This window comes from Cytophaga hutchinsonii ATCC 33406 (genome assembly GCF_000014145.1).
Lineage (GTDB): Bacteria > Bacteroidota > Bacteroidia > Cytophagales > Cytophagaceae > Cytophaga > Cytophaga hutchinsonii.
This window is the reverse complement of sequence record NC_008255.1, coordinates 4,076,174-4,133,844: the sequence shown is the minus strand read 5'-3', so window position 1 is coordinate 4,133,844 and position 57,671 is coordinate 4,076,174. Positions and strand designations below refer to the sequence as shown.

The 57,671-nt window shown below is 38.0% G+C and carries 60 protein-coding genes (2 of these 60 running past the window's edge); 13 read left to right on the top strand and 47 right to left on the bottom strand.

The genetic code is table 11. The features are described 5' to 3' along the window. Both CHU_RS17390 and CHU_RS17385 read left to right on the top strand, forming a co-directional pair. Positions 1–114, top strand: the end of a protein-coding gene (locus tag CHU_RS17390) for a DUF3127 domain-containing protein (protein ID WP_011586923.1). It extends 237 nt beyond the left edge of the window; 114 of the gene's 351 nt are visible here — the last part of the coding sequence; its start codon lies off the left edge, out of view; the stop codon is at positions 112–114. 124 nt (positions 115–238) lie between these two features. Next, on the top strand, positions 239–937 hold the full coding sequence (locus tag CHU_RS17385) for an SIMPL domain-containing protein (protein ID WP_011586922.1): 699 nt from the start codon (positions 239–241) through the stop codon (positions 935–937). An 81-nt stretch (positions 938–1,018) separates the two neighbouring features. On the opposite strand, the gene CHU_RS17380 is transcribed toward CHU_RS17385, so the two are convergent. The 9 genes from CHU_RS17380 to CHU_RS17340 all read right to left on the bottom strand — a co-directional run bounded on the left by CHU_RS17380 (position 1,019) and on the right by CHU_RS17340 (position 9,768). Continuing rightward, positions 1,019–2,461, bottom strand: a complete 1,443-nt coding sequence (locus CHU_RS17380) for an amino acid permease (protein WP_011586921.1) — start codon at positions 2,459–2,461, stop codon at positions 1,019–1,021. A gap of 123 nt (positions 2,462–2,584) precedes the next feature. Then, complete coding sequence (locus CHU_RS17375; protein ID WP_011586920.1) at positions 2,585–2,983, bottom strand: ExbD/TolR family protein; 399 nt, start codon at positions 2,981–2,983, stop codon at positions 2,585–2,587. Beyond that, the gene (locus CHU_RS17370) at positions 2,980–3,684 is read right to left on the bottom strand and encodes a MotA/TolQ/ExbB proton channel family protein (RefSeq protein WP_011586919.1); all 705 of its coding nucleotides are present in this window, start codon (positions 3,682–3,684) and stop codon (positions 2,980–2,982) included. Before CHU_RS17370 ends, CHU_RS17375 begins: the two co-directional genes overlap by 4 nt. Positions 3,685–3,861: 177 nt before the next feature. Further along, on the bottom strand, positions 3,862–4,722 hold the full coding sequence (locus CHU_RS17365; RefSeq protein WP_041932820.1) for an SMP-30/gluconolactonase/LRE family protein: 861 nt from the start codon (positions 4,720–4,722) through the stop codon (positions 3,862–3,864). Positions 4,723–4,741: 19 nt separating this feature from the next. Beyond that, complete coding sequence (locus CHU_RS17360; RefSeq protein ID WP_011586917.1) at positions 4,742–6,994, bottom strand: glycoside hydrolase family 3 N-terminal domain-containing protein; 2,253 nt, start codon at positions 6,992–6,994, stop codon at positions 4,742–4,744. A gap of 97 nt (positions 6,995–7,091) precedes the next feature. Next, positions 7,092–8,063, bottom strand: a complete 972-nt coding sequence (locus CHU_RS17355) for an aldo/keto reductase (protein ID WP_011586916.1) — start codon at positions 8,061–8,063, stop codon at positions 7,092–7,094. A 263-nt stretch (positions 8,064–8,326) separates the two neighbouring features. Next, entirely contained in the window at positions 8,327–8,704 is a 378-nt protein-coding gene (locus CHU_RS17350) for a hemin transporter (protein ID WP_011586915.1), read from the bottom strand. Between the two features lie 95 nt (positions 8,705–8,799). Then, complete coding sequence (locus CHU_RS17345; RefSeq protein WP_011586914.1) at positions 8,800–9,324, bottom strand: TlpA family protein disulfide reductase; 525 nt, start codon at positions 9,322–9,324, stop codon at positions 8,800–8,802. Positions 9,325–9,420: 96 nt separating this feature from the next. After that, the gene (locus CHU_RS17340) at positions 9,421–9,768 is read right to left on the bottom strand and encodes a hypothetical protein (RefSeq protein ID WP_011586913.1); all 348 of its coding nucleotides are present in this window, start codon (positions 9,766–9,768) and stop codon (positions 9,421–9,423) included. Between the two features lie 234 nt (positions 9,769–10,002). Here CHU_RS17340 and CHU_RS17335 point away from each other — a divergent pair, with 234 nt between their 5' ends. The 3 genes from CHU_RS17335 to CHU_RS17325 all read left to right on the top strand — a co-directional run bounded on the left by CHU_RS17335 (position 10,003) and on the right by CHU_RS17325 (position 14,229). Then, positions 10,003–10,323 (top strand): P-II family nitrogen regulator, encoded by a 321-nt coding sequence (locus CHU_RS17335; RefSeq protein WP_143144132.1) that lies wholly within the window; start codon positions 10,003–10,005, stop codon positions 10,321–10,323. 176 nt (positions 10,324–10,499) lie between these two features. Then, the gene (locus tag CHU_RS17330; protein WP_143144131.1) at positions 10,500–11,894 is read left to right on the top strand and encodes an ammonium transporter; all 1,395 of its coding nucleotides are present in this window, start codon (positions 10,500–10,502) and stop codon (positions 11,892–11,894) included. A 64-nt stretch (positions 11,895–11,958) separates the two neighbouring features. Then, complete coding sequence (locus CHU_RS17325; protein WP_011586910.1) at positions 11,959–14,229, top strand: SulP family inorganic anion transporter; 2,271 nt, start codon at positions 11,959–11,961, stop codon at positions 14,227–14,229. A gap of 52 nt (positions 14,230–14,281) precedes the next feature. Here the strand turns inward: CHU_RS17325 and CHU_RS17320 are convergent, their stop codons facing one another. The 3 genes from CHU_RS17320 to CHU_RS17310 all read right to left on the bottom strand — a co-directional run bounded on the left by CHU_RS17320 (position 14,282) and on the right by CHU_RS17310 (position 17,795). Continuing rightward, the gene (locus tag CHU_RS17320; RefSeq protein WP_011586909.1) at positions 14,282–15,058 is read right to left on the bottom strand and encodes a prohibitin family protein; all 777 of its coding nucleotides are present in this window, start codon (positions 15,056–15,058) and stop codon (positions 14,282–14,284) included. 188 nt (positions 15,059–15,246) lie between these two features. Then, entirely contained in the window at positions 15,247–15,954 is a 708-nt protein-coding gene (locus tag CHU_RS17315) for a head GIN domain-containing protein (RefSeq protein WP_011586908.1), read from the bottom strand. Between the two features lie 113 nt (positions 15,955–16,067). Next, complete coding sequence (locus CHU_RS17310; RefSeq protein ID WP_011586907.1) at positions 16,068–17,795, bottom strand: STN domain-containing protein; 1,728 nt, start codon at positions 17,793–17,795, stop codon at positions 16,068–16,070. Between the two features lie 276 nt (positions 17,796–18,071). On the opposite strand from CHU_RS17310, the gene CHU_RS17305 reads away from it, so the two are divergent. Next, positions 18,072–18,488 (top strand): hypothetical protein, encoded by a 417-nt coding sequence (locus CHU_RS17305; protein WP_143144130.1) that lies wholly within the window; start codon positions 18,072–18,074, stop codon positions 18,486–18,488. Between the two features lie 119 nt (positions 18,489–18,607). On the opposite strand, the gene CHU_RS17300 is transcribed toward CHU_RS17305, so the two are convergent. The 26 genes from CHU_RS17300 to CHU_RS17190 all read right to left on the bottom strand — a co-directional run bounded on the left by CHU_RS17300 (position 18,608) and on the right by CHU_RS17190 (position 39,765). Next, positions 18,608–20,320, bottom strand: a complete 1,713-nt coding sequence (locus CHU_RS17300; RefSeq protein ID WP_238379307.1) for an STN domain-containing protein — start codon at positions 20,318–20,320, stop codon at positions 18,608–18,610. A 39-nt stretch (positions 20,321–20,359) separates the two neighbouring features. Further along, a complete protein-coding gene (locus tag CHU_RS17295; RefSeq protein ID WP_011586903.1) occupies positions 20,360–21,382 on the bottom strand; it encodes a FecR family protein in 1,023 nt (340 codons plus the stop codon). Positions 21,383–21,420: 38 nt separating this feature from the next. Then, positions 21,421–22,026, bottom strand: coding sequence for an RNA polymerase sigma-70 factor (locus CHU_RS17290; RefSeq protein ID WP_072356034.1), 606 nt, complete (start codon positions 22,024–22,026; stop codon positions 21,421–21,423). Continuing rightward, the gene (locus CHU_RS17285) at positions 22,023–23,045 is read right to left on the bottom strand and encodes an SMP-30/gluconolactonase/LRE family protein (protein ID WP_011586901.1); all 1,023 of its coding nucleotides are present in this window, start codon (positions 23,043–23,045) and stop codon (positions 22,023–22,025) included. Before CHU_RS17285 ends, CHU_RS17290 begins: the two co-directional genes overlap by 4 nt. A gap of 51 nt (positions 23,046–23,096) precedes the next feature. After that, positions 23,097–24,071, bottom strand: a complete 975-nt coding sequence (locus tag CHU_RS17280; RefSeq protein ID WP_041932478.1) for a nucleoside recognition domain-containing protein — start codon at positions 24,069–24,071, stop codon at positions 23,097–23,099. Between the two features lie 141 nt (positions 24,072–24,212). Continuing rightward, entirely contained in the window at positions 24,213–24,947 is a 735-nt protein-coding gene (gene trxA / locus CHU_RS17275) for a thioredoxin (protein WP_041932477.1), read from the bottom strand. Positions 24,948–25,000: 53 nt separating this feature from the next. Beyond that, on the bottom strand, positions 25,001–25,696 hold the full coding sequence (locus CHU_RS17270; RefSeq protein ID WP_011586898.1) for a hypothetical protein: 696 nt from the start codon (positions 25,694–25,696) through the stop codon (positions 25,001–25,003). A 127-nt stretch (positions 25,697–25,823) separates the two neighbouring features. Beyond that, on the bottom strand, positions 25,824–25,967 hold the full coding sequence (locus tag CHU_RS19490; protein ID WP_143144129.1) for a lmo0937 family membrane protein: 144 nt from the start codon (positions 25,965–25,967) through the stop codon (positions 25,824–25,826). A 35-nt stretch (positions 25,968–26,002) separates the two neighbouring features. Beyond that, complete coding sequence (locus tag CHU_RS17265; protein ID WP_041932476.1) at positions 26,003–26,641, bottom strand: porin family protein; 639 nt, start codon at positions 26,639–26,641, stop codon at positions 26,003–26,005. Further along, positions 26,638–26,883, bottom strand: coding sequence for a hypothetical protein (locus tag CHU_RS19485; RefSeq protein ID WP_011586896.1), 246 nt, complete (start codon positions 26,881–26,883; stop codon positions 26,638–26,640). The genes CHU_RS17265 and CHU_RS19485 overlap by 4 nt, the downstream gene beginning before the upstream one ends. Positions 26,884–26,902: 19 nt before the next feature. Continuing rightward, entirely contained in the window at positions 26,903–27,094 is a 192-nt protein-coding gene (locus CHU_RS17260) for a hypothetical protein (RefSeq protein ID WP_072356036.1), read from the bottom strand. Positions 27,095–27,431: 337 nt separating this feature from the next. Then, positions 27,432–27,836 (bottom strand): hypothetical protein, encoded by a 405-nt coding sequence (locus CHU_RS17255; RefSeq protein WP_011586894.1) that lies wholly within the window; start codon positions 27,834–27,836, stop codon positions 27,432–27,434. Next, complete coding sequence (locus tag CHU_RS17250; RefSeq protein ID WP_011586893.1) at positions 27,826–28,182, bottom strand: hypothetical protein; 357 nt, start codon at positions 28,180–28,182, stop codon at positions 27,826–27,828. Before CHU_RS17250 ends, CHU_RS17255 begins: the two co-directional genes overlap by 11 nt. A 32-nt stretch (positions 28,183–28,214) precedes the next feature. After that, on the bottom strand, positions 28,215–28,499 hold the full coding sequence (locus CHU_RS17245) for a YtxH domain-containing protein (protein ID WP_011586892.1): 285 nt from the start codon (positions 28,497–28,499) through the stop codon (positions 28,215–28,217). A 65-nt stretch (positions 28,500–28,564) separates the two neighbouring features. Beyond that, the gene (locus CHU_RS19480) at positions 28,565–28,720 is read right to left on the bottom strand and encodes a lmo0937 family membrane protein (protein WP_011586891.1); all 156 of its coding nucleotides are present in this window, start codon (positions 28,718–28,720) and stop codon (positions 28,565–28,567) included. 67 nt (positions 28,721–28,787) lie between these two features. Beyond that, entirely contained in the window at positions 28,788–29,402 is a 615-nt protein-coding gene (locus tag CHU_RS17240) for a DUF4142 domain-containing protein (protein WP_011586890.1), read from the bottom strand. 279 nt (positions 29,403–29,681) lie between these two features. Continuing rightward, a complete protein-coding gene (locus tag CHU_RS17235) occupies positions 29,682–30,581 on the bottom strand; it encodes a YihY/virulence factor BrkB family protein (RefSeq protein WP_011586888.1) in 900 nt (299 codons plus the stop codon). Between the two features lie 157 nt (positions 30,582–30,738). Continuing rightward, entirely contained in the window at positions 30,739–31,341 is a 603-nt protein-coding gene (locus tag CHU_RS17230) for a DUF4142 domain-containing protein (RefSeq protein WP_177254176.1), read from the bottom strand. 97 nt (positions 31,342–31,438) lie between these two features. Next, a complete protein-coding gene (locus tag CHU_RS17225) occupies positions 31,439–33,232 on the bottom strand; it encodes a sensor histidine kinase (RefSeq protein WP_041932475.1) in 1,794 nt (597 codons plus the stop codon). A 26-nt stretch (positions 33,233–33,258) separates the two neighbouring features. Beyond that, entirely contained in the window at positions 33,259–33,705 is a 447-nt protein-coding gene (locus tag CHU_RS17220) for a response regulator (protein WP_011586885.1), read from the bottom strand. 35 nt (positions 33,706–33,740) lie between these two features. Then, entirely contained in the window at positions 33,741–34,301 is a 561-nt protein-coding gene (locus tag CHU_RS17215; protein WP_011586884.1) for a helix-turn-helix domain-containing protein, read from the bottom strand. A 103-nt stretch (positions 34,302–34,404) separates the two neighbouring features. Next, positions 34,405–34,611 carry a hypothetical protein gene (locus tag CHU_RS17210; RefSeq protein WP_011586883.1) on the bottom strand — a complete coding sequence of 69 codons (207 nt, stop codon included), beginning with the start codon at positions 34,609–34,611 and terminating at the stop codon, positions 34,405–34,407. A gap of 33 nt (positions 34,612–34,644) precedes the next feature. Beyond that, the gene (locus CHU_RS17205; RefSeq protein WP_011586882.1) at positions 34,645–35,718 is read right to left on the bottom strand and encodes a hypothetical protein; all 1,074 of its coding nucleotides are present in this window, start codon (positions 35,716–35,718) and stop codon (positions 34,645–34,647) included. Positions 35,719–36,061: 343 nt separating this feature from the next. Continuing rightward, the gene (locus tag CHU_RS17200) at positions 36,062–37,408 is read right to left on the bottom strand and encodes a sensor histidine kinase (RefSeq protein ID WP_011586881.1); all 1,347 of its coding nucleotides are present in this window, start codon (positions 37,406–37,408) and stop codon (positions 36,062–36,064) included. 18 nt (positions 37,409–37,426) lie between these two features. Then, entirely contained in the window at positions 37,427–38,767 is a 1,341-nt protein-coding gene (locus CHU_RS17195; protein ID WP_011586880.1) for a sensor histidine kinase, read from the bottom strand. 35 nt (positions 38,768–38,802) lie between these two features. Beyond that, positions 38,803–39,765, bottom strand: coding sequence for a DUF4380 domain-containing protein (locus tag CHU_RS17190; RefSeq protein WP_011586879.1), 963 nt, complete (start codon positions 39,763–39,765; stop codon positions 38,803–38,805). 362 nt (positions 39,766–40,127) lie between these two features. Here CHU_RS17190 and tpx point away from each other — a divergent pair, with 362 nt between their 5' ends. Continuing rightward, the gene (tpx, locus tag CHU_RS17185; RefSeq protein ID WP_011586877.1) at positions 40,128–40,637 is read left to right on the top strand and encodes a thiol peroxidase; all 510 of its coding nucleotides are present in this window, start codon (positions 40,128–40,130) and stop codon (positions 40,635–40,637) included. Between the two features lie 81 nt (positions 40,638–40,718). Further along, positions 40,719–42,236 carry an OmpA family protein gene (locus tag CHU_RS17180; RefSeq protein WP_011586876.1) on the top strand — a complete coding sequence of 506 codons (1,518 nt, stop codon included), beginning with the start codon at positions 40,719–40,721 and terminating at the stop codon, positions 42,234–42,236. Positions 42,237–42,333: 97 nt separating this feature from the next. Here the strand turns inward: CHU_RS17180 and CHU_RS17175 are convergent, their stop codons facing one another. Next, positions 42,334–42,933, bottom strand: coding sequence for a PAS domain S-box protein (locus CHU_RS17175; protein WP_011586875.1), 600 nt, complete (start codon positions 42,931–42,933; stop codon positions 42,334–42,336). A gap of 332 nt (positions 42,934–43,265) precedes the next feature. Here CHU_RS17175 and CHU_RS17170 point away from each other — a divergent pair, with 332 nt between their 5' ends. The 4 genes from CHU_RS17170 to CHU_RS17155 all read left to right on the top strand — a co-directional run bounded on the left by CHU_RS17170 (position 43,266) and on the right by CHU_RS17155 (position 46,580). After that, a complete protein-coding gene (locus tag CHU_RS17170) occupies positions 43,266–43,943 on the top strand; it encodes a response regulator transcription factor (RefSeq protein ID WP_011586874.1) in 678 nt (225 codons plus the stop codon). Further along, positions 43,940–45,199, top strand: a complete 1,260-nt coding sequence (locus CHU_RS17165; protein WP_011586873.1) for a sensor histidine kinase — start codon at positions 43,940–43,942, stop codon at positions 45,197–45,199. Before CHU_RS17170 ends, CHU_RS17165 begins: the two co-directional genes overlap by 4 nt. Positions 45,200–45,259: 60 nt before the next feature. After that, on the top strand, positions 45,260–46,066 hold the full coding sequence (locus CHU_RS17160; RefSeq protein ID WP_011586872.1) for an HAEPLYID family protein: 807 nt from the start codon (positions 45,260–45,262) through the stop codon (positions 46,064–46,066). Between the two features lie 76 nt (positions 46,067–46,142). Continuing rightward, positions 46,143–46,580: a PepSY-like domain-containing protein gene (locus CHU_RS17155; RefSeq protein WP_011586871.1), complete on the top strand. Its 438-nt coding sequence runs from the start codon at positions 46,143–46,145 to the stop codon at positions 46,578–46,580. A gap of 82 nt (positions 46,581–46,662) precedes the next feature. Here CHU_RS17155 and CHU_RS17150 read toward each other — a convergent pair whose 3' ends face one another. The 3 genes from CHU_RS17150 to CHU_RS17140 all read right to left on the bottom strand — a co-directional run bounded on the left by CHU_RS17150 (position 46,663) and on the right by CHU_RS17140 (position 49,996). Next, positions 46,663–48,405 carry an ABC transporter ATP-binding protein gene (locus CHU_RS17150; protein WP_041932474.1) on the bottom strand — a complete coding sequence of 581 codons (1,743 nt, stop codon included), beginning with the start codon at positions 48,403–48,405 and terminating at the stop codon, positions 46,663–46,665. Between the two features lie 124 nt (positions 48,406–48,529). After that, on the bottom strand, positions 48,530–49,339 hold the full coding sequence (locus tag CHU_RS17145) for a M48 family metallopeptidase (protein ID WP_202944119.1): 810 nt from the start codon (positions 49,337–49,339) through the stop codon (positions 48,530–48,532). Positions 49,340–49,432: 93 nt separating this feature from the next. Next, positions 49,433–49,996 (bottom strand): LemA family protein, encoded by a 564-nt coding sequence (locus CHU_RS17140; RefSeq protein WP_011586868.1) that lies wholly within the window; start codon positions 49,994–49,996, stop codon positions 49,433–49,435. Between the two features lie 302 nt (positions 49,997–50,298). Between CHU_RS17140 and yiaA the strand changes: the two genes are divergently transcribed. Next, entirely contained in the window at positions 50,299–50,706 is a 408-nt protein-coding gene (gene yiaA / locus CHU_RS17135) for an inner membrane protein YiaA (protein WP_011586867.1), read from the top strand. 376 nt (positions 50,707–51,082) lie between these two features. Here yiaA and pdeM read toward each other — a convergent pair whose 3' ends face one another. From pdeM to CHU_RS17110, 5 genes are all read right to left on the bottom strand, one after another. Then, positions 51,083–51,727, bottom strand: coding sequence for a ligase-associated DNA damage response endonuclease PdeM (gene pdeM / locus CHU_RS17130; RefSeq protein ID WP_011586866.1), 645 nt, complete (start codon positions 51,725–51,727; stop codon positions 51,083–51,085). After that, entirely contained in the window at positions 51,727–54,168 is a 2,442-nt protein-coding gene (locus tag CHU_RS17125) for a ligase-associated DNA damage response DEXH box helicase (RefSeq protein ID WP_011586865.1), read from the bottom strand. The genes pdeM and CHU_RS17125 overlap by 1 nt, the downstream gene beginning before the upstream one ends. Beyond that, a complete protein-coding gene (locus CHU_RS17120) occupies positions 54,165–55,781 on the bottom strand; it encodes an ATP-dependent DNA ligase (protein WP_011586864.1) in 1,617 nt (538 codons plus the stop codon). The genes CHU_RS17125 and CHU_RS17120 overlap by 4 nt, the downstream gene beginning before the upstream one ends. Then, complete coding sequence (locus CHU_RS17115) at positions 55,765–56,814, bottom strand: ligase-associated DNA damage response exonuclease (RefSeq protein WP_011586863.1); 1,050 nt, start codon at positions 56,812–56,814, stop codon at positions 55,765–55,767. Before CHU_RS17115 ends, CHU_RS17120 begins: the two co-directional genes overlap by 17 nt. 205 nt (positions 56,815–57,019) lie before the next feature. Then, positions 57,020–57,671: the final stretch of a hypothetical protein gene (locus CHU_RS17110; protein ID WP_011586862.1), read on the bottom strand. 695 nt of this gene lie beyond the right edge of the window; 652 of the gene's 1,347 nt are visible here — the last part of the coding sequence; its start codon lies off the right edge, out of view; its stop codon occupies positions 57,020–57,022.

Here is a 57,671-nt window from a genome sequence, read left to right as displayed (position 1 = left end):
AGAGCATGGAAAGTTGCTAAACAAGGCAGTGCCGGAAATGACGGCCCGCCGAACTTCCCTCCTCCATCCGACGATTTTATGGAAAAAGCAGACGATGGCGATTTGCCATTCTAATACAAAACCAATTCTTTATAAAAGGTTCAGCACATATACTGCTGAACCTTTTTTGTTCGTTCATTTTTAGATTTGGTATCATTATTGAATTCCAGTATTTATATAACTACTAACCTCTCATTCTATGAAGCATCTAATTACTTCAATCGTTTTTATCTGTACAATCGGCGCAGCGTTTGCGCAGGTACCGGGTCCTGTTCAAAAGAGAATTTCCGTAACCGGTACTGCCGAAATGGAAGTCGTTCCCGACGAAATTTATTTCAGGGTGGTGATTAAAGAGTATTTAAAAGACAAAAATAAAGTTGTGATTGAAAAGCTTGAAAAAGAATTAAACCAGGCTGTAACTGCTGCCGGCATTACAAAAGAAGACTTTATGGTTGAGCAGGTGAATGGCTTAAGCTGGAGCAGAAAAAAGAAAGATGGTGCTGAATTGTACAATTCTAAAAGCTATATCATTAAAGTATCAACCCCTGGAAAGATGGACGAAATACTGGATAAAGTAAATGCAGAATCCATCTACTCGGTTGAAATCCGGAATTATTCGCATTCTAAAATTACAGAATACAAAAAACAATTAAAAATCGAAGCCATCAAAGCGGCTAAAGCAAAAGCAACATATCTGCTTGAAGCGATCGATGAGAAAATCGGTGGTGCTGTTGAAATAAGTGAATACGATAATATCTCCTATAATCAACCTGTTTATTCGAACCAGGTGAATGTTCGCAACTCCATGAGCTACCAAGAAAGCTACGCGGATTCAGATATAGGTTTTCAGAAAATCAAATTACAGTTTCAGGTGAATGCAACGTTTGCCATTCAATAATTTAACAAGGATATATATAACAAAGAAGTCCCGCCCCCGGTAGTAATCGGTGGCGGGACTTCTTTGTTTATTCAGGACATATTAATTACTGTTACGGATCTTACTATGGTGTCTGCTGTATAAAAAGTAAATAGCGATACCAATTGCCATCCATACAATCAAACGGATCCAGGTGTCTATTGGAAGCGCGTACATCAGGTACAGGCACACAACAATACCCATGATTGGCACAAACGGTACCCATGGTGTACGGAACGCTCTTGGTGCATCCGGCTGCTTTTTGCGCAGCACCAATACACCTATACATACCAGTACAAAAGCGAACAAGGTGCCAATGCTTGTCATCTCTCCTACTACTGAAACAGGCACCAGGCCTGCAAACAAACTCACCAATATGGCAAACAGAATATTTGATTTCCATGGTGTCTGGTATTTCGGATGTACTTCTGAAAAGATTGCCGGTACAAGACCATCTTTAGACATGCTAAAGAACACACGGGACTGACCCATTAATAATACCATGATCACAGATGTGTAACCTGCAAGAATTGCTATGATAATCAGTTCCTGGAAAAAGGCATATGGCGTAGCCGCGATCGCTAAGGCAACCGGTGCTGCTTCACCTTTAAAGTTCTGATAATTTTCAAGGCCAGTCATTACATAGGAAAACAATACATATAAGATCGTGCAGATAACCAGGGAGCCCAGTATGCCGATAGGCATATCGCGCTGTGGATTTTTAGCTTCCTGTGCAGCGGTGGAAACGGCATCAAAACCAATAAAAGAGAAAAATACAACTGCAGCGCCGGTCATTACGCCTGTCCAGCCAAAGTGCTCAAAAACACCTGTATTGTCCGGTACATAATCAGCATGGTTGATTGGGTCCATGTAGCTCCAGCCTAAAATAATGAATGCAATTACAACGGTTATTTTTAATGCTACAATAACATTGTTCAATTTTGCAGATTCTTTCATTCCCCGGATCAGGACTAATGACATCAGGCACGTGATAAAAATTGCGGGAATGTTAACGATGCCATGCAATTCTGTTCCGTTTACCCTATGTGTTTCAAACGGTGACATCATCCATTGATAAGGAATGTGATCTACACCAAGTTTTTCAAGCAGCTTAATTAAGTAACGTGACCAGCTTATGGCAACGGTAGCTGCGCCTACGGCATATTCAAGAACCAGATCCCAGCCTATGATCCAGGCGATAAATTCGCCAAGAGTAGCGTATGAATAGGTGTATGCGCTTCCGGCAATCGGTAACATAGAAGCAAATTCCGCATAACATAATCCGGCAAACGCACAGCCTAATCCGGCAACAACAAAGGAAATGGTTACAGCCGGACCAGCATTTTCAGCTGCGGCGATACCTGTAAGGGAAAAAATTCCGGCACCGATAATTGCACCGATTCCTAGTAATACAAGGCTTGTTGCGGTAAGGGTTTTTTTGAGCTCTCCTTTTTCTTCTTTAAGAATGGATTGAATGCTTTTCGTTTTAAAAAGGGATGAGAACATATTTCGTTTTTCGTTTTAAAAAACCTAAAGTACAAGATTTTATGCGAAACTAAAAAAGCCCACAAAAAAGCCCGCGATTTAAATCGGGGGCTTTTTTGTGGGCTTTTTTAGTTAGCTCAGCAGTTATTCTTTTTTAGCAGTGGCAATCACCGAGCGGAGTTTGTATAAATTGATCACGTCTACTGCATTGATGAGTTCTTCTACCGGAACACTCTGGTCGATGCGCAATGCAATCGTAATGTTTGTAGATGTCATGCTCTTTTGCTTTAGTATTTGTTCGTATTCGCTAAAAGAAATCTGTTTGCCGTCTATATAATATTCTCTTTTTGCATTGATCGAAACATTCAATAGTTCCTGATGCATTGTTTTTCCTGTTCTTGATTCAGGAAGCAAAATGCCTAATGCATTCTGGCTGGCTAATGTTGAAACCATCAGGAAGAATAACATCAGGAAGAATAATATATCTGCCAAAGAAGATGCCTCCATAGCGGCATGGCCTCTTTTTCTTCTTTTTATTTTCATGAACGTGAAGGCTTATAGAGTGTGTCCAGAAAGTCAACGCTGTTATCTTCAAGTTTTGCTATAACGCTGTCTATTCTGTGATTCAAATACGTATACATCATATAGGCAATTACACCAACTACGAGACCTGATGCCGATGTGATCATTTTTTCATAAATACCACCCGCAATGATCCCGATACTGATGTCGTTAGCGATTGAAATGTTATAAAATGATTTAATCATACCTACAACTGTTCCAAGGAAACCAAACATTGGCGCAATAGCGGCTATTGCGGCAAGCAAGCCAAGGTTTTTTTCCATGCGGTTCACTTCAATGTTTGAAACGCTTTCCATAATACTTTCAATATCACGTACCGGTGAACCCAAACGATTTAATGCCTTTTCAAATACTCTGGCTGTAACACCTGTAGAGCGTGCACAAATACTTTTAGCATCATCCAGTTTCCCTTCTTTGATTTTATCTTTTATCGTTTCCAGCATATGCTCATCTGTTTTACCGGCATTTTTAATGTATAAAAAACGTTCGATAAAAATAGCAAGTGCGGCTACAGACAAAATCAGGATCGGGATCATCAGGTATCCACCTTTCATCAGGATAGATAATAATGAAAGTGATTCAGCAGCAGGTGCTCCTGAAGCTACTCCTGTTGAATCTGATACTGCAACTGTTTGAATTTGTAATAAGATGGATTGTAACATAGTATCTTGTTGATTAAATCATATAAATATAACAGGTATAACTATAAAACAGTAATTTAAACCCTTTTTATATCCCGGTGGCATATATACGGTTCTTTAAAAAAGAACGTTCTGCCATATAAATCAATCGATTATATAACAGAACGTTTCTTTTGGATATTGGTTTATACAACGGAATTATTCCTTTGTAATTGTATATGCCATAACAGAATTCCCGTAAAATGTCGGTACAACCAATAAATTTTCACCGTCAATATACCAGGCATCTGCAGCATTTAGTTTCGCCGCTTTTGTATCTAATATTTTCTTAACGGCTGCTTCATTTACATAATATACTTCGCCCGGCCAGCAGGATATAATGTATTCGTTTTTTGAAATTTGCATTACACCATCTCCACCCGGTATGGTATCTGCAACACCCGTTAGTTTTTTTGTTGAATAGTCTGCATCATAAAATAATCCCGTGCCCATATCAATAATACGCAGAGAATTTTCAAGGGCAAGAATGCCATTCGGCATAATCAATAATGGATCTTTTGTCCATAATGTAACTGTGCCATCTTTATATAAATGAATTCTTTTCGCACCTGAATCTGTAAAATATACATCTCCTTTTGCATCTATTGTTACGTCGTTCAAAAACTCCGCGCTATCAATCACAATGGATTTTTCGATTGATGCTGTTGCGATATCAATAATTACCAGCTTATGGATATCCGTTACATATAGTTTGCCTTTGTAAATACCCATTCCTTTGGGTGCATCCAGACCTTTTACCCATTCTAATTCTGAAATTTTTCCATCCAGATTTAATCGGGAAATAAATCCGTTCCCGTCAGTGCTGTCTGCTTTCCCGTTGATGTTTGATACATAAATAAATTTATCTTCCGGATTATAAATAACTGATTCGGGAACTTTTAAAACCGTATCAGTCTGCCATTTTAATGTTGCTGTAACATCTACATTTTTTTTCTGTTGTTGTGTCTGCGTACAGCCGAATATCAATACTATAGACAATACACTTAGATACTTTTTCATAATAATACTTGTACTTGTTTTATTTATAATAAATAGTTGTTTTTTGTTTTTGAATGCTGATTTCAAATGCGCCTTGTTCTGTAACTGTCTTTAAATCCTGGCCTACAAATGCAAGATCTGCTTTTGTTAAAACGAAATCAACCGTTTTAGATTCGCCTGCGTGCAATGCAATTTTCTCAAACCTTCTAAGCCTTTTTACACTTGGTGTTATGGAAGCAACCAAATCTCTTGAATAGAGTTCAACCACTTCCTGCCCATCCAGTTTGCCTGTGTTTGTTACAGTGATGGAAACCGTTAAGCTGTCGTTGGCAACCAATGTGTCGGAGCTAATTTTAAGTGCACTGTAACTAAAGGTTGTATACGATAAACCATAACCGAACGCATATTGAGGATTAAATTCGTAAAAATATTGATAGGGTTCAACAATTTCTACCGCTTCATCAAGTAATTTATGATCGTATGTAAGTAACGTGCCGCTGTAGCGCGGATAGGTAAATGGTAGTTTTCCGCTTGGGTTGTAACGGCCATATAATACGTCATATATGGCCTGCGCGCCCTGTGCGCCGGGCCAGTAAGCCAGTACAACCGCATTGCAATAGGGTTCTATCTCGCGGATAATCCGCGGACGACCTTCCAGTAAAACAAGTACAATTGGTTTGCCGGTTTTTGAAAGTTCTTTTATCACTTCAACCTGAACAGAGTCAAACGCTAAGTCAGGTATGTTGCCGGGTGTTTCTGCATACGCCGCTTCACCTGCACAAACTACAAGTACATCAGCAGCACGTGCAGCTTTTATAAGCGCACCTTTATTCCATCCGTTTGATTTCGTCCATGCAGAAAGATCGAATATACTTGTTGCTGGTGTTTCTTTTTTAAATACTTCCGCAATGGTATTCAGTGTGTCCGGGTATAAGCGTTCTATGTTCCCCTGCCACGAGTACGACCAGGCTCCGTGTAGTTCTGAAAGTGTGTTTGCGAACGGGCCGGTAACTAAAATTTTCTGTTTGTCCGTTAATGGCAATATCCCGTTTTCATTTTTCAAAAGGGTTACAGATTCTCTTGCCAGCTGCAGCGCGGTGTTGCTGTATGCCTGATCTGAAAAGGCTTTCACAGCTTGCTCTTCCAGATATGGATGTTCAAATAAGCCAAGGTCTTTTTTCAATTGTAAGATTCTTCTTACCGATTCATTTATGCGCTCTTCTGAAATCCTTCCTTCTTTTACCAAAGCAATCAGATCATCTGTAAAGCTGAAGTCAAATGGCACGATACACATGTCAATCCCAGCGGTTACAGCCAGATATACGGCATCTTTATGCGTTTCTGCTACCTGATGTCTTTCTTTTAATTTTAAAATATCCAGCCAGTCTGTTATTACTACTCCTTTAAATCCAAGCTCTGTGCGCAATACATCGGTTAATAAATATTTGCTGGCGTGTACCGGTGTGCCATTAATTTCACCGGAGTTTACCATTAACGTATGTGTGCCCTCATTTACCGCTGCTTTGAATGAAGGCAGAAAATGTTCTCTCAATATAATTTCAGGAATATATGCCGGGGCGCGGTCTTTGCCATTTTGCGGAACCGAATAGCCGATAAAATGTTTCATACAGGCTGCTACATGCAAGGGACTTGAAACATCTCCGCCTTCAAAACCACGAATGGATGCAAGCCCCATTTCAGTTGCGATGTAGGTGTCTTCCCCGAATGTTTCGCCAAAGCGTGACCATAACTGATTGCGACCGACATCCAGCACTGGCGCAAAATTATAACGGATCCCTGCAGCTCTTGTCTGCACGGCTGTGATTGCGCCCGCTTCTTTTACAAGCGTGCGGTTGCGTGTTGCCGCAAGGCCAATGTTGTGCGGAAAAATAGTTGCGCCATATACATAATTTGCGCCGTGTACCGCATCAATGCAATATAAAAAGGGAATTTTATGGCGCGTTTTTTCAAGCGTTAATTTCTGTATCGGTTCAATGATCGAATGCCATTCATTTAATGTATACGCATGTGTAAGTACATTCTGAATAGAGCCGACATGATGTTTTAAAATCACATCATTTAGTTTTGCTGTATCTACAACCACTGTGCTGTCCACTTCATTGGCAATGGTTGCAAGGGTAAGGTTGGTCATTTGTCCGACCTTTTCCTCCAGCGACATTTCAGAGATTATTTTTTCAATGGCATCTGCTGCAGGTTTTTCTGTTTTTGTACACGAAATACCGCAAACAATTGTACCTATAGATAGTATCCAGAGGAGCTGTTTTTTATTCATGGGGTTGTTTAAAAATAATTACTACGTGTTGCTTCTGAATCTGCCGGCCTGCACAATAGGTGCAGATTCAGAAGTTATAATGAAGATGTTGATGTTGTTATTGAGACCAGGAAGTCGGTTCTCTATCCCAACGGTGTTTTTTTAATTCGTTGTATAGATCCAGACTTAATTTTTTTCCATCGCTGACACCTGTGTTTGCAAGCACGTTTCGTTCTTTACGCATGCCCGGTATGGTTGTCGCAATATCATCGTTCATCAGAATAAAGCGAAGCGCCATTTCAGCCATCGTCATACCGGACGGCAAAATCGGTCTCAGGCGGTCTGCATGTTCAGCACTTGAGATCAGGTTTTCCGGCACAAAATAACTTGCCCGCCAATCCCCTTCTTCAAAGGTTGTATCTTTAGTAATGGTACCGGTTAACGTTCCTTCATCAAACGGAACGCGCGCGATAACAGCAATATCCAGTTTTTTACACAACGGCAGCAACGCATCTTCCGGTGCCTGATCAAATATATTGTAGATCACCTGTACAGAATCGATCAAGCCTGTTTTTAACGTTTCCAGGCAATTTTCAGGTTCCCATCTGTTTACGCTGATACCAAATGCATCTACTTTGCCTTCCTTCTGCAAATCTTCCACGGCCCGCTGCCAACTTTCATCAGTAGCCCACGCATCTTCCCAAACATGAAACTGCATCAGGTCAATTTTTTCAACGCCTAAGTTTTTTAAGCTTGTTTCCGTGTATTCTTTAATATGCGAAACAGGAAAACATTCGCCAATTGTGTAGGATTTTTTAGATGGCCATTTAAAATTCATTGGTGGAATTTTGGTAGCTACATATATTTTTTTGCTTTGATGGCGCTTAACAAGTTTACCCAGCAATTGTTCGCTGTGTCCTTCTCCATATCCCCAGGCTGTATCAAAAAAATTAACGCCTTTGGAAACTGCCAGATCCAATGATTGCTCTGATTGTGAATCATCTGAGCCTTTCCAGCCGCTGGCGCCCCACATCCCATATCCAATTTCACTTACGTTCCAGTTTGTTCTTCCAAATCTTCTTACCTGCATAATTTTGTTAATTATATTAATATAACAAGATAAGATATTTTATCAGAATTCTAAAAAAGTTGTATCCTACAATGAAAATCGGGGGTATTCAGTTATGATAAATTACTTATTCAAATAAAATAAAAAATATAATAGCTTGTTTATCTGCATACTAATTTCTCCGGAACTTTTTCCTGCTTCAGTATTTTCAAAACACATTCTGCTCGCCTTAAAGTGCCATAAATAAGTCTAACTTTTTAAATGCTGCATCCGGATGCATCCGGTTATTGTTCTTCTTTATTTACCATAAACATCGCTGTAGGTGGAAAGCGGGCAAATAATTCATCTTTTAATGCTTCAGAAACCGGTAATGAGCCGATTGCCTGAGACATACAATGCAACCATGCAATCGCATCTGTTTCGGTTATCGGATGCGGCATATGCCGTGCGCGCATCTGTGGATGTCCGAATTTTTCAGAATACAATGCCGGACCACCAAGAAATTGAGTTAAAAACAAGCGTTGCTTACCCTTTATTTCTTCCTTGTCATTTTTAAACAAATGCGCAATCTGATCATTTACAAAAACCAGGTCATAAAAACGATCAACTAACAGGTCCAGATTTTCTTTTCCTAATCGATAATAAAGTGCTTCCTTTTCCATAGTCTTTTCCTCCGATATGCCGGACAAAAATACTAAAAGTTCACCTCTGTTAAGATGATTGTTCTCATAAAGAACATCTTTGATTATTTTAAGGCTTATGAATTTCTTGAAAACCTTTTTTTCAAGTATTTTTTCAATTGATCGTCTGTAACATTCACTCCTACCAGGTTGCCTTTTTCATCTACAATGTTTATACAGGGCGTGCCGGGAGCTTCATAATCCATCATTGTTTTAGCAGACCCATCAAACGGATCATATCCATGAATGGCAAAGTTCAGTTTGTCTTCTTCAATTACAGGCCTTAAAGTGAGAGTGTCCATATCAATAGCTATCATAATATAAGCAAGGTTTGCTTTCTTACTATACGGACCAATAATTCCAGGTAAAACTTTGTTGGTTTCGCGGCAATGCGGACACGTAGGACTCCAAAGATGTACGATAACAATTTTCCCTTTGTAATCACTTAAAGAAATGCTATCTACCCCATTGAGTGCTGCTACTGTAAAGGCGGGAGCCTTCTCGCCCACTTTGATTGTTTCCCTTTCTATCGATGCAATAAATAATATGCTTACAGCAAAAAGCAGCAATACGCAAAGAGTGATTTTTTTTAATTGTTTCATAGCGGTAAGAATTTAAACCGAAGCATAAAGCTCCTTTTCAAACCTACTAAAGATCCCTGTTGCGATTGTTATATAAAAATGGATATAGTTTATAGATTAGCTATGCCTGAATGTTGTTTGACCGTTATCTGCACCATATGAAAATTCAGCATAACTTAAATGGTATTCTTCTGAAGAAACGAGCGGCTGGATAAACTCAATCAGTTTTTCACGAATCACATCGCTATCATCCGATGCGTCATATCCTTCTTTACTACCATCCGGAATGATAAAAAATGAGCAGTAGTGATTCACAATACTTTCTTTTATTTCTGAAACAAGCTGTGAACCATTGGATGCCTCCATATGCAGTTTATATAGCTCCAGCGCTTTTACACGGATAGCGTCGATTACTTTTCTATCGTTGCATGTTACTATAAATGCATGGTGGCGTATGTTTCTCATTGGAAATGTATCGTTCCCTCTAGGCTGGGCTGTAAATATCGTTTACTCTTTTCGAAATAAAAAATAAAAGAATAATCTAATTAAGAATTATGTATCAAAAGTTGAATTTTTTTAATATTAAATAGTTAAAAAATCATAAAAACGCTAATTCATTTAAATTTTTTTGCTTTGACAAATAAGTTTTTCTATTATTAAAATATAGATATAATTATATCTGCAGAAAGGAGCGACTCTATGATGGTTGAAATAAGTGCCGTTATACGTGCGGGTAAATTTGATGAAGTACGCGATGCATTACATGCAATCGGTGTAGAGTTCTTTACTTTTTATGATGTAAAGGGTGTAACCTTTACCAAGGAACAGAAAGGTTCTTATAGAGGAACAACCATTTACGATGCCAGTTCTATTTCCCGAAGAAAAATAGATATAGTAGTACCTGAGATTGACGCCGCAGAGGTGGTTGATTGTATAAAAAAAGCTGCCACTACAGGTGTGGCCGGAGATGGAAAAATCTTTGTTAAAGAAGTGAAAACATCTGTACGGATCAGCATCTGATCTGTATACTCTCATTGCAGAAGTAGTAGTAGCGGGATGCCCACCATTCCGCACGAATAAACATATTGTATAAATACGTTGGAATTTCTTTTGAAAATTCCCGGAGCATACCGCAGTCTTTCCCGGACTGTGAACGATACCCTTTTGTTCTTTTATTTATTTAATTCAAAATTAGTATGCCAAACGTAACCCCCGAACTGTATGACTCTGTTATGCTTATCAAGCAGCAGATGTTGGTTGACAGCCTGAATCATGCTCAGGCAGCCTTAAACGATTCTCTTCATGCGACAAACGACCTCATGTTTAAAACACGGACAGAATTACAGCTTACCCAAAATTCCCTGGCCAATTCATCTTTTAAAGCGAACAATATATGGATGATGGTTGCTACTGCTTTTGTCTTTATCATGCACCTTGGTTTTGCCACACTAGAGTCGGGACTGACTCAGGCAAAAAATACAACAAACGTTTTATTTAAAAATTCGATTGTGCCAGCCATCGGCATTATGACTCATGCCTTGTGTGGTTTTAATTTAATGTATCCCGGTTTTGAATTTGGTGTGTCCATGGATTTTATTGGATTTAAAGGCTGGGGCGTAGAGTTGCCGGAAGGTGGTGAAACGTTTGTCTATAATCCGGGGATGACTTACTGGACCGATTTTTTATTTCAGGCAATGTTTGCTGCAACCGCTGCAACCATTGTGTCCGGTGCAGTTGCAGAACGGATCAAGCTTTTTAGCTTTATGGTTTTCTCTTTCTTTTTCACGGCATTTATTTACCCGATTATCGGCAGCTGGAAATGGGGCGGCGGCTGGCTTAATACCATTGGTTTCAGCGATTTTGCAGGTTCCACGCTTGTACATTCGGTTGGCGGCTGGGCAGCACTCGCCGGAGTAATATTGCTCGGACCAAGGCTTGGTAAGTTTAATAAAGGGGTCATTAATCCGATACAGGGTCATAGCATGACATCCGCGGTAATAGGCACCTTCCTGTTGTGGCTGGGCTGGTTTGGCTTTAATGGCGGCTCCGTGCTTTCCGCTGAACCGGGCATGGTTTCCCGTGTATTGGTAATGACCTGTATTTCCGGATCCTCCGGAGCTATTGCTGCAGCATTCAGCATTTTCGCTATCAATAAACACTTTGACCTTTCTATGGTACTGAATGGAATTCTTGCCGGGCTGGTGGGCATTACAGCGGGCGCTGACCAGATGGGTATTATAGATGCCACACTTATTGGCTTGATCAGTGGCTGCCTGGTTGTATTTGCAATTATCACGTTTGAAAAAATCCGACTGGATGACCCGGTTGGTGCTTTATCTGTGCATTTGGTATGCGGCATATGGGGAACCCTTGCAGTAGCCCTGTTTGGTGCAAAGGCTGGCGCTGCACAATTTGTAACACAACTGATCGGTATTGGATCAGTCGCTGTAGCTGCCTTTGGAAGTTCCTTCCTGATTTTACTGGCAATTAAATACACGATTGGCTTACGTGTAGGAAAAGAAGAAGAGATCTATGGCCTCGATGCTTCCGAACATTATATGGAAGCCTATCCAAACTTCATGTCTAAATAATATACGCCATCACTTCTCTGTATTACGCATTTGCTATGTATAACCTCTTATTGCATTACCCTTTATGATTGCACAGGAAGAGTTAATCTTCGAGTCAGAAGAGCTCGAATCAGAATCAAAAAAAGGCTGGACCTTATCCGGCATTTTAAATCCATCAGCAACAAGTGCTGTTCTTAAAACCTCGTTACAAAAAGATTTATTAGCGGCATTTGTTGTATCTCTGATCGCGCTGCCGTTATGCATGGGAATTGCTATCGCCAGTGGCTTTCCGGCTGTTTCAGGTATTTATACGGCACTTATCGGCGGACTCATCATTACCTTCATTTCCGGTACACACGTAGATATTAAAGGGCCGGCAAGTGGCTTGTGTATCATTATTCTTGGTGCTGTGCATGCTTTTGGTGAAAACGGGCAAAATCCGTTTCCTTATGTACTTGCCTGTTTTTTCGTTGCCGGTATCGTACAGATGATCTTTGCCTTGCTGCGTTTTGGTGCGCTGGGTGATTCTTTTCCAGCATCAGCCGTGCTTGGTATGATGGCAAGCTTTGGCATTATGATCGCCATTAAACAGTTTTCTGTTCTGATCGGTGCACATCCGCATGGTAAAACAGCACTGAGCTTACTGACAGAAATTCCTGAATCTGTTGCGCACATGCATATCCCGGTTGCTATAATAGGCATCATAAGTTTAGCGATTATGATCGGAATGGGTTTTCTGAAGGGTGCCTGGACCGCTTACGTGCCGGCTCCGCTGGTTGTTATTATCGTTGCTGTTCCATTAGGTTTATTGTTTGATATCGGCGCACTGACAAATACTGAAACAGGTGTTAATGAATACCTGGTATCGCTGCCAAACAACTTGTTTGAAGGGATCATGTTTCCTGATTTTACTCAACTTATTTCCCTCACTTCCCTGCAATATATTATTATGATTGCTTTGGCGGGCAGCCTTGAGTCACTGCTGAGTTCAAAAGCCATTGAAATGGCTGATACGAAAAGCCGCAAGTCGCGCCTCAATAAAGATCTGTTTGCAATTGGAATGGGCAACTCTCTGCTTGCACTTATAGGAGGTTTACCCATGATCTCGGATGCAAAAAGAAGTTTGATAAACGTAAGTTATGGTGCACAATCTGCCTGGTCTAATTTCTTTCATGCAGGTTTTTTATTGCTGATTGTTGTTGTAGGAGGGCCGCTCATCCGTCTGGTTCCGCAGGCAGCGCTGGCAGGTATCTTAATGTATATTGCCTATAAACTTGCTTCCCCGAAACAATTGTCCGCTGCCTATAAGATCGGCCCGGAGCAATTGATTGTATTTCTTACAACCATGATCATCTGTTTGTTTACAAATTTATTGTGGGGCATTCTTGCAGGCATTATCCTGGAATTAATTATTCACATGTATTTTGGCGTGCCGCTTAAAAGTCTGTTTGGCACAAAGGCTGATCTGAAACAGGATGCCGAACAGAATTACACCCTGCACATTTATGATGCTGCCGTTTTTTCAAACTACATGGGAATAAAAAAATATCTCCTTACGTTGCCTGAATATTCCAACGTTACATTCGATTTTTCAGAAGCAAAAGTTGTAGATCATACTTTTCTGGAACACTTGTATTACTACGAAGAAAACATTCGTAAAAAAGGCGGACAAATTGTGTTGGCGGGCCTGGACCATCACAAACATTTAAGCGATCACCCGCTCGCATCCAGACGCATTGTCGATTCAGACATGCTTACAGAACGGCAGGAACAAATGCAGCTCTTTGCAGCTAAAAACGGATATGCGTTTGATCACCGCATTGTTTCTAATTTGTCTAAGCTGGAAGGCTTTTTAGAAACAAAACATATTCAGATAAAACTGCAGCGAAACGTGCTCAGCGGTAACTACTATTCCATTAACTTTGAATTGTCTGATTTAATGCTGACACACAATGCAGGCGGCAGAAGCCATAGCATTAATATGACCAATGCATTGTTTTCCATTCCCGGTATGAACATCCCTGAATTCATTTTAGAGCCGGATGGCTTCACCGATGATTTTAAAGACAATTCAGATTTCAAGGATATTGATTTTACACAACATGCTGTTTTCTCTTATTACTACTTGTTAAAAGGACCAAACCAGAATGCGATCAGTGATTTTTTTACCGCATCACTCATCCGGTTCTTTGAGAAGAACAAAGGCTTTCGTTTGGAGTCAAAACACAATATGATTTTCGTATACAAAAAAGCACGACGTATTAAGCCTGAAAATTTAACTATGCTGATTGATTTTACAAAGGCGCTCCTATACGAATTGTATGTGCAAAAAAATCTAAGTATAAGAACTCCTTAATAAAAAAGGTGGCCTTTATCAGGGCCACCTTTTTTATTAAGGAGTTTCCTTTTTATTTTTCTCCGCCTACCATAATGGGCACTTCCCCGTTGGTAATAATTACTTTCGCGTTTGGCGAGGTTGAAAGATGCTTCATCATATCAATGTATTTGTATTTTAACCCTGCTTCCGTCATAGCTGAATTGATAATTTCCTGTGATTTTTTAATCCCTTCCGCTTCAACAATCATACGCTCTGCTTCACGTTGTTGCTTCTGAATAATATATTCCATTTGCAACGCTTCCTGCTGGGCCTGTACTTTATTCTGAATGGCTTTGGTAATCTGATCGGGAAGAACGATGTCTTTTAACAATACAGCATCTATAACAAATCCATATTTGTTTACTGCAAGAATCATTTGTTCTTTAATGGCCGATTCTATTTTCTCACGCTCGGTGGAATATAATTCTGTAGCATAGTACCTGGCCGTTATCTCTCTTGTTGTTGCTCTGAAATTTGTCATGATCGCAACTTCTTCAAAATTTTGTCCGAAACGTACATATACCGCTTTTGCACTATCCGGATTGATGTGATACAGCAAACTTATTTCAGCATCAATACTTAACCCTTCTTTTGTCGGTACAATCAATTTGCTGAATACTTCTGTAACACGAACATTCACTTTAATTATTTTCGTTACAAACGGATTGTATGCCTTTGCCCCTCCAAGTATCGGCTGTGGTTTGATAACACCTACTTTCTGGATCATGCCAACTTCACCCGGACGAACAATGGTACAGCTTGCAAATGCGGCAAGTGCAATCAGTAGTACTATTTTTACTTTTCTCATAACATCAATGTTGACAGGGTTACATACTGTCTGTAAACTATTGAGAAATTATGTTGAGAATCTGTAGGTATGAGCTAATTATTGAAATTGGTGTTGGGTTAAAAAAAGACTGATGAGCGGTTCCGTTGAATAAGACAGATCTGTTTTATTTCTAAAATTTATATATATATAATCAAGTTACATTCCTCTCACCTGCTTTCAACCATGCCGGAACCACTCACCTCCTTTTTTACAGAAGCCGGATTCCCGGAATAACGTATCGATCCGGAACCGCTTAATGATGCATGCAGACTTTCTGTTGCATACAAGCCTATGCTGCCGGAGCCGGAAAGGCTGGCGGTTGTGTTTTCGGTTGTAAAGCCGGAAGCATTGACATTACCGGAGCCGCTTACAGATGCGGTTTGATTCTTTGCTTTTCCTGTCAAGGTAATATTACCTGAACCGTTTAATTGAACAATAGCTGTTTCACATGCATCTTCTGCAACCATTTTTCCGGAGCCATTCAATACAAGTACGAGGTTATTTGAATGCAACCTGTTTGTTGTTTGAATGTTCCCCGAACCTTCAAGATTTATTTTTTCAATTACAGGCCCGCTGACATAAATATCCAAACGTGTGGAGTTTTTAATATGCACTTTATCTTTGAATGTAACGGTAAGTATACCATCACGAACGTTCGTTTCTATGTATTGTAAAACATTATCATCGGCAATGATTTTTACTTCCTGCACCGCTGATTGTGTGAGATACATATTAAAGCTGCCGCTTGAAATTATTCCTGAAAATTCCTGTACAGGCCGAATGGAAGTAACAACATTGCCTGACCCCTTAATGGAATTGCAGGATGTAACTGCAGATGAAATAAAAATTCCGAATAAAATATGTTTGGTTTTCATGTTGAATGGTTTTAATGCAAAAGCAATACCATGCCGGTCAGCATTGATTTGCTGATGGGGATTGTAATCTGAATGTGTTAAATTTTTAAATAAAAGAATTGATATCTGAGCGATTAAAAACGCAGCCCGGCGTTAAAGCCTATCCAGTATGGATTGTAAATATTTTTTCCGTCGCTGTCTTTAATCGTTTGTTCATACACGACTGATTTTTGAGGGATCATCTGTGAGCCGATTGTAGCGTCTTCATTTTTATATTGAGAGAACATGGTATTAAATGTTGGACCTGCAAACAGGGAAACTCTTTTTGAAAGATTTACCCCAAGCATGATGCGTAGTTGACCCTGTTCGTTAAGTTTACTTGTAAATGCTTCGTTCTCATTAACGTGCATTGCAAGCACATCAAAGGAAAGTGTACTTCGTTTGCTCATATGTATGGTTGAACCTAAGCCATACCCGAATGTCCAGCGGTAGCTGTCTGAATTAAAATTGCCGCCGAATTGAAATATATTATAAAAACTTTTAACTCCTGTTTTGATAAGTAAATTTCCCTGAGTTGTTTCTGAATAATACGTTTCAATTCTTCCGTATCCATTTTTTGAAATAGATAGCAAACCAATTGGAATTCCCTGAATGGTATCACTGATATTTATAAAACCCAGTTGAAAACCTTTTACTTTGTGCGCATGATTAATCAAACCGATCTGTCCGCCATTAATTATTCCGTTATGTTCATTTACAACACCAGATATCTGCACACCATCCATTTGTTCCGTGCCAACATTCACCACACCTGCAATCTGCCCACCGGATGTAGCACCGTTCGCAATATTTAAAATACCTGAAACCTGTCCGCCGATCACTTCCTGATTACAAATATTTACAATACCTGCAACCTGCGTCCCACGTACGTAACCACCTACCGTATTTACAACACCGGCAAATTGAAAACCCTGCATTTCTTTCCGGACAATATTTCCAATACCACCAAATTCAAACGCAGATACTGCTCCATTATACCCTACTAATAAATTCAACGAAAAATCATTTCTATACAGGCCGCTTGTTGTCAAGTGTGTTCCCAACGGATAAATTCCTGTAAACTGAAAATTATCGTGTATTAATAAATCATCGTCAGATAAAGCTGCCGTTGTGTCGATCGTTTTATTTTTAAATTTTTTGGAATACATGATACTATCTTTTAATTGATTGTATTCACGCACCAACGTGTTTTTAGCCTGCTTTAAGCTTTGTTTTAATTTCATTTTATTAGAAAAGGCAACCGTTGAGATACTGTCTTTTTTATGCAGATAGGATTCGTTCAGATCTGACATTTCTTTTGTGTATGATTGGTCAAGCTCTTTTGTTGCCTGCAAACTATCTGTTGATTTTATTTCCAATGGTTTTGCCTGCAGGGTAAGCTCATTTTTCATAGTGTCTTTGATGGCCACCTTTTTTGTAGTTGTATCACTTTTTATTACTGGTTTAGCAGAAATAGATTGTATGCCGGATGTCGATACACGGCTTGGCAGTTTGCCTTTCTTCAATACAATCTGATTCCCGACAGATTTGTAGGTGATCGTTGTAGGAATAAACAATTCATTTAATGCGTGTCCCAGTGAAACACTTTTAACATTCAACGATACCTTCTGATTCAAGTTGATCTGGTCGGGCGAATATGTAAAGTTTACGCCGTAGGTAGTTTTCATTTTTTTAATCGCTTCATCAAGTGTTATGTTTTTGAATTGCATGGTTACATGTTTTTCCAATATTTGTGCATTTGAAATGTGAATGGAAAAAGCCAGACATAGTATTACCAGGTGAAGTTTTTTAATGAGCTTCATTGTGTGTATTTATTAAAATGAGGAATGATTTTATTTATTACTTTCAGATCTGCACCAGGTAAAATAATCCTGTGAAATGTATGTGCGACATTCCGTTGCTATGTTTAATCGAACTGATTTTTCTGTTATAAAACAGAAAAGAAAATCACTGTTGCATAGTTGTATAATTTACTGCCAGATTGTTCTTTGTACTGGTTAGACAATCAAATTAACGCCTACCCCTACGAAGCTGGCAAACATTTTGCAATACATACAAAACTATTTATTCAAAAAAATATGAAACGTTCAACCGTTACCACCTACTACCGTTCTAATAAAAAACCCATACATACTGCTGCGGGAAGCTTCGCGGTTTGTTTTATTATTGGCGCATGGTTTTTATTTTGGATAGCGGCCTGGGGAGGACAAAACTATTTTGAAAAATTAGATCAATCATCGAGATCTGAACTCAGTTTGTTGCTGTTAAAAATTTTCGGTTTTTTGACTGCAGGTATGTTATTTATATTTGTTGCCAACTCTGTGCTGGGAAGTTTCATTTCTTCGGTAAAATCCAAACTGTTTGGATTGTGGGCCGCTAAAAATCCGGTTGAAAACACAAGCACACCTTTTTCAGTTGTGCAAGGCTGTGTTTCCATACTTATAGGCGCGCACGCAGCTTATTTAGTTTTACTTCCTGTAATCTATTGGAAATAAATTCTTTTTTAACGCGCAAGCCTTATGGCTTCTCCATTCTAAAAGATGTTGGTTATGCCATGCAATAATTATTTGCCCCAGAACAGCGATCAGATTATTAATAGAAAAAACGAAACACATTAAAATCTCAAGCCAACATTAAAGCCCAGCCAGTACGGGTTGTAGATGCTTAAACCATCTTTGCCGTTAATGGTGTGATCGTAAATAATACCTTTTTTGGGAATCATTTTTGAGCCCAGTGTTCCATCCGGATTTTTATATTTTGAAAAGGATGTGTTTATTGAAGGGCCAGCAAAAATAGAAACGCGTTTTGTAATATTTAATCCAAGCATGATACGAAATTGTATTTCTTCATTTAAATTATCGGTGAACGCCTGATTTTCGTTGATGTGCATTAATATTGCATCAAAGGAAATGGTTGCGTTTTTACTCATTTGAACAGTTGAGCCCAATCCATAGCCCAGCGTCCATCGGTAGTAGCTCGAATTGAAATTTATTCCGAACTGAAAAATATTGTATAAACTTTTAACGCCGCTTTTGATCAATACATTGGCGCGGGTTGTTTCTGAATAGTACGCTTCAATTCTTCCATATCCATTTTTACAAATCGATAATAAACCAAATGGTATACCGTGCATAGAATCGCATATATTAATCAGGCCAAATTGAAAACCATTTACCTTGTGTGCATTATTAACCAAACCAATCTGCCCGCCATTCACGGTGCCGCTGTGTTGATTTACTAATCCTGCTACTTGCACGCCATCTAATTGTTCTGTTCCAACATTCACAACACCTGACCCTTGTACTCCGTACATGGCACCATTTGCTACATTTACAATGCCGGCAAACTGTCCGCCGATTACTTCCTGACTTGTGATGTTTGCAACACCCGCAAACTGGCATCCCCGTACATATTCGCCAACAATATTTGCAACGCCGGCAAATTGCACTCCCTGTACTTCTCTTCGGATAATATTTCCAACAATCCCGAATTCTAATTTGGAAACCGCACCATTATAGCCGCCAATAAGGTTTAACGAATATTTATTTCTATATAAACCGCTTGTCAAAAGATGTGACCCTAACGGATATATACCTGTAAATTGAAAATCGTCCTGAATTAATAAATCTTCATCGTATTTAATGGTTGAAGAGTCTGCCTCTTTATACTTTTTTGCAAACATAATACTGTCACGCAATTGTTTGTATTCGCGTTCCAGTTCCATTTTTGCTGCTTTCCAGCTTTGCTTTAACTGTGTTTTATTTAAATACGATTGTACAGCAACACTATCTTTCTTCTGTCCATAAATCGAATTAAGATCTATTAGTCCTTTTGAATAAGAATTGTCTAGTTCTTTTATTGCCTGTGTACTGTCTTTAGCAGCAACTTCAAGCGGCTTAACCGGAATGACGTATTGATTGAGTGTGTCTGTTTTGTTAACGGTAGTGTTTTCAAGCGAATCTTTTGTTTGTATTACGGGAGGCTGCAACGGCCTTGTTCCTGCGGTGTGTTTAGGCACACTTTTTCCGCTCTTTAAAACAATTTGATTTCCAACAGCTCTGTATGTAATTGGAGTCGATCTGAATAATTGGTTTAGAACCTGTCCCAAACTTTCGTTTCTTACCTGAAATGAAACATGCTTGCTTAAATCAACCTGATCTGGAGAATAAGAAAAATTAACACCGTAACTTGATTTTATTTTTTTTAATGCCTGTTCCAGACTAATATTCTGAAATTGCATTGTTACTTTTTTATCCAATACTTGAGCAAGACTCGCTTGCATGGAAATGAACAAAAAAAGTAATGTTAGATGAATTTTTTGCCTCATCTTCATTCTTTTTTTCTTACTATTTAAGTATTTAGATGGTTATTTGCAACCTTCGCCTTTAAGAATAAAAGTGTCGCCTTCTTTTACGACTTGTAAATTGAGTGAAAGTGCGATGATCTCAACGATATCCTTTGCAGGTGTGTTTTCAAACTCACCGGTAAATCTGCAGCTTGCAGCTTGTTTGTTGTCAAGAACAACTACCGTATTTCTTTTCGATTTTAATTCTTTTAAAACATCTGCCAGTGGAGCGCCCACAAAAATAAGCGGCTTATTTCTCCATGCTGCTGTATTTGAAATTGTTTCTGTGCTTTGATGTAAACCACCATACACATCCACACACGCTTTCATACCTTTTGTAAGCATAAGCTCTTTACCTGAACGGCTGTATTTTTCAAGTACAGCAACTTTTCCTTCTTCTACTTCAACAACATCTATAGAATCTTTTGACCGGCTGCATACCATAAAAGATGTACCCTTAACGATCACGCGGGAACGGTAAGACAATACTGTAAAAGGTTTTGCAGCGTCTTTCCTAACTTCAAAAAATGCTTCTCCATCAAGAAATACCATGCGTTCCTCTTCTCCGTAAGTGGATGAATATCTAAGTGTTGTTGTGTCGTGTAAATAAACTTTGCTGCTATCCGGCAGGTAAAATTCTTTCATGCCTTTGAAAGACTGCAGATCTGTGAATGTGGGTTTGGTAACCATTATTTTACTCATTGCCCACGTAAGTGTCACTAATACTAATACTGCCGCTGCCGCTCTGAAGAATGGCATGGCAGACACTTTATTCCATAATGAACGCTCGATTGGTTGGGTTGCGTCTATTGTTTGGGCTTTTACCTTCGCCCAGGCTTTTGAAATATCGAAATCCGGGAAAGCCGTCTTTTCTCTGGATGCCTCCCAGGCCTGAACCGTTTGCTCAAAAAATACAGCATGTTCTGAACGCTCCTCCTTCCAGCGAAACAATTCCATTGTTTCCTGTTCGGAAAGTTCTCCCTGCTTGTAGGCAGTTATCGTTTCGTACCAGTATTCTATATTTTGTATATCAGCGTTTTTCATGACTAGTAAGTATATGACAAGGATTGTTACGGTTACCCCTATCCGATAAATAAAATTTCTGCAATTGTTTCATATAAAAACACCAGCATGCATGCGGTAAAAAGATGTTCCCTCATGATTTTTAATGCTTTACCCATTTGGTTTTCAACTGTTTTTATTGAAATTTCCAGCATTTCGGCGATTTCTTTATATGACAGCTGTTCTTCGCGACTCAGCAAAAAAATGGTTCTGCAGCCTTCCGGCATGGATCCGATGGCATAAGCAATTTTCTGCTCCAGTTCCAGCGCCTGCAATTGCAGCAGCGGATCATCTGACCTGGAGCTGCTTTCTTCTTCTAATACAGATAATTCCTGATGGCTGGTCTTTTTAGATTGATTGTATTCATTGATGCTTCTGTTATATACTGCCCTGAATAAATAAGACTTAAAGGAAGCGTGCAGGGTTAACTGATCTCTCTTTTGCCAAAAATTTATAAAGCAGGATTGAACAACATCTTCGGCTTTTTCTTTGTCGTGTACAATGCGAAAAGAAAAACGGCAAAGTGTTTTGTAATAGGTGTGAAACAACGATTCAAAAAAGGCCTCCTTGTTTTCAGAAGGCCATTCTTTTTCGTTGTCTTTAATTAATCTGCGTACTGTGCTCATTTAGCTAGTTTCAAGCGTAACAAATACATGTTTGCCGTAATGTATAAATAAGATTCTGTATCATCTAATGCGACATTAGAAGCGTGTTCTTTAATCTTTATCGTTGCAATATGTTTTCCGGAAGGATTAAATACCCAGACACCGCAAGGGCCTGTAGCATAAATGTAGCCCGCCTTGTTCATTTTTAAACCGTCCGGCAAGCCTTTACCTTTAGGTACATACGCAGTGGCATCCATCAATATTTTTCCATTGGACAATTTACCTGCTGCATCAATATCGTATACTGCCCAGATAGCCCGCGCCGGATCAGAGTTCGCTACGTATAATTTACTGCCGTCATTTGAAACAATTACACCGTTGGGGCGCGTTAATGAATCAATAAGCTGCTCTACCGATCCATCTGCATTGATTCTATATACGCCTTCTTTTGGCTGTTCTTTTGCCGGATCATTTTCCTGTTTTTCTAGTCCGTACGGAGGATCTGTAAAATAATAATTTCCTTTGCTGTCTGCACACACATCGTTCGGGCTGCTGAAACGTTTACCGTTAAATGTGCCGGCAAGTGTTTTAAAATCTGCCTTCGGCGCATTTAATGGTGCCTGCATTTCAGCAATACGTCTGTCTCCGTGTTGTGCTAAAATTAATTTTCCGTCTTTGCTTAAACACAAACCATTTGATCCTGTTTCGCCGCCACGTTTAATGGTGTCTGTATAGCCAGACGGTTCAAGATAAAGCTGTAAGCTGTCTTTTTCAGACCAGCTGTTGATTCTGTTTCTTGGCACATCAGAAAAAATTAATTTTTGTTCGTCTTTTAACCATAGCGGTCCTTCCGACCATAAAAAGCCTGATGCAATAACTTCAGCTTTTGTTTCTTTAGAAAATAATTTTTCTGCTTCAGGATCTAAGATCTCTATTTCACTAAGCGTATCCATAAGCGTTACCTGTGTAGCTGGTTTTTCATGTGTGCATGCTGCAAAGGCAGCAGCGAAAAGTACGGAAATTAAAATATATTTTTTCATTGGGCTAAAGTACAAATTATATTTTGATGTGAAAAGTTTCAATCCTGTCGATTATAGCTCTTTACTTGTTTTCTGCTTTTTAATCATTGCTATTCTTTCTATATGTTTGGATGCGAACAATTTTGTTACTTTAACCAGCAAGTACGTAACAGTCAGTGCAAAAAGCATTCTGAAAATAAAGATCATGCTCCAGTGCGCACCCATTGAAATCATAAGCAATGAATCTTCAATCAAACTGTGACAAAGACCCATTAATACAAATGAATAAAAGATATCTGTTTTAGGAATGTTTTTTTCTTCGGTCTCTTTTATAATCAGCGCTCCTCCATATAAAATTCCAAGACTCAAACCAATTACGGTCATTGGTATTACTTCCTTGTTAATACCCATTATACCTAAGACAGGTTTCAATGCTTCGCTGAACCAATCCAGCGCGCCAGATTTTTTTAATATCCGCATAACAAACAACAATGCCATTACAACAAAAAATACAATGATGTATTTTTTCAATTCACCTGACAGCCATGCCAGCAGCGTAGGATTTTCAATTGTTTCCGGCTGCCATTGCACTACGTTTTGTTCCTGCAACAAACCGGTCAATTGCAGCAACTGAAACATCAGTATTCCGGTTACGATACCAAAACCAAATCGGATTAAAAACATAATAGCCAGGCGGCATCCGGCTTTTCTGGCAACCTGCAATTCAATCGGGAGTGCATGTGCCATTAACATAAGGCTGCATAAAACAGAAACCTGGGCGGTGCTTAGTGTTGATAAAACGGGCAATGAGTAGAAGGTCATCATGCCGCCATAAATATTGGTAACCATAGTTGTAGCCCAAACAATGCCGCATGCGCCGGGTAAACCAACCAATTTCATTACAGGTGCAAGTACTTCTCCCAAAATGGCAATGAAGCCAAAATATTGCAGCAATTTTACAATAATCGAAATGGGTATCATTATTTTATATAAACCTACTGCAGACTTTATGGTGTCTTTCAGCAGGCTTTTAAATTCGTTGCGCATACATGAAGTATTGAAGGGAACAAAAATAACCAGATAAACCGACACGTCTAAAAATATTCGGTTTTTAATGCATCCGGTAGCTAACAAAGAAGCCGGGAACTGTTATCGGTTCCCGGCTTCTGTAAGGTCTTTATAAATTGCTTATTTCAACTGGCTGACCAATTGTTTTTTTGTTTTATAGCCGATGTCTTCCCAAACCAGTTTTTTATTTTTATAGATCTGAACGGTCGGCAAGGATTCAACTTCAAAATGTTTAGAGAGTTCTTCATTTTTATCTACATCAATCCGCACAACGATAACTTTGTCAGACATTGTTGCAGCAATATCTTCTAACGCAGGCTCCATCATTTTACATGGGCCGCACCACGTAGCATAGAAGTCTATCAGTACATATTTATCCGTTACCAACAGTGCTTCGAATTGCTGCAGCGTCATTCCTGAATCCTGAGCGGCAGTTACGGTATCTGCAACCACTTCAAAATTTGAAGCCTGCCATTTTAATAACCCGCCTTGCAGTTCATATACCTGTGTGTAGCCATTTTTTCTCAGGTAGTCTGAAGCGGAAGCACTTCTTCCCCCGCTTAAACAATACACCAACACCGGTTGATTTTTATTTACTTCCGTTATGCCGGATGCAAAATTATCTTTCCAGTTTACATTTGTTGCATTGGCAATATGTGCTTCAGAAAATTCTTCCGGAGTTCGTACATCCAGAATCAGCGCATTGGGTTCTTTTTTTATTTTTTGAGAAAATTCTTCTGCTGATAACAAGGTTGTATCAGATACTGTGATTGCTTTTGTCTGTGTCTGTTGATTTGAGCACGATACCAATAAGGTGGTAGCTGCAAATACAAATCCTAAAAAGTACTGTACCATTTTATTTTATGTTTAGATCAACCTGAACTGTTAATTTATAGACTTCATTCTGGTCAATCGTTATCTGTATTTTCTTCAGGCAATATAGCGATATAAACCGGATTCCGCGTATTGTATTGCGAGATAAAAGGATATGATTTTCTATGGTTTGAATCACCTTTTATTTTTTTGAAACTTTCGTAGAGTATCGCATCCCGGTATATAAATGGTTCAAGATTTTCTCTTGATACTTTTTCAATGATGCCCGTTTCATAATCCAGAAAATAAATATTTGTCTCTACATGGCTTGTAGTAATGGGCATTGAGGGGCCCATACCATATCCCGGATATCCATAGCCTGGATACCCATAACCACCAGCATTGTTTTGCGGGTATTGGGTTGTTGTAACAACTTCTTCTAAAATAAAAGTAGACAGAGCACCTTTTAAAAAAATTATATTCAGTTTTGTTTTATAAAATATTGATAATCGCCCATCTGCAACTACTGCATATAAAGGTGCTTCATATTTTAACCGCGTTTTTCTGCTGTTTATATAATACAGATCTTCTGTATATATTTTTTCGTTTTTTTTATCAAGATCTAATTCGCAATTCAAAAATCGCGGAGCATTCTCTTTTAATTCTTCAAGCGAAGTGTAAATGCCATTGTTGAATACAAAGCTATTATTGAATACACTGCTATCCGGATTTGCCTGGGCAAATACAGTTACATGAAAGAATACTAACAGGACTGCACTAATAAGTTTCATATAACTTTAAACGGATTAAACCTCAGGTTTATTTTTATTATAATACATTCCGTTATAAACAAAAAGTTCCCTCTGGTTAAATTATGCACTTTAACCGGAGGGAACAATACATTTTTAGTTTTTTAATTTAGCTTCTGATAACTCTTAGTAATACGGCGATGATAGCAATTACTAATAAAATATGTATAATACCGCCGGCATGATATCCTAAGAAACCGATTGCCCAAAAAAGAACCAAAATAACTGCGATGAAGTAAAGTAAATTTCCCATAATGTAATAGTTAAGTTGTATGTATTGTTTATTTATTAAATTCTAAATCCTAATGTACCTTGAATCCACACATTTTTATATTGCGGTGTTTCAAATGTTTCGTCGTCTTTATTATTTATAAGATCCCAGCCTGCTCTTAATCCCAACACCGTATTATTTAAATTGAAATCTAATCCGCCAGTTAGGCAGAAAATGCCTTTTCTTATTTTATCATTTTTAAAGTCATCTTCCTGAGCCACCGTCAAAACGGAGTTTGTAAATGAGTCATGCTGATTCAGTAAATAGGAATATTGAGGACCAAACAATATACTCAAACCTGAAACCGGATTAAATGAAGCCAATAGCGGCACATCTATATAATTTAATGTTCTGTTCAGTTCATATTCGCTTCCCCAGTAGTTTCCGGTGGCTTTGAATCCTCTTTGTGAAAAAAGCAATTCCGGTTGCAGGCCTATATATTTGCAAATTGGAATTGATACAAATATCCCACCTGCAAATCCTGCTTTCCCTTGGGTATTAAAATCTTTTGTACTGCATTGATATATATTCGTATAATTAATGCCTGCTTTAATTCCAAATGAGGCTGCTTCTTTTGTTTCTTCTATATATTCATCCTGAGCCAGGCAGATGTTTGCCTTTAGTAAAACAACCAACAAATAGATGAACGATCTCATAAACTATACGTAAATGATCTCAGTCCTTTTTGTTTTTTGTTTGCCGATATTGAAACGATTTTTTCTGAAGTGTGTGTCTCCGTTTTTGCGGCATTATATTCTGTATTAAATTTTTCTTTTGCAGACTTCATCGTATGGGTTACATCTGTAACCTTTTTGCTTGATTCCATGCAGCTCGTAACTAGTGTTCCTGAGCAGAAGATTACTATAAGCAATGTGATGAGCGATTGTATGTATTTCATAGCTGTATCAGTTTAGTGTTTATAATAGAGTTGTAATCATCTTTAAAACAAATTGTCTTTGCATGCCAAGCTTTTCCCCTATTTTTCTCAGCATTTCATCTTGATTTTCTGTATGCAAATACAAATCTTCATCTGTAAGGATTGAAAATTTTTCCTGAAGCCTTTTTTTGACCCGGTTCCAATTACTTAATAAACGCGTTCTGTTTTCCATAGCTGTTTCAATGATATATGTAAAAATATAACCGGCCAAGGTATATTGTTTTACATGAAAACACTTTTTTATTGCAACAATTCAGGAAGGTTTTAAAACACAAATCCCCCTGCATTGCATATGCAGGGGGATTTGTGTTAAATTTTCCGCCGGAGCGTGTATATGTTTATGAGTTATGTTACTTGAATAGCTGTCAATAAATTAATTCCAACCTTATTTATAAGAAATAAGCAGGCCGGAAAATAATACCGTTGTTAAGCCAATAGTGATTAATACCATTTTTATAATTTTTATTTGCCATGTTAATAAAAAAAGGTATTTCTTCTTTATACAGAACTTATCTATAAAGCGTTTCTAATTCGTCTTCAGGCTTCTTTTTGAAAATGCTCTGGAGTATTTTTTTCCCGAACACTTTTATAGTATCTGAATTGCTGATGGTTAAGTTCTGGATACCCATTTGAAGCAACATCCCCAATCCGTTTTTAAATAGGTTATGTGAGCCGCCAACGAATGTTTTTTTAGATATATAACCCGTTGCCAGACCCATTAGCGTATCTATAATTGAAGAGCTGCCGCCTAATTCATTAAATGATTTTTGAGTAAATAAACCCTTAATCAGATTTATTGGTTTTATCGATTCGAGTGTATCCTGAAAATTTTCATTTAACAGATTACGCTCAATGCGTCTTTTCTTTTTCAAGAGCAAAATTGCTTCTCTCAAATTATCATATTCATTCTTCATTTGCGTCTTTTTTTAACATTTCAACCACTACTGCATTTCTTGTTGGTGATACAATGAATTGTGCTCTGAATATATATAATAGAATAAAGAGCAATAAATAGAATGCTGTTACTATAAAAAATCCGTAGTATGATTTTCCAAGCATTTCTCCTATCCACAATGAAGCGCCTAAACTTAACATAAGTAAGAAAAATGCCATCACCAATAGCAATAATAGCTTAGATACAATTCCTGATACAATGTCTGCCGATTTTTGAACCATTGTAAGTTTATACAAGGTTAAAGTTGTTTTGGCATAATCCTCAGCTCGTTGAATAAGCTTTGATATTGGTGATGCATTTTCCATAGTTGTATGTATAATTTTAATTAATCAAAATCTTATAATTCAGCCATTGAATTTTTAAATTCATTCTTAGCTTCGTTGAATTTAGTTTTGCCTTTTCCGTAAGCCTCTTGTGCTTCTTCAGATTTCTCTTCGAATTTATTTTTCAAAGAACCAAGCAATTCATTGAACTGATCTTTGATCTCATCAAGATAATCATCCCCTTTGCTCAATAATTTTTTTCTTGTGTCTGAACCTTTTTCCGGCGCTAATAATGTTCCTACTAATGCACCTGCAGCGATACCTGCTAATACTCCTAATAATACTTTTCCTGAACTCATAGTGGTAATTGTTTAGATGTTGAATTGATTTGTTTGTTTTGGTTGTTGTTGTTGTTTTATTCTTATCAGACAACTTTGTCGCCTTGAATTACACGGATCAGAATAGCAATAATTGCTAATACTAACAATACGTGTATGATGCCACCTGCTGTGTAAGCAAAGAATCCTACTGCCCAAAAGATGACCAAGATTACTGCGATGATGTATAATATATTTCCCATGTTTGTATTTGTTTAGATGTAGTTTGATAATTTTTTATAGCTGGTTGAAAGATGCAATGTGTTTCAATTACTTTTTGTCAACTTTGTTTTGAACAGTTACAGCATGATCTAAATGCGTTCTCAATTCAGGTAACATAGATGTAGCCCAGGCTCTGATATCTGCATCACTTGATTCCGTTGATTGTTTTTCAAACAAGTCTACTGCATCTTTGTGACCGCTAACCATTTTATCTGTATATGCTTTGTTAAAGTCTTTTTGATCCGTTTTGTCATTTAACTTAGTCCATGCATTTTTTATATCTTCTGTATTTTCAGTAGGAATTGAAATACCTTTTTTAGAAGCAAGTCCTTTAAGATCTTCGAATGCTTTTGTATGTGCCTTCTCCATCATTTTACCAAGTTCTTTTACATCCGCATTTGTGCTTTTTTCCTGTGCCAGTTTACCAAGAGCAATTTCTTCTAAATTAATCTCAGCCGCTTTTACTAAAAATTTAGCATTCTTTTCATCGTCATTGTCATTGAATTTAGCATCGTTTTGATCTTTTGCTACTTCTTCTGTTTTTGATTCAGAATGTTTCTCTTCTGCGTGTGTTTCTGTTTTATTTTCGCATGAAGTAAATCCTACAAGAGCTGTTGAAATAAAAAGACTGATTATTGATGCTTTGATTGTAGTAGTTTTCATAATGTTAAAAGTTTTAATGGTGTTTGTTGTTTTTTGTTTTATATAGCTTGTTGTTAATTAACATTACAAATGTGCAACCGATCTGTGCGTTATTTATTACAGGAAAATATATAAGTGTTATATCATTCCCATTTTGAATTTTTTTATTTTTTATAACATGATTTTTTATCAATCTCTGTGAACTGCCGTAAATAAAGAGCTCTAAACAAGATGGGCTTTCCTGTTTATAACAGGAAAGCCCATCTTGTTTACTTGAGTTAATCTGTGTTATAACATATTTTATACTTTTAACACTTCTTCCTTTTCCTCTTTAGAAAGCTGATCGGTTTTAACCGGAAAATATTTTTTTGTAAACGTATGTGTAAATTCTGCTCCGAAAAATAAAATCATCGAAGAGTAAGAAACCCACAATAACAGCAGTACAATTGAGCCGCCGGCTCCATAAGCCGATTCAGGTGTTGCCTTGCCAAAATAAAAACCAATGGCTGTTTTACCTATTGTAAACAATATGCCTGTAAGAATTGCGCCTAGCCATACCTGTTTCCAGGTTATATGTACATCCGGCAGTATTCTGAAAATTAATGCGAACAGAAATGAAATAATTATTAAAGAAACAGTAAAATTAATAATGTTAAAGAATGCAATAAATATTTCAGACATGTCTGATTGTATCCATTCTCCAACTGCGGAAAGTGCTGTAGATACTACAAGTGAGATCAGCAATAAAAATGCAATGGCTAATATTAACCCAAAAGAAAAAAGCCTGTTTTTAAGCATCGGCAGTATTCCCTTTTTATTTGTGATTTCTACTTCCCATATTTCATTTAATGTTTTTTGAAGTGCAACAAATACTCCCGTTGCACCAACAAGTAAGGTAGCGACTCCAATGATAGAGCCTAAAATGGTTTCTTTTGTTTTACCTGCGTTAAGTAACATTAACTCTGTCTGCTTAGCTACTTCAGCTCCAAAGGTGCTTGCAATCTGATGTATGATGTTTTGACTCACTACATCTCTGCTGAAAAAATAACCCATAATCGTTACTATTAATACCAGCAAGCCCGGCATACTGAAAATTGCATAGTAAGCAATCACGGCGCTTTGTCTGAATGGGTCTCTTTTATTCCATTCTTTAAATGTTGTTTTTAATAAACCGGGGAAATCTTTCAAGTAGATAAGCATATTGAAAATTGTTAAATATAAAATAAATAAGAGCTTTATGGAATTCAGTAAATAGCAGCATTTAATATTCGAAGAACATACTCTTAATCATCTATCACAATAAAGCCGCCTGCAAGGAACTTCAAGGACTGTCTGCCATTCAACGTGCTAAACAATTTTATTTAGTTGCACTTCTCTGACAAAGCACTGCATACGATAATTGCTTGTCCAGATCCGGAATCATATTTTTAGCCCAGGCGTTTATATATTCATCACTGGTTTCCGAATAAACGGCTTCAAAAAAATTAATCGTTTGCTTATGATTGTATATCATCTCGTCACAATAATATTCATCAAACGATGCTTCTGATTTATTCTCAAGCTCCGTAAAAATTTTTTCGCCTTCTGTGCTAAGCGATGTTGGAATCGAGATGGATTTTATTTTTGCCAGCTTAATAACAGATAATAATTTTTGTGTATAAAACTCTTCATTCATTTTGCCCAATTCTTTAACATCTGCTGTTTTCGCTCTCTTCTGAGCTAACTGTGCGAGTTTAATTTCCCTCAAACAAATCTCTGCTGTTGAAACTAAAATCAGCGCATTTTTTCGGTCTGCATCTGAACTGAATTTTGAATCATTGACCTGATTTACTATGGAAGCCGATTTGGCTGCTGATTTATTGCAGAAGGAACTTGAAAATAATACGGATACCCCCAGCATTAATCCTAAAAAGCAACTTATCTGAAGAAAGATTGTTTTAATACTTGATATGTCTTTCATGATTGCATGCATTTAATTTACAACAGCAATTTATTACTATTATAAAATCAATGTTTTACACTGCTTTCTGAAAGTATTGTATTATTACTACCCTAAATTAATGATACAGCGGCAGGAAAAAACTAAAGACAGATCCTTTGCCTGGAACGCTTTCTGCTCTGATGTAACCTTTATGATTTTCAACAATTTTTTTACAGATAGCCAGGCCTATTCCTGTTCCCGGATAGTCTGAATTGTTATGCAAACGATAAAATAATGTAAAAATCGCCTCTTCGTATTCCTGATCAAAACCCAGTCCGTTATCCATAATGGATATTTTATAAAACTCTTTATTCTTTTCTTTAATAATTGCTTCATAATCATTGGAATTGATAATAGAGCTTTCAATTTTAATTGCCGGCGGCACATCTGGCTTGCTGTATTTTAAAGAATTTGCAATCAGATTTATAAATAACTGTTGAATCTGGAACGGTATTATAATAAGTTGCGGCAAAGGATCTGAAGAAATCGTTGCTCCCGTCTCTTCTATTTGCTGCGTCAGTTCCTGTATTGCCTCATCCAGCAACAGATTGAGGTCTGTGTGTTCAAATATTTTTTCAACTTTATTTGTTCGTGAAAATAATAGCAGATCATCTATCAATACACGCATGCGTTTTGCTGCAATCTGTATCCTTTCCAGGTAATCTTTTCCTTGCTGTGATAGATTGCTGCTTTCTTTCTCATATATCCGCGAAATAAATGTTTGAATTTTTCTAAGCGGCTCCTGAAGGTCATGGCTGGCAACGTGGTTGAAGGATGCCAGTTCTTTATTGCTTTTTTCTAATTCACTGTTTCGGTCTTCCAGCGATTTGCTCACCAGATGTTCTTCTGTGATATCATTGTTTATACCAATGAGAATTTTATTGCCTGAAGAATCGGTAAGAAGCTTGCCAATAGATTTAAAGTACCTCATTTGGCCATCTTTCCGGATCACTCTGAAGAATGCGACACTGGATTGCTGTTCATCCAATACCATTCGCTCTCCATTTTTTATAACATGCCTGTCTTCCGGATGCACAAAATTAATAAATGCATCATTGCTTGATTCAAATGAATCCCGTTCAACTCCAAGTAAACGGTGCTGATTGTCGGAATAGATAAATTTATTCGTGGCCAGATCCCATTGCCAACTACTGAAACCGCCGATCTCTTCGGCATGTTTCATCGTTTCGGTAGCAATTTTCAGAACAAGGTTTGACTTTTTAAGCGATTCTAAATCGCGGCTTATTTTATAATATGAAAAAATAAATACGATTAAAGAAAACAATAACAGCATTAAGGAATAGAATGGAGTAAGAAACGATTCGTTCTCATACTTTTCCTGCCGTTCTACTAAATAAATATTTTCCAGCTCGATCATCTGGTTAATCTGACTGCGGATTGTGCGCATTACAGCCTTCCCGTCTATCAAACTCTTGTTAAAGCGCTTTGCATTTACGGGCACAGAGTCATTTAGATTAATGGAGTTCTCAAAAAGAATATTGTATCGAACCTTTATGAGTTTTACAAGAGAATCTAAATTGTTCTGTTGTTTTAAATTATCCTGTGTCAAACCCTGCAGTCTGTTTATAGATTGGCTTATGCGGGTTCTTGAATTATTAAATGCAGAAAGGAAAGTGGTGTCTCTTGAAATGAAATAAGCCGTTTGATTAATTTCAACATCTTTAAGCAGCGAGTTTAATTGCTCCAGCTCCAGATTTACTTTATGCGAATGAATTAAGCGTTTGGATGAATGAATGAGGCCTGTAGAGTGCTTATACGTAAATGTTGAAATGAATATTAATATAAACAATGATGCAACAAAAATGCATTTTAGCAAAATTGATTTATTAAATACTGACTTAATGTTCATTCCTTATATGCTTATACCTTTAGATGTTATATGCTTAATAAAAAATTATCTCTGTTTAACCCGCTTGTATGATATTGCCAGTTAAGTGTTATTACATCTGAAAGGATATTTTTTAAGGTAGAAAATTCATGCGGCTTTTTGATGTATACATTAGCTCCCTGTACAAATGTTTCTTCAATATCTTCGTCCGAAGCTGAAGTAGAATAAATAGCGATTGCTATATTCTTTAACCGGTCTATCTGCTTTATTTCTTTTAAACAATCAATCCCTGTTTTTCCGGGCATATTCAAATCCAGAAACAACACGTGCGGCAGAACTGCGTCTGGTTTGGTCAGATAGTTCATTAATTCAATACCGTTATTTAATGTTGTTACAGACGTTTTTATCTTAATTTCATCAAATGCTTCTTTGAAAAAGAGTCTGTCGTCTTCATCATCATCTGCCAGCATTACTCTAATCAGTTCGTTCTGCATCTTATGTAGTGTTTATTGTTTATTAAAAATTTTAATTATTTGTTTTGAAGCGCACTTTTACGCTTGTCAATGATCCGTTGGAATGCGCTTGGCGTAAGTCCTGTAGCACTTTTAAACTGGTTACTGAAATGCGCAACACTGCTGTAGTTCAGCTTCCAGGCAATTTCAGTAATGGTTAACTCATTTGTCAATATCAATTGCTTGGCACGTTCAATCTTTTGCAGAATAATGAAATTGGCAATAGATGTATACGTCACATCAGAAAAAAGATTTGAAATGTATCCATAGCTTTGGCCAATCTTGTCTGCCAGATATGCTGACGTTTTTGAATTGGACAATTTCTCTTCTGAATATACCATTTCAACAATGGCGTCTTTGATCTTTTGTACCAAAACACTCTTATGGCTTTCTACAACAGAAATACCATAATCATTTAAGTTTTGATTTAATTTTTTTATGGTTTCTGCAGAAGGGTCATTGTTGATTTCAACTTCACCAAAACCAAGTACTGAATAGTTTAGATTTAATGTCTCCAGTTGTTCCTGTAATACCTTTTTACAAATGGTATTTATGTCAAATTTTAAATAGAGCTTCATTATTCTTCTTTTAATAAATATAAATATTTTTGGGGTATAAATAATAAACCTTGTCTCAAAATTAACTGTGACAAGGCATATTATAAAGAATATCGTATGTTTATTATTTTTTATTCATTGCAACCATAGCGATTCCGCCAATTACTAAAATTACGCCAACAATTGGTGACCATTGTACGGGATGTTTTTCTTCTTTGTTGATTTCAATCGGACCAACATCTACTACTTTTTCCTTTGTGATAATATTAAAGCCTGTATATGCGATCATAAGAGCTCCGATAATGATCACTAAAATTCCTGCATTTCTCATATATAAAATTAGTTGTTAATAGAAAGATTTTTCTTAGATAGACATGAATTTATTCCATTCAAGCCATTCTGCAGAACGTTTTATTTTAACCAGATACTCATCATCTTTAAAAACTTTGTGGAAGGTATTTAAAGCAAAAATCAAGGTGTTTACTTCCGTTGATTTTTTACCTTCAAACATTTTTTCTTCCTGTAAAAAAGATGCGGAATCATCGTTTTTGAAAACTTTTGACAAAAGGAAATCAAATGATGTTTTTGATATTTGTTTGTAAGCAGGCTCACCTGTTGACAGCCATGCGCAAAGCAATGCTTCTGATATCTGGCTGCTTGATAAGGATATAGTACTTTGAAACCATTTCCAGTTATTGTTTTCTACATCTTTATACAAGTTCACCAATATATTTGCGTATTGTTTGATTAACCAAACGCCTTCAATTGTTTCGTTGCGCGTATTGCGGTAGTGCAAACCTTTAATAATATACGCAATAGCATTAACGGAATGTATTTTTTTAATGCCGGCTAATGCTTCTACAAACATTGCTTCGGCTTTCTCTACTGTTTCTGCAGGAAGCATTTTCTTCTTAGATATTAAGTATCCAAGAGCCCAGATAGCACAACCTGTTGTATCTGCTAAATTTACACCGTTGTTTTCGTCTGTAAATTTCTTTTCTATATCTACATATTTGAAAAAATAGCCATTAGGCTGCAGGCAATATTGAATGAAATTCAAGTAAATGTCTATCAGTTCAAGATCTGTTTTTTCTCTTGTTAATTCATAATGTTCACACATGATAACCAATGCGGTAGCATTATCATCCAATGCGTAAATATTTAAATCTGTATCGTTGATATTCTGCTTGAACCCGAAATCGGTAGTCAGCGTTTTGATCTGGTTGAAGCTATACTCTGCAAAAGATTGATTTGTGTAATCAGCCGACTGCTTATTATATGCCGGTATTGTTTTATATGTTAATACAGCATTTGATGTGTGCAATGCTGCCGCTTTTTGCGGGGCGGCATTTATAACATCTGTAGCTTGGGTTGTTGAAAATGTTTTTATAACATCCTGCTCGCTTTTAGCGTTGCTTTTATTTCTCAACTTTCTCATAACACAATTCTTTTATTAGTAGTATGGTCTACAGGAATTAATCTTCCATTAGAGTGTTGTAAAAGTGCGGAGTTTGAGCGGCTAATACATTACAGGATTTTAGGCTATTGTTACAAAAATTACATGTTGTGTATATAGGTTAACATACCACTTGCTATTATTTCATTTAATTTCAGTCAGTTATATTAAATTAATTCAAATATTATAAATAAGGTATCTTTAAAATTCATGTCTGCGCATTCCAATTTTTTTTCTTACTACTTGAGAAACCGTATCCGGCGAGATTCACGTTGAGTAAAAAACCAATCGGTTTTATGCTCTTTACTAAAAATGGGTTGGCATTTTAAGAGCCTGCAGGAAAAATAAGTACAAACGTACAGCCTTTGCCCAAATTGGATTTAACCTTTATTTCTGAATTGTTTGCATCCATCAGCTGTTTGCACAACATCAAACCAATACCTGCCCCTTTTTCATTTTGTGTGCCAAATCTGTTTTTAGAGAAATTATTTACAAAAAGCTTTTCCATAATTTCCTTTGGAATACCAATCCCATCATCACTTATTGATAAGGCAATTTTATTGTCTGCTTTTTCTGTGTTAATTCTAATACGGCCTTCTGCCTGAGAAAATTTTATTGCGTTGCTCACAATGTTTCTAAATACGATCTGAAACATTACTTTATCAAATTGAATGTGGTCAGCATCGTTCACGTTTAATTCAATATGGATTTTCTTTTGATCTATTAAATACGAGAGGTTCTTCAGTTCCTTTTCAATATCCTCTTTCAGAATCAGTTTTATAGGCTCAGGATGTAAGCCATTCATTTGAGAATAGGACCAGGTAAGGAGATTGTCCAGCATTTGATATACATAAATAGATGTTTCCTTTAACCGTAACCCAAGCAGCTGAATTTCTTCTTCTGATATTTTTGCCTGAAGCATAATTTCTGAAAGACTCAACAGATTGTTTACCGGCTGGCGCACATCATGCGAAATGATGGATAACAATTTATTTTTTAACGTATTCAGGTCTTCCTGCTCTTGTGCTGTCTTATTTAATTGAATGGTAGATTCATAGAGTGCATTACGCTCCTGCTGCAAGCGTTCATTTTTTTTTGCCAAACCCTTTAGCAGCAGTTCTGAAGAAAAAATAAATACATAACAAACGAATAATGTACCAAACAACGACACTCCGCTGAATATCGTATTAATAATAAAAATCTCTGTTTCTTCTAAAACCATTAAAGAACTCACGGTAAAATTATTCATCACAAAGCCCAGTATACACATAGCTATTACAACAATGATTGAAACAAAAAATGCAGCTCTGTGTTCTTTGTCAAATAGCAAAAACAAAATTACCACTAACGGAATATAAAAAACAGTCATATTTATTCTGCTTCCGAAGATTACCGATAAGGCAAAGATGTTTATGGCTATTGTTGAAAATAAAAATGATTTGGCAACACTATACAAACCCCGTGCATTAAAATTAAAGCTGATTACATAACCGGCAGAAAAAATCACGCACACTCCGGCAAGCACGTGCAGGTTAAGTATTATGTAAGGAATGACAATTGCTATGGATGTAAACAAACATAACAAAGACAAAACATTTACAAAGTAAATACGTTTTGCATCGATGGATTCGATTTTTGAATTAATGCCTTTTAAAAACAGTTCTAGTAGCAAATTTTTACGTTTTAATGATTAATTCATTGGGAGCTTAATGGTAAATATCGTTTGCTGTTTGGGGATACTTTTAGCTTCGATTTTTCCGCCGCAGTTTTCAAGGAGATTTTTGCACAGCAGCAAGCCAATCCCTGATCCTTTTTCGTTATACGTGCCTGCCCTGCTTACAGATTTATCATTTGTAAAAAGTTTGTCCAGTATTTCTTTCGGCATACCAATACCTGAATCTTTAACCTGAATAACTAAATCTCTATCAGCAATTTCCGCATGCACATGAATAACCTGTTCCTGATAGCTGAATTTTATAGCATTTGAAATAATATTCCGGATAACGATTTCAAGCATGCTTGAGTCTGCCTGAATAAAAATAGTGTGATCTATTTTTTCAATAATCGAAATATTTTTTTGCGTAAGCTTTACATCAAGCTGCTTAAAGATGTCGTTGATGAGTTCTTTAATGTTAACCTCTACAATGTTAGGCTTCGAGGCATTATTAATCTGAAATGCAGACCAGCTTAGTAAATTGTCCAGCAACTGATTGGTGCTGTCGGTAGATTTTTTTAATTGTTCCGTTATAACGGTTTCTTCTTCTCTTGATAATTTTTTACTGATCAATAATTCTGTTAACCCATGGATTGTGTTTATCGGGCTTCTCAGATCGTGAGAGATGATGCGGAACAAATGATCTTTCATAAGATTCATTCGCTCCTGGTCTTCCTTTGCCCGTTTTAATAAAAAATTATTTTGAAGTTCTACTTCCTTTTGTTTTGACAGAGCTTTATTCGCATCTATTAATTCTATCTCTCCGGCTTCAGTCAGTTGAAGGAATAAAAAGGCAAGGATAACCATACAAAGCATCGATGTTATGTCGAATGCATTATTTATATTTCTGTATGTTTCAAATGAATAAATCTGTTCCGGACCATAAATCCGGTGAACAAATGTATTGATCATAACAATATTGACTGCTGTGAGGATCAGCAGTGCGTACATTGGCACTTTCTCTTTTTTTGAAAAAATCAATAAGGGCACAATTGCGATTGGTATAAAGAACACTTTAATCTCAACGAAAACACCTAACACAATTGCCATAAAAAAAACCTGCGCCAGCATTGCACTATATAGCATAACCTTTGCGGCCAGCGGGTTTTTAAGCTCGTACATGGACCATGCAATCACATATACAATAGAGAAAAATGCAAAAATAATATTTAAAGGATAAATCTTTTGTATAAAAAATACAATCGAAAAGCCAACACTTAATACAAAGCAAAGCGCAATTGTCACTTTAGCAATGAAATTGCGCTTTGCGTCTATGCTGTTTTCCGTAAGTATTTTTGGTGAAAAAATTTTATTCATACATACATGAAGCTGCAGTGCTTCTGATAAGCATATTACCTTTTCACTACGCTACGTGTAATTTTCAACAATTCAGAATTGCCTGCTATAAGCGCTAATTCCAACGGTATTTTTACAAGTTTATATCTAACAACGTATGTTAATGTTTCTCCGGCTTTTAATTGAACATACGTACCTTGCTGTTCAATTTCAATGTAGCTGTGATCCGGGTTCGCATATAATTCAATTTCACCTTCTTCCGGTGCATATTTCCCTGTTGCTACATCTTCAAATGTTTTTACTAATAATAGCGCACCTTTTGCCTGTGCAAGCCAGCCTTCTTTTCCGTCTGCCAATAATTTAGGCACACCGGACGGAATTGTTGCGGCTTTATATTCAAACCAGGTAACACCTAATGTATCTTTGGTTAACGGTGCCAGCTGTCCGCGTTTAGCCTCGTCGCCGGATGGATAGAATGTTAAGCCGCCCGGTGCTACTCTTGAAATTTCCCAGCCAGCAACTTTTTGTGCAACTGTTGTATCGTTTAAAATTGTATAGGTTATAATTAACGATGTGTCTTTTGTGTCAATGCTGTATGCCTTTGTAAATACAAATCCCTGTTTCGGATCTTTTTGACTTTTTAATACCACCGCTCCGGAATCCTGTAAAACGGTATACGCCAGATTGTCTAATTGTTGTGAAGGCGGCCATCCCCATGCGCGTTGCGGACTAGGCCACATAGATGTTCCCCAGTTTCCGGCATTAACTGTTTTGCCGGATAAAATATTTGTTCCGCTTAACGAAAACGCTTCTAATCTTCCGCCGTTTTTATAATCAATCAATGCCTGTATATCACCAAAAGCAAGTGTGTACGCGCTGTCACCAATAGCTGCGATTTGAACCGTTGCATTTTTTATTGTGTCTTTTGTTTCCGCATTTTCTACCGTTTTAGTTTCTGTACAGGAAAAGAATACTGTTCCAAAAATTATAACAGATGGGAATAGGTACTTTATTTTCATAAGAAATTTCTTAATTTATTGATTAATAACTCTTTCAAATGGAAATTTACATGAAAAAACACCAAAAGGAAACCTTACGCAAGACTATTTGTGTATAAAGAAGGTACATACCGACCTGCATTTTATTGGGTTACTACCTGATCTACGGTAGCAGCAGCGCTGGTTGTAGCTGTTATTGGTATTGTTTTTTTACAATCAGCCTTCCAATAATTTCTTTCACATCTGCCGCCTGATTAATTTTATACATCCATCTGTTTTCCTCATAACTATTGCATAAATTGGAATAGCTTAGAGCATAAAACATAACGTGCTTTATTGATATGTTATATGTGTTTATCATCTCATCGTAATTAATTTATATCATGACTAAAGTAACATTAAAAGGAAACGCAACAACCATCAAAGGTGATCTGCCAAGCATTGGAAATACTGCACCTGACTTCACATTCGTAAAAACAGATTTGTCTGAAGGTACATTATATGGTGAAGGCAAAGTTGTAAAAGTTATTATTGCCGTTCCAAGTTTAGATACAAGTGTGTGTGCTCTTGAAACAAGACAGTTCAACCAGAAGCTTGCTGCTTCCACAGGTGTTAAAGGGTTGGTTATTTCCAAAGATCTGCCTTTTGCCATGAAACGTTTTTGTGAAACAGAAGGTATTGCAAATGTAACAAGCGGATCTGATTTCAGAGGATCTGAGTTTGTTCAAAAATACAATACTGAAATTTTGGAAGGACCGTTAAAAGGCCTTTCCGCACGTGCTATTATTGTTGTGGATCAAGACAATGTGGTTCGCTATACCGAATTGGTTCCTGAAATTGCTTCTGAACCTGATTATGAGCACGTATTAAAAGCAATCGAATCATTAAAATAGATTCTGACCGCTTATCTTATTATATTGTAAAGAGTCGCAAATGCGACTCTTTTTTTTTATTTTACAGCAAACATTCGATTCATGATACGCAAGCAAATAGGTTTTCTTTTTATATTTCTTTTATCCGTTTCATTTGGTCATGCGAATAAAATTAATGCCCTGGCGTTAAAAAACGGTTGCAGCATTATACAAAAACCTTCTACATTTTTTACACCTACACCATATGCTGCTAAAATAAATGATTGGTCGGTTTTTGGTTTACTGGATCAAAACGCTGCTACTGGCTGGTGTTCGGGCGCAACATCCAAAGTGCCGTATGTATTTGTCTTTGAATTATCGGAAGATTTTCTGATCAGCAATTTTGCATTCAATACATTTTGCCAGAAAGAATATAAAAACATCAGTGCCAAAGATATTAAAGTTGAATATTCAATGACCTCGGCCAAGTCTGGCTTTCTGCCTGCAGCAACGTATCTGCTGGAAGAAAATAAATACAATTCCTTTGATATTGCGCCCGTAAAAGCCCGCTGGATTAAACTTACCATTTTATCAAACTACGGAAACCTGCAATGGACGGAGTTAATGGAGTTTGAAGCATGGGGCACATTTGTTACACCTGGTGTTACTGCTGCTTCTATCACAGGTGTTTGGAATACCAACTTTGATTGGGTAAGTATTAATAAAGTTGCAAACGGAACCATATATGGCTGCTACAAATGGAAAAACGGAGAAATATATCTGACACAGGTTAGCCGGAAAACATACACATTCGCCTGGAAGCAAAACGACGATGAGAAACTTTCTGGTTGGTGTTTACTTGTATTGAATAAAGAAGGAACAAAGATGAACGGCATCTGGGGGTATGGCACTGATACAACAAAGTTTGGTTACTGGGAATTTTCTAAACTGCAAAGTACGCCGTATGCATGCAGCAACGATGCAATTGCCGCGGCAGGTATTGTTAAAAAAGAACCGGTAAAAACAGAGCCCAAGCTTAATGTAATGATCGAAATCATTGATAAAAGTTCTACAAAACCTATTGATGGGCATATTGATATTTATTCGCAGGCAACATCTGTAAGTGTGATTTCAAAAGAAGGATTATATAGTACCGATATTTCTGTAGCACCTTATGTTATTGTCAAAACATTTCTGCCTTCCTACTATCCAACACTTGATACATTTGTGATTACTGCTGCCGAACAAAAGGCGCTGTATGCCACACGTATCATTGAGTTATCAAAACTATCTTCAGGTACAAACATTTTGCTGCACAATGTGCTTTTTGAACGTACCAGCTATGAGCTGCTATCTTCTTCGCTACCAGCGCTTGATCAATTAGTTACAGTAATGAATCAGTATCCGGGTATGATCATCGAGCTTTCAGGACATACGGATAATGTGGGCAGTGCGAAAAAAAATATGGAGTTGTCAAAAAATCGTGTTGAATCTGCAAAAAAATATCTGGTAAGCAAAGGCATCAGCGCCGACCGCATTAAAAGTGTTGGTTACGGAAGCAAATATCCTGTGGCCAGCAATGATGGTGAACAAACCAGAAAATACAACAGACGTGTTGAACTCCGCATTATAACCATGTAGGGGCAACGGTTACGCTTACGCATCTTTACGGTTACTACCCTTTACAATTACAGAGCTTTACGGTTGCCAAAATATCGGCAACCGTAAAAAGTTGCCCCTACTTGAACCGATCGTGCAGGCTATTCATATACGTTGTTAATTCTTTGGTGAAAGAATCCAGTGATTCAACGGACTGTTTCATGTAATCGGTAATCTGTAACAGGTCTTCGCGTGTACTTTTTGTTGTATTTAATAGTGAAGACATTCCCATGATTTGTGTAATTGGCTGACGTACCCGGTGCGATGTCATGAACAGCATTTTTTCCAGGCCGTTAATATATTCAATTCTGTTTTCTTCAATTTTTTTACGTTCTGTGATATCAATGGATAGTATAAACAACCCTTCTGAAACTGGCTGTATCCGCAATTCAAACCAGCCTTTAGAATTGTCGGGATATGTAAATTCATTTTCAAAATAATCTGCTTTGCGTTCGCGCATACAAACTTTTAACAGATCAAACATCGGCGTTTTTTCAATACCCGGATATTTTTCCATCATCGTATAGCCAAGTAATTCTTCTTTGGAATACTTACTATGCTTTATGACAGCGTCATTCACATACAAGTACTTCCAATCAAAACTTATTAGTTGAAACCCCTCTATAAGATTATCAAGTGTTGTTTCCTGATTTCTGCTTTCAGATAATTCTCCTGTCATACGTTCTTTTCCATTTAGCGTGATTGCATGCCAGCCGTGCTGTTACAATAAATACAATGCTTATCGTGATTATTTCATTGTAACGTATGTGACCTGAATAAGATCAAAAAATAGCTGGTTTATAGATTGAAATTAAAAATAATTCTGCGAAATTTTTACTTTCAAATACTATTTCTATTTGACAGGTATTATGTAAATTCAGCTTGTTGAATAAAATATATAAAATGTGCTTTTGTGAAGTTTTTTTCAATAAAATTAAAAATGATGTGAATTAACCTTTGTTAATTGCTTTAATTCCCAATTCTTTACAGAATTAAACTGTTAATTGAATCATGAAAATTTTAGTGATCGAAGATGAAGTTTCCATGCAGGAAATAGTTCAGGAAACACTCGAAAAGGAATTGTATGTTGTAGAATCAGCAACCACGTATCAGAGCGCTTTGGACAAAATTATTTCGTTTGATTACGATTGTATTTTACTTGATATTATGCTGCCCGATGGAAGTGGTTTTGATATTTTAAAAGAATTGAAACGGCTTGACAAAGCAAGTAACGTCATTATTATTTCAGCAAAAAATTCTATTGAAGATAAAGTTGCAGGACTTAATCTTGGTGCGGATGATTATTTAATCAAGCCCTTTCATATTGCGGAACTAACAGCACGCGTTAAATCTGTGCTTAGGAGAAAAACATTGAAGGGGAAAAATGAACTCGAGATCAACAATGTTAAGATTCAGTTTGAAGACCGCGTTGCGTTTATAAACAATGAACCTATTGCACTGAACAGAAAAGAGTTTGACGTGCTGGCTTATTTTATGGTAAACAAAAACAGGCTCATAAATAAAACTTCTTTAGCCGAACATGTATGGGGCGACTTTACCGATGAATCAGATGATTTTGAATTCATTTATTCGCAAATAAAAAATCTGCGTAAAAAATTAAAGGATCAACAAGCTGCAATCGAAATTCAGGCAGTTTACGGCATTGGTTATAAGCTTATCGCTTTATGAGGTTACACAACTATACATTACTCTACATATCTGTTGCACTTTTTTTCATCATTAGTGTTTGGGCGGCCACGTTTTATTTCCAGATGCTCGATGAAGTGTACGATAGTATCGATGATAACCTTGAAAATTACAAACTGCTCATTATTCAAAAGGCACATAAAGATTCTTCTATTCTTCAAAAAACATCTTTTGATGAAAGCAATTATGCCATCCGTAAAATTACCGATCTGGAAATACATAAAAGAAAAGATGTGTTTAAAGATACAAGCATGTATATGCTTAACGAAGACGATCTGGAAACCGTGCGTTTACTAAAAACTGTTTTTACAATAAACCATTCCGATTATTATGAATTACGCATCATTTCATCTATGGTTGAGGAAGATGATCTTATCGAAGATCTTTTTTATTCACTCATCTGGCTCTATATCATTTTACTGATCAGTATTTTTATTGTTAATACTGTTTTATTAAAAAAAATCTGGAAACCATTTTATGGTTTATTGAAGCAGCTGGAAAGCTTCAGTTTACATTCCAGCAACTTCAATACTCCGCAAACAAATGTACATGAGTTTAAACTGTTGAATACTGCCATTTCTGATCTTCTAAAAAAGAATATAGAACTCTATAACAGTCAAAAACAATTTATAGAAAATGCTTCGCATGAATTACAGACACCTCTTGCTATAAGTATTAACAAGCTGGAGCTGCTGGCAGAAAAAAATGATCTTTCAGAATCTGATCTGTCCATGGTAGCTTCTGCAATCGAAAATCTGCATCGCCTGACGCGTTTAAATAAATCCTTACTATTACTATCTAAAATTGAAAACAAACAATTTACCGATGAAGCACAGATTTCGATTGCTGAAATTTGTGAGCGCTTAACAACTGATTTTTCAGATCTGGCTTCCTTTAAAAATATTTCTCTTAAATATGTTAACCAAGCGGATGTTTCTGTAAAAATGAATAAAGATCTGGCAGATGTTTTATTAAGCAATTTAATTAAAAATGCCATTGTGCATACGCCGGCAAATGGTTCTGTACAAATTATTACTGAAGCGCATGCGGTAACCATTCAAAACTCCGGGGATACCGCGCTTGATGAAAAAAATATTTTTATGCGCTTTTATAAAAATTCCGCTGAAAAAAACACTACCGGTCTCGGGCTCGCTATTGTAAAAACAATTGCCGACAAATATAAATTCAAGATCTTTTATTCCTATCAGGGAATGCATAAAATTAAAATCGGGTTTTAATATTTTATTTCCCAATTCTTTCCTGATTCAGTTTTTAATTTGACTGAAAATTCAGGAATCATGAAACAACTCCTATCTTTTATTATCTGTATTATAAGCATGTATTCTGTACTGGCGCAGAATCCTGTTTTACCTAAAGTAAGCCATGCCGAACCGTTATACATGGACCTGATCCGTGACCTTGGTGCAAGGCGCGGCGAACAGGAATTAAATGTTGGCGGCAGTATTCAAAAAAACAATCAATATATTTCGTACGGCAGTTTTATAGAATACGAATTTGCTTTGTTCAATCGCTTCGACATGGAAGTTGAAGTGCCGCTTGCATTTTATCAGGTGCTGCCGTTTGAAAATACAAATCCTGCGCTCAATCCTAAAAACAGAATGGAAGGAATAAAAGTATCTGCGCAATACACCTTTTTAGTTTCTCCTGAAAAGAAGTTATCCATGGCTGTAGCATATACCAATCAATTTCTGTTTCATTCTTTTAAAACACTAAGCAATGAAAATAAATTAGCCAAAGGAAATTTATACAGTCCGTTTTTAATTACAGCAAAAAAATGGGGGGCAAATATGCATACCATGCTTATCGCCGGACCACTTTATGAGCAGATGTTTTCTTCAACTGCAAATTCCCTGGGATATCAGGTACATGCAAGCATGTTTTATGCATTCTTAAAAAAGAATTTTGCCGGTGCGGAATTAAATCATGTGTATTTGAATGACAGCTATTCAACAATTCTGCATCCCCAGATAAAATATAACGTTTCTTCTTCAATCGCTGTTGGCCTTGTAACAGCCATACCAATCAACCAGGCTTATGAACCATCTGTATTTTTCAGATTTATTTATGAACCCAAAAGAAAATAATACAATAAATTTCTGTTCCCAATTGTTTCCTGTTTTAATGTATTTATTTGTAATATAACCAAACCAAAAAAAATTTATGAAAAAGCTATCTATATTGTTTTTAGTTATGAGCACAGGCTGTGTTTCGTATGCACAGGATATTGCTCAGAAAGATGTACCGGCTGTTGTTGTAAATGCCTTTCAGCAAAAATTTCCGCAGCAATCTGTTGTTGAGTGGGAATTAAAAAGAGGATTGTACGAAGCAGAATTCGAAATTAAAAATATGGACCACAGTGTTTATTTAGACAGTACCGGAAAAATTGTTAAACACAAACAGGAAATAGCTGTAAGCGATCTTCCATCGGCTGTTACCGCTTCCATTCAGAAAAACTTCAGCGGTTATAAAGTGGATGATGCTAAAAAAATTGAAGTGGGAAATACAGTACGTTATAAAGTTGATGTTGAAAAAGGCGCAGAAGAACGTAAAGTAACTTTCAGTGCCGATGGAAAAATTGAAGAAAACAAAATGGACTAATAAAAAAGCGCGCGGTTCGTACAACATACACGAACCGTGCGCACTGTAATTTGTTTTTGAAATTTGGATTTTTTACAACGTATTAAATTCTTGCCTGGTATGTATGCAGTTCATAATACCGTCCTTCTTTTGCAATCAATTCTGCATGGCTTCCCTGTTCGGCAATTTTTCCGTTTTCAATTACCAGAATCTGGTTAGCCTGCCTGATCGTGCTTAACCTGTGTGCAATCACAAATGTTGTCCTGCCTTTCATTAACTCAGCTAAGCTCTGCTGGATCAGCGATTCGCTTTGCGTATCAAGATTTGAGGTTGCTTCATCCAGAATAATAATTTTAGGATCTGCCAGTATCGCACGTGCTATTGCAATCCGCTGACGCTGCCCGCCTGATAATTTAACGCCACGCTCTCCAATTAATGTGTCCAGCCCTTTTTCAAAACGGTCTGTAAATTCATTTACATACCCTGCTTTCACGGCATTGAGCAGTTGTTCTTCGGTTGCATTTGGCCGTGGAAATAAAATGTTTTCTCTGATCGTTCCTTCAAACAGAAAATCATCCTGTAAGACCACTCCTAAATTTTTGCGATAGCTGCTCAACGTAACTTCGGATAAATCTACTCCATCAATCGTGATTTTTCCTGATTCAGGATTCAGGAACGTAGCAACCAAACCGGCAATGGTTGATTTACCTGAACCTGACGTGCCAACAAGCGCCGTAACCGTTCCCGCAGGAGCATCAAAGCTTACATCGTGTAATACTTCTTTTCCTTCCTGATACGCAAACGAAACACCATCAAAGGTAACGTCTCCTTTAATTTCCTTCAATACCGTTTTCCGTTTTTCAGTATCCTCTTCCGGGTCCATATTCATGATTTCTTCCGTACGATCCAAGCCGGCAAAGGCCTCTGTCAGCTGGCTTCCGATATTACTCATCTGAACGATCGGCGCAATCATAAAACCAAGATATAACGTGAACGAAAGAAAATCACCGCTGGTCATTTCACCTTTAATCATTAAGTAACCGCCGATGCCCATGATACCTAATGTTGCCATACCCAGGAGAAATAACGAAGCGCTGGTTATTAGTGACGTAGAGGTTAAACTTTTTTTCACATTATCAAACAAGCGTTCCACACCTGCTTCAAACGTTTTGTTTTCCTGCTCTTCTGCGTTAAACCCTTTAATGATGCGGACACCGTTTAAAGTTTCCGTTAACCGGCCGGTTACATCTGCATTTATTATACCCCGCTCTTTAAAGATCGGGCGGATGTATCCGAATGCTTTCATCGCAATGAACGCAAAAATAGCTACCGGCAGCAAAACATATACCGTCATAACGGGACTGATTTTTATCAGCAGTATAAGCGCGATTACCGACGTAATTGTTCCTCCGATCAGCTGAACCAAACCCGTACCGATCAGGTTTCGTACCCCTTCTACATCCGTCATGATCCGGGATACCAAAGCGCCTGATTTATTATTATCGAAATAACTGATGGGTAAACCCAGAATTTTACGCTGCACCTGCACACGTAATTTTGAAATCAGCAATTGTGCTTCCACACTTAATAGTTTTGTCAGTAAAAAAGACATGGCAGCATTTACCGCAATCGATAAACCAACAACCCAAAGCAGCGTATAAAGCATATCGATGTCTTTATTGGCCACAACATCATCCAGTAAATATTTGCTGGCTCCCGGTAAAACAAGGCTGGCCAACCGGCTTATAATAATCATGATTAAACCGATCAACAGGATTGTTCTTCGTGGCCAAATAAATGTTTTGAAAACCTGCGCAAGTGTTACTTTATTTTTCTTTTTTTCCATTATAGATATAGAATGTATATTCAGAGACAAAGGTACAACACAAAATGTGCTTTAATGTTGTAGTCGTATGGAGAAGGATTTTATTGTATAGGCTGAATAGAATAAAAACAGTTTAATATGTGTTCTACACAAACTGTTCTAAAAGTGCTATGCGTTTCTCAATGGGCGGGTGTGTGGAAAACAGTGAGCCAAAAATATTCCTTTCGCGGAATTGCGGATTATGCATAAACAACTGGGCTACATCCCTTCTCGTAACAGATTCTATGTATGGGTCTTCGGAAATCTTTCGAAGGGCGGAAGCCAGCGCATAGGGTTTCTTTGTAATTTCTGCCGCACCGGCGTCTGCCAGGTATTCACGTTTACGCGAAATAGCAAAATGCAACAGCCGCGCAATTAAAAATGCCACAACGGAAGCAAGTATTACAAGTAATATAACCGGCAGGTTGCTTTTTCCATCGTTGTCGCGTCTTCCTGCAAAAAATCTGCCGCGCAGTGCCATTTCAGATATAAAAGAAAATATACCGACAAACACAATCGAAATAATCAGCAAGCGTACATCCCTGTTTATGATGTGTGAAAGTTCGTGTGCAATTACACCTTCCAGTTCTTCGTCATTTAATTTTTCAATAATTCCTTTTGAAAGTGTTATGGTAAATGTTTTTTGATTGATTCCGCTCGCAAAAGCATTTAATGAATCATCATCAATAATATTCAGTTGCGGCATCTGCATTCCCTGCGAAATACACATATTTTCCAGCAAATTATACACCCGTGTATTTTCTTTTCGCGGCATCGTATAAGATGCCGTTGCCCCTTCAATCATTTTGTTGTGAAAAAAATAAGCAATCACAAACCATACAGCTGAAAGACACAAAAATAAAAACGAGAGCTCAAGCGAACCCAAAATAATAACAGATAATACAATCAATATCATTGGAAACAAAAAAAGCAACAACAGCGTTTTTCTGTTGTTGCGTCGAATTTGTTTTTGAATACCGATATATTTCACCTGTTTATTTTTCCTTAATTAAAACTTAATTACCGGCGGTTCTTCCATCGTTTTTCTTTTCTCTGTACCCAGGTCGTACATAGATTCTTTTTTAAAATTATACCTGCCCGCAATAATATTATTCGGAAATGATTCAACCGAAGTATTATATTCTTTGGTTGCTGCATTAAAGAAACGGCGCGCTGCTGCAAGTTTATTTTCGATATCGCTTATCTCCTGCTGCAGATGTAAAAAATTCTGATTTGCTTTCAAATCAGGATAGGCTTCTACAGTCAGACGCAGGCCTTGCAATGCCGAGGTAAGCTGGCTGTCTGATTTTATTTTTTCATCAATCGATTGGGCGCTCAATACACTGTTACGTGCAGCAATAACATCTGTAAGTGTTTTACTTTCATGGCCGGCATAGCCTTTTACGGTTTCAACCAGTTGAGGAATAAGATCGCTGCGTTGTCTCAGCTGTACATCAATATCAGAAAATGCCTGCTCCCTGCGGTTACGAAGTCCGATCAATGAATTATAAATTCCGATGAACCAGAAAATAATTAAGGCGATGGGTACGAGCAATAAAATTAAACCTAGCATTGCAATACGTTTTAAGTGATTTGATTTCAAAAAATTACGTATTTAAGAAATAGAAACAAAGCATAAATTATTAAATGCTGTTTTTAATTATTCTCTAGTACTTTCTTGACTTTTTATCCGTGCATTTCATGCTTTGTATTCATTGAATATTTCTGAAGCCGCTGAATTATTTTATTGTATATAAAAATTTTATGCAGATTTTTTCATACACGAAGCATACTTAACAAACGTTAGTTTTTATTAAATCTATTTTGAAGCATCGATATAATTTGTAGGTTTACGCGTTAACCAAATTTTAAATTATGAATCAAAAACCATCAAGTGCTTTTATTGGTGCATCCTGGGTAGCGCTCGGAGCAGGATTGATCGGATATTTGATCGGCTTATGGCGGTCAGATATGATGTTGAGTGAAAAAGGGTATTACTTTACTGTACTTATGTACGGTTTGTTCTCCGTAGTATCTTTACAAAAAGCGGTACGCGACCGGCTGGAAGGTGTTCCGGTAACCGATATCTATTTTGGTTTGGCCTGGTTTTCAAGTCTGCTTTCCATACTGCTGCTTGGGGTTGGTTTATGGAACGCCGCGCTCCTGCCCAGTGAAAAGGGCTTTTACGCCTTCTCTTTTTTGCTGGCACTTTTTGCTGTTATTACCGTGCAAAAAAACACCCGCGACAATCAGTCTTTTAAAAAGTCAGATACAGCGGAATAGATTAAATCTCTGCGAGTCGACTTAATTAAAAACACCTCCAGGGTTTTGAAAAGCCTGGAGATGTTTTTTCTTACCGATAAATTTTGCTGGAGTCCTGTCTTAAGCTTATTAATTGCTTCTATACTACTCTAAATGATCCACCGCGGCAAGTTCTATCACAAGCAGTAACTATAGGTTGATTATTCTTCAAATAATATTTTTGCCGGAATGGAATTCGTTTTACGAAAAGCAATACATTTTTCTCTGCTTCCAAATGTTTCATTCATAAACTCGCGGTTTAGATGTGTTGATTTTTCTGATCTATATGCCTGGAAAGATGAGAAAGGTCTTATAAAACATTTCGGTTTAAAAAAAATCATGGAAATATTTTTCTAACTCACACCCGATGCACTTCCTCTTCGGTCATTACAAAGATCTCAGCATCATCCGCTGGCGGCATGTGCACCAGACCAGTTAACCGGCCGAAGGCAGGCATGATCAGCGTATTTTTCTTTTTATAAAAGCACGGCAGTGTTATGCTTTGTCTTCCTTTCCCATGCAATACAAAACCCGGATGAATGTGGCCCGTGATGGAGAATTCCTGCTCTTGCAGGGTTACAAAATCGTGCGCAAAAATAAAGCTACTTTCACTAAGTGTTTTTTTATGAAGTTCAATATCATATTTTTCATAATGTGGCTGTTGTAAGATATCGTGATTTCCCCGTACCAACTGAAAGGTGATGTTTGCATATTTTCTACGCAGCGCACCGAAAAATTCCCACTCCTGATTATAATCGCTGTGAAACAAATCACCTAAAATCAATAAACGTTTTGGCCGGTAACTGCTCAGCAATGCATCCAGTTGCTGCAGATCATCCGTACCCGATTCCATCGGAATCGGTAATCCGTGTTTGCGAAAGTGTGAAGCCTTTCCTAAATGTATATCCGCTACAATAAGCGTTTGCGTATCGTGCCAGTAAATAGCTTTTTGTGGAAGCAATTCCAATACATTGTTGTTAATATTCAGTAGCTGTCCGGTCATTATTCTTTTTCCAGTTGTGTTTTCATTTTAAATAAACGGTCCTCCAGTTTTTCATTGCTGAACTTCCCGCGCATGCGGTCGACCATGATCGGGTATGCAAACGGTGTTGGTTTGTCAGGCCTTACCAGTACAAGCTTCTGCTCATTAATACGGTTATAGGCTTTACGCATCCGGCGGATCTCTAACTGAAAATCCAGCACTTCATCATATGCCTGCCGCAATAACAGATTATTGCTGTCATATTGTTCAAATACTTTGAAAAACAATTCGGCATTGGCCTGCAGGTGCCGTGTCTTCGCAGATTTTCCGGGATAGCCCTGAAATACCAGTCCGGCGATAGAAGCAATTTCGCGGAAGCGGCGGCGCGCCATCTCAGTTGCATTTACACTTAACTGAATTTCTTTTTCCAGATTGTCAATATTAAACAGATCAAGCTCCAATGCTTCTTCAATCGGAATTTCCTGATCGGATAATAATTCAAACCCATAATCATTCATCGCCACCGAAAACGTTATAGGCTGGATTTCCGAAATTTTATGCGATACAATCGCCGCCATTCCTTCGTGTACAAACCTGCCTTCAAACGGATACATAAATACATGATATCCTTCGCGGCTCTGTACATACTCGATCAGAAATTCTTTATTGGTCGGTAAGTGCGAACGTTTCGCCTGCAGGTCAAACAGTTCTTTTAGTTTATTAAGTTCTTCTTCTTCAATTGCACCGGCATCAAAAAAATGATCGATCTTATAGCGGATCATTTCGGCAAGCTGAGAAGACAAAGGCATACGCCCGCCCTGCCAGCTCGGGATCATTCCTTTTTTTGCTTTACTTTTCCGTACCAGCACATCCATGTGGTGAATGTGTACGATCTCCAGGTTATTTCCGGAGAACCAGAATACGTCTCCGGGTTTTAATTTTGAAATGAAACTTTCTTCAATACTGCCCAGCCGTTTCCCGCTCATGTATTTCACCTGCATGGCAGAATCGCTTACGATGGTACCCATGGAAAGCCGGTGCCTGGTGGCAATGGCGCGGCTCGTTACTTTATAAATACCTTCTTCAATAATTACTTTATGAAACTCGTCGTATGCATCAAGTGAGTTGCCCCCGTTGGTAATGAATTGCAGAGCCCAGGCAAATTCTTCCGGGGTTACACTGGCATAACAAAATGTTTTTTTAATTTCTTCGTAAATAATTTCCGGCCGGAAACCATCCGATACGGCCAGCGTTACCAGGTATTGTACCAGCACATCAAAGCTTCTGACATAGGGAACACGGCTCTCTACCACATTGCGTTTGATGGCTTCGCGCATAGCAGCGCCTTCAATGATCTCAAGTGAATTGGTCGGCACAAAATAGATCTTACTCAACGCACCCGGACTGTGGCCGCTCCTGCCCGCCCGTTGCATAAACCGCGCAACTCCTTTGGGACTTCCTACCTGAACTACCGTATCAACTGCACTGAAATCTACACCTAAGTCTAAACTGGATGTACAGATCACCGCTTTTAATTTTCCTGCATGCAGGTTATCTTCTACCCAGGTACGTGTCTTCTGATCCAGGGAACCGTGGTGCAGTGCAATTAGCCCGGCAAATTCCGGCGCCACGTCCAGCAGCTGCCGGTACCAGATCTCAGATTGTGAACGGGTATTGGTAAAAATTAAAACAGAATGACTATTATGTATGATCGGTATTACTTTGGGTACCAGCTTCGTTCCTACAAAACCCGACCAGGGAAAGTTTTCGATTTTATCGGGAAATACGGTTTCGATCTCAACCCGCTTCGGCAATTCTGCACGGATCATCTTTGTCGGGTTTCCATACTTACCAAGCAGCACATCCTTGGCTTCTTCCAGGTTGCCTATGGTTGCAGAGATTCCCCAGATCTTCAGCATCGGATTTAATCCTTTCAGCCGAGATAAGGCAAGTTCCATCTGAACACCGCGTTTAGACCCGATCAGTTCATGCCATTCATCTACCACTACGGTCGACAGATTTTTAAATACATCCGCATAGCCTTTTTGTGAAAGCAACAGGTGCAAACTTTCCGGTGTGGTTACCAGCAGCTGCGGCATGTTTTTTTTCTGTTTTGTTTTTTGTGCGGAAGTCGTATCCCCGCTGCGTATGGCTACTTCAAAGGGAATATCCAGATCTATGCAGGAACGTTTTGTTGAATATTCAATCTCTTTGGCCAGCGCCCGGATCGGCGTGATCCAGATCGCTTGCAGGCCTTGCTTTGTTTTTGTTTTATAATCGGGATGTTTTTGCAGGTATTCCAACAAAATCCCAAACCATACAGAATACGTTTTACCGCTTCCCGTTGGTGCATTAACCAGTCCGGAATAGCCTTCCAGCATGGCCTTCCAGGTATCCTGCTGAAACAGGTGCGGTTTCCATTTTTGATTTTTAAACCAGGCAAGTATTTCTTTTTGTGTCATGCCGTACGGTTTAATTGCTGAATCAAATGCAAAAGATCTTCTTTACTGTTTGCATCTTTTATGCCCTTGTCTTTCCGCCAGCGCAGAATCCGCGGGAACCGCAGCGCCACGCCGGATTTATGCCGCGGCGATGGATTAATTCCTTCAAAGGCAATTTCAAATACCAGCTCCGGTGTAACGCTTCGTACCGGACCAAATTTTTCCTTGGTATTCTTTTTTACCCAGTTATCTACTTCTACTAATTCTTTATCCGTTAACCCGGAATAGGCTTTGGCAAACGGAACAAGTTCTTCTCCGCTCCAAACCGCAAACGTATAATCGGTATACAGATCTGCTCTTCGTCCATGGCCGCGCTGTGCATAAAGCAGTACACCATCAACCGTTAGCGGATCAATTTTCCATTTCCACCACTTGCCTCTTCTTCTGCCTGCTTCATACAAACTGTCTTTGTGTTTCAGCATTAAGCCTTCGCACATCCGGTCGCGTGATGCAAGCCGTAACAAAACCATTTCTTCAACTGTTTTGCACACAAACACCGGCGATAATTTTAATACCGCTGCCGCGGCTGAATTTTTTTCTGCCAGTTCTTTCAGTAAATTTTCCAGCAGGGCCCTGCGTTCACTCATCGGCAGCAGACGTACATCATTGCCTTTATATTCCAGCAGGTCATAACACATCATGGCAAGCGGTGCATCTGCTAAACTTTTTTTCGAAAGATTTTTCCTGCCGATGCGTGTCTGCATAATATGAAACGGCATCGGTTCATTTCCATTAAACGGAAGAATCTCGCCGTCAATCACTGTGCCGTCGGGTAAGGCTTCTTTTAACCGTTCAAACTCCGGAAATTTATCCGTCATCAGTTCTTCTCCTCTGGACCATACAAATAGTTCACCGCGACGCACAATAATCTGTCCGCGGATGCCGTCGTATTTATATTCGATCTGCCACGCTGTAATATCTCCCAGCGTTTCCGCCGGTACATCCAGCTGATAAGCCAGATAAAACGGATACGGTTTTGAAAGATCTTCTTGTATATCTGTATTGAATAATAAATTATCTAACGTTGAAGTATCCGGAAGCCAGTTACCCATAAGGCGGTGTGCTACGTTGCTTTCAACAAGCTTGTAATTTTTTGCCAGTGCCTTAATCACCAGTTGCTGAGAAACGCCCACGCGAAAACTTCCGGTAATAAGTTTGTTGAACACGAACCGTTCGGCTGTGCTGAGCTGCATCCAGATTTCCTGAATAATATTCTTCCGCTGTTCTTCTGTTTTTGTATCAAGCGTTTTCAATAAGGCCATCATGCCACTTAATGAATAATCGGCTTGTGTTTCAGCAGCGGGCAGCAATAAGGTAATTGTTTCTGCCAGATCACCGACTACATGATAGGATTCTTCGAACAGCCATTCGTTTACACCGGAAAGTTCCATGGACCAGAGCTTCAATTCGGAAGTCTTCACGGTACGCTTTGGTTTTTTCCCTGTTAATAAAGCTACAGCCCATAAAGCATCTGCTGCATCAGACACCGCAAAGTAGTCGGCCAGGGCATCTATTTTTGCATTTGTCCTGGTGGTCTGATCCAGCTCCGTAAACAATTCAGCGAACTTCTTCATGCTCCTCTTCGGTTTCGTTGCTGCCTTCTTTTACTTCGCCTTCATTCAATGATTCACCTTCGTATAAAGTATCTACTTCTACTGCATTCAGTTTTGATTCTTCGCGCAGCCATTTTGCAAACACTGATTTATAACCATGTGTTACATATACATTTTCTGCACCGGTTTCTTTTACAGCAGTATTCAAGCCTTCCCAATCGGCATGGTCGGATAGTACAAATCCCCGATCGGCACTTTTACGGCGGCGTGTTCCGCGGAGCTGCATCCAGCCGCTGCAGATAGCTACAGAGAAGGGATCAAAACGTTTGAGCCAGGGCGTTCCGATTGCTGACGGCGGCGCAACAATTATATTTCCTTTGAATAAAGATTTATTCGTTTCCCCTTCAACCCGAATGGTGGGCGGCAATTCCAATCCGCATTGAGTTAACACACGGTTCAGATTATCTACTGCGCCGTGCGTGTAAATTGTTCCGATGGCTGGGTCCAGGTGTTTGATGATGCGCTGCGCTTTACCCAACGCATAACCGATAATAACACTGGCCTTTCCTTCTTCTTTATTTTTCTGCCACCAGGTATTAATATCTGCGTGTGTATCTTCTGCCTGAGGAAACCGGTATACGGGTAAGCCAAAGGTCGACTCTGTTACAAAATGCTGACAACGCACGGGCTCAAAAGCGGCGGATACCTGATCCTGCTGCAATTTATAATCTCCGGACGCAACCCATATTTCTCCTTTATATTCCAGGCGGATCTGTGCTGAACCCGGAATATGTCCTGCGGGATGCAGACTGATCTTAACACCGTTCATGAGAATTTCTTCGCCGTATTCTACGCCGCGTACGTGTATGTTTTCTCCTAACCGGAATTTCAATACCGGAACGCTTAGATGATGAGAAAGATACTTTTCATTTCCCCATTTCGCATGATCCGAATGTGCATGCGTAATAATGGCATTTTTTACCGGCCGCCAGGGGTCGATATATACATCGGCCTGCGGACAATAAATTCCGTACGGATCAAATTTTAATAACATAGCTGAGAGAATTTTGGGCTGCCTTCTGTATATAGCCTTCTATTAATTTCGGAAATAATTTGTCATTATGCTACTGTTTTAGGTATGCATGAAAAAGATTTTTTGTCCGGGTAAATGTTTTAACCTGTGTTAAAACCAAAAAAAGAGTGATGCCTAACGCACCACTCTCCTCTCAAAATAATTGCTACCTTGAACAACGAAACAATTATGGGAATTTGACACCGGAATATTTCGTCGCATCAATCAATGGAAGCGTTGACCCGTATGTCATATTAATGGATTTAATAAACTCATTTGCTAACATCGCGTTGCCTATAGGTGTTAAATGTACACCATCCAATGAAAAGGCGCCGCCGCTCACAAACGTTGTATTCAGATTTATACCATTGTAAGTGATTCCCGTTTCAGCCATCATTAAGAAGCTGTTTACATCTACAAATGCTAAACCATGTGCAGCAGCCAGGTTTTTAATTTTTGAATTATAGTTTGTTATGGCAGTACGTATATTTGAAATTTCAGAAGCTGTTAAAATATACTGATTCGGAATTGGTTTTGCAGAACCCCATTGGTTGCATTTCAATGAATCCTGCGGTACAGACAACAGCACGTATTCTGATGAAGTAATTTGTCTTCTGCCCCCCGGAGCTGCTGCATCTGCAATAATAAATGGATTCTGCCCCAGGTGGAACGTAATACCAAACGGTGTATATGCTGTATTCAACGCATCTACCTGAGCCTGGCTTGTTAATACCAAACCATTGTATGGTACGGTTGTAAAATAAGGCAATGAAGTAATATCCGGTACATTTCCGATCGCTCCTTTTGCACCACCTGAAACAAGTGTATTGACAATAGCA

What these genes read in the sequence shown, in the direction of transcription:
- CHU_RS17210 (WP_011586883.1), bottom strand. Translation starts at nt 34,611, where the DNA reads ATGAGAAATGCAGGAATTTTAGTGATCATTATCGGAGCTCTTATGATC.
- CHU_RS17195 (WP_011586880.1), bottom strand. Translation starts at nt 38,767, where the DNA reads ATGAATAAAATTTTTTCACCAAAAATACTTACGGAAAACAGCATAGAC.
- CHU_RS17285 (WP_011586901.1), bottom strand. Translation starts at nt 23,045, where the DNA reads ATGAAAAAATATATTTTAATTTCCGTACTTTTCGCTGCTGCCTTTGCA.
- CHU_RS17310 (WP_011586907.1), bottom strand. Translation starts at nt 17,795, where the DNA reads ATGAAGCTCATTAAAAAACTTCACCTGGTAATACTATGTCTGGCTTTT.
- CHU_RS17235 (WP_011586888.1), bottom strand. Translation starts at nt 30,581, where the DNA reads ATGCTTATCTACTTGAAAGATTTCCCCGGTTTATTAAAAACAACATTT.
- CHU_RS17165 (WP_011586873.1), top strand. Translation starts at nt 43,940, where the DNA reads ATGAGGTTACACAACTATACATTACTCTACATATCTGTTGCACTTTTT.
- CHU_RS17220 (WP_011586885.1), bottom strand. Translation starts at nt 33,705, where the DNA reads ATGCAGAACGAACTGATTAGAGTAATGCTGGCAGATGATGATGAAGAC.
- CHU_RS17305 (WP_143144130.1), top strand. Translation starts at nt 18,072, where the DNA reads ATGAAACGTTCAACCGTTACCACCTACTACCGTTCTAATAAAAAACCC.
- CHU_RS19480 (WP_011586891.1), bottom strand. Translation starts at nt 28,720, where the DNA reads ATGGGAAATATATTATACATCATCGCAGTAATCTTGGTCATCTTTTGG.
- CHU_RS17345 (WP_011586914.1), bottom strand. Translation starts at nt 9,324, where the DNA reads ATGAAACAATTAAAAAAAATCACTCTTTGCGTATTGCTGCTTTTTGCT.
- CHU_RS17140 (WP_011586868.1), bottom strand. Translation starts at nt 49,996, where the DNA reads ATGCTAGGTTTAATTTTATTGCTCGTACCCATCGCCTTAATTATTTTC.
- CHU_RS17265 (WP_041932476.1), bottom strand. Translation starts at nt 26,641, where the DNA reads ATGAGATCGTTCATCTATTTGTTGGTTGTTTTACTAAAGGCAAACATC.
- CHU_RS17125 (WP_011586865.1), bottom strand. Translation starts at nt 54,168, where the DNA reads ATGACACAAAAAGAAATACTTGCCTGGTTTAAAAATCAAAAATGGAAA.
- CHU_RS17335 (WP_143144132.1), top strand. Translation starts at nt 10,003, where the DNA reads ATGATGGTTGAAATAAGTGCCGTTATACGTGCGGGTAAATTTGATGAA.
- CHU_RS17190 (WP_011586879.1), bottom strand. Translation starts at nt 39,765, where the DNA reads ATGAAAATAAAGTACCTATTCCCATCTGTTATAATTTTTGGAACAGTA.
- CHU_RS17380 (WP_011586921.1), bottom strand. Translation starts at nt 2,461, where the DNA reads ATGTTCTCATCCCTTTTTAAAACGAAAAGCATTCAATCCATTCTTAAA.
- CHU_RS17365 (WP_041932820.1), bottom strand. Translation starts at nt 4,722, where the DNA reads ATGAAAAAGTATCTAAGTGTATTGTCTATAGTATTGATATTCGGCTGT.
- CHU_RS17160 (WP_011586872.1), top strand. Translation starts at nt 45,260, where the DNA reads ATGAAACAACTCCTATCTTTTATTATCTGTATTATAAGCATGTATTCT.
- CHU_RS17315 (WP_011586908.1), bottom strand. Translation starts at nt 15,954, where the DNA reads ATGAAAACCAAACATATTTTATTCGGAATTTTTATTTCATCTGCAGTT.
- CHU_RS17205 (WP_011586882.1), bottom strand. Translation starts at nt 35,718, where the DNA reads ATGAGAAAGTTGAGAAATAAAAGCAACGCTAAAAGCGAGCAGGATGTT.
- CHU_RS17340 (WP_011586913.1), bottom strand. Translation starts at nt 9,768, where the DNA reads ATGAGAAACATACGCCACCATGCATTTATAGTAACATGCAACGATAGA.
- CHU_RS17370 (WP_011586919.1), bottom strand. Translation starts at nt 3,684, where the DNA reads ATGTTACAATCCATCTTATTACAAATTCAAACAGTTGCAGTATCAGAT.
- CHU_RS17180 (WP_011586876.1), top strand. Translation starts at nt 40,719, where the DNA reads ATGATACGCAAGCAAATAGGTTTTCTTTTTATATTTCTTTTATCCGTT.
- CHU_RS17120 (WP_011586864.1), bottom strand. Translation starts at nt 55,781, where the DNA reads ATGAAGAAGTTCGCTGAATTGTTTACGGAGCTGGATCAGACCACCAGG.
- CHU_RS17295 (WP_011586903.1), bottom strand. Translation starts at nt 21,382, where the DNA reads ATGAAAAACGCTGATATACAAAATATAGAATACTGGTACGAAACGATA.
- CHU_RS17230 (WP_177254176.1), bottom strand. Translation starts at nt 31,341, where the DNA reads ATGAAAGACATATCAAGTATTAAAACAATCTTTCTTCAGATAAGTTGC.
- CHU_RS17375 (WP_011586920.1), bottom strand. Translation starts at nt 2,983, where the DNA reads ATGAAAATAAAAAGAAGAAAAAGAGGCCATGCCGCTATGGAGGCATCT.
- tpx (WP_011586877.1), top strand. Translation starts at nt 40,128, where the DNA reads ATGACTAAAGTAACATTAAAAGGAAACGCAACAACCATCAAAGGTGAT.
- CHU_RS17350 (WP_011586915.1), bottom strand. Translation starts at nt 8,704, where the DNA reads ATGGAAAAGGAAGCACTTTATTATCGATTAGGAAAAGAAAATCTGGAC.
- CHU_RS17145 (WP_202944119.1), bottom strand. Translation starts at nt 49,339, where the DNA reads ATGATATTGATTGTATTATCTGTTATTATTTTGGGTTCGCTTGAGCTC.
- CHU_RS17355 (WP_011586916.1), bottom strand. Translation starts at nt 8,063, where the DNA reads ATGCAGGTAAGAAGATTTGGAAGAACAAACTGGAACGTAAGTGAAATT.
- CHU_RS17325 (WP_011586910.1), top strand. Translation starts at nt 11,959, where the DNA reads ATGATTGCACAGGAAGAGTTAATCTTCGAGTCAGAAGAGCTCGAATCA.
- trxA (WP_041932477.1), bottom strand. Translation starts at nt 24,947, where the DNA reads ATGGTACAGTACTTTTTAGGATTTGTATTTGCAGCTACCACCTTATTG.
- pdeM (WP_011586866.1), bottom strand. Translation starts at nt 51,727, where the DNA reads ATGACCGGACAGCTACTGAATATTAACAACAATGTATTGGAATTGCTT.
- CHU_RS17170 (WP_011586874.1), top strand. Translation starts at nt 43,266, where the DNA reads ATGAAAATTTTAGTGATCGAAGATGAAGTTTCCATGCAGGAAATAGTT.
- CHU_RS17240 (WP_011586890.1), bottom strand. Translation starts at nt 29,402, where the DNA reads ATGAAAACTACTACAATCAAAGCATCAATAATCAGTCTTTTTATTTCA.
- CHU_RS17155 (WP_011586871.1), top strand. Translation starts at nt 46,143, where the DNA reads ATGAAAAAGCTATCTATATTGTTTTTAGTTATGAGCACAGGCTGTGTT.
- CHU_RS17360 (WP_011586917.1), bottom strand. Translation starts at nt 6,994, where the DNA reads ATGAATAAAAAACAGCTCCTCTGGATACTATCTATAGGTACAATTGTT.
- CHU_RS17250 (WP_011586893.1), bottom strand. Translation starts at nt 28,182, where the DNA reads ATGGAAAATGCATCACCAATATCAAAGCTTATTCAACGAGCTGAGGAT.
- CHU_RS17245 (WP_011586892.1), bottom strand. Translation starts at nt 28,499, where the DNA reads ATGAGTTCAGGAAAAGTATTATTAGGAGTATTAGCAGGTATCGCTGCA.
- CHU_RS17385 (WP_011586922.1), top strand. Translation starts at nt 239, where the DNA reads ATGAAGCATCTAATTACTTCAATCGTTTTTATCTGTACAATCGGCGCA.
- CHU_RS17300 (WP_238379307.1), bottom strand. Translation starts at nt 20,320, where the DNA reads ATGAGGCAAAAAATTCATCTAACATTACTTTTTTTGTTCATTTCCATG.
- CHU_RS17290 (WP_072356034.1), bottom strand. Translation starts at nt 22,026, where the DNA reads ATGAGCACAGTACGCAGATTAATTAAAGACAACGAAAAAGAATGGCCT.
- CHU_RS19490 (WP_143144129.1), bottom strand. Translation starts at nt 25,967, where the DNA reads ATGGGAAATTTACTTTACTTCATCGCAGTTATTTTGGTTCTTTTTTGG.
- yiaA (WP_011586867.1), top strand. Translation starts at nt 50,299, where the DNA reads ATGAATCAAAAACCATCAAGTGCTTTTATTGGTGCATCCTGGGTAGCG.
- CHU_RS17280 (WP_041932478.1), bottom strand. Translation starts at nt 24,071, where the DNA reads ATGCGCAACGAATTTAAAAGCCTGCTGAAAGACACCATAAAGTCTGCA.
- CHU_RS19485 (WP_011586896.1), bottom strand. Translation starts at nt 26,883, where the DNA reads ATGAAATACATACAATCGCTCATCACATTGCTTATAGTAATCTTCTGC.
- CHU_RS17215 (WP_011586884.1), bottom strand. Translation starts at nt 34,301, where the DNA reads ATGAAGCTCTATTTAAAATTTGACATAAATACCATTTGTAAAAAGGTA.
- CHU_RS17330 (WP_143144131.1), top strand. Translation starts at nt 10,500, where the DNA reads ATGCCAAACGTAACCCCCGAACTGTATGACTCTGTTATGCTTATCAAG.
- CHU_RS17150 (WP_041932474.1), bottom strand. Translation starts at nt 48,405, where the DNA reads ATGGAAAAAAAGAAAAATAAAGTAACACTTGCGCAGGTTTTCAAAACA.
- CHU_RS17260 (WP_072356036.1), bottom strand. Translation starts at nt 27,094, where the DNA reads ATGGAAAACAGAACGCGTTTATTAAGTAATTGGAACCGGGTCAAAAAA.
- CHU_RS17225 (WP_041932475.1), bottom strand. Translation starts at nt 33,232, where the DNA reads ATGAACATTAAGTCAGTATTTAATAAATCAATTTTGCTAAAATGCATT.
- CHU_RS17270 (WP_011586898.1), bottom strand. Translation starts at nt 25,696, where the DNA reads ATGAAACTTATTAGTGCAGTCCTGTTAGTATTCTTTCATGTAACTGTA.
- CHU_RS17175 (WP_011586875.1), bottom strand. Translation starts at nt 42,933, where the DNA reads ATGACAGGAGAATTATCTGAAAGCAGAAATCAGGAAACAACACTTGAT.
- CHU_RS17320 (WP_011586909.1), bottom strand. Translation starts at nt 15,058, where the DNA reads ATGAGAAAAGTAAAAATAGTACTACTGATTGCACTTGCCGCATTTGCA.
- CHU_RS17115 (WP_011586863.1), bottom strand. Translation starts at nt 56,814, where the DNA reads ATGTTATTAAAATTTGATCCGTACGGAATTTATTGTCCGCAGGCCGAT.
- CHU_RS17255 (WP_011586894.1), bottom strand. Translation starts at nt 27,836, where the DNA reads ATGAAGAATGAATATGATAATTTGAGAGAAGCAATTTTGCTCTTGAAA.